This is a genomic window from Corynebacterium sp. UMB10119B, from assembly GCF_030228125.1.
GTDB lineage: Bacteria > Actinomycetota > Actinomycetes > Mycobacteriales > Mycobacteriaceae > Corynebacterium > Corynebacterium pseudogenitalium.
Map to the genome: position 1 here is coordinate 285892 of NZ_JASPBG010000001.1, position 57671 is coordinate 343562.

The 57671-nt window shown below is 55.7% G+C and carries 55 protein-coding genes and 7 tRNA genes (2 of these 62 only partly in view); 50 read left to right on the forward strand and 12 right to left on the reverse strand.

Features of this window, described 5'->3' with window-relative positions; genetic code table 11:
* Window positions 1-519 carry the 3' portion of an asparagine synthase-related protein gene (locus tag QP802_RS01335; RefSeq protein ID WP_070976789.1) on the forward strand. 456 nt of this gene lie to the left of the window's left edge, so only the last 519 of its 975 coding nucleotides appear in the window; the start codon falls outside the window, past its left edge; the stop codon is at window positions 517-519.
* Between the two features lie 108 nt (window positions 520-627).
* On the opposite strand, the gene QP802_RS01340 is transcribed toward QP802_RS01335, so the two are convergent.
* From QP802_RS01340 to QP802_RS01365, 6 genes are all read right to left on the reverse strand, one after another.
* Window positions 628-703, reverse strand: a tRNA-Gly gene (locus tag QP802_RS01340).
* A gap of 32 nt (window positions 704-735) precedes the next feature.
* Window positions 736-807 (reverse strand) — tRNA-Val (locus QP802_RS01345).
* Between the two features lie 5 nt (window positions 808-812).
* Window positions 813-886, reverse strand: a tRNA-Cys gene (locus QP802_RS01350).
* A gap of 29 nt (window positions 887-915) precedes the next feature.
* Window positions 916-991 (reverse strand) — tRNA-Gly (locus QP802_RS01355).
* 32 nt (window positions 992-1023) lie between these two features.
* Window positions 1024-1095 (reverse strand) — tRNA-Val (locus tag QP802_RS01360).
* 18 nt (window positions 1096-1113) lie between these two features.
* Window positions 1114-1189: transfer RNA gene (locus QP802_RS01365), tRNA-Gly, on the reverse strand.
* A gap of 211 nt (window positions 1190-1400) precedes the next feature.
* On the opposite strand from QP802_RS01365, the gene QP802_RS01370 reads away from it, so the two are divergent.
* From QP802_RS01370 to QP802_RS01465, 20 genes are all read left to right on the forward strand, one after another.
* Window positions 1401-1472 (forward strand) — tRNA-Val (locus tag QP802_RS01370).
* Window positions 1473-1604: 132 nt separating this feature from the next.
* Window positions 1605-2177: a copper resistance CopC family protein gene (locus tag QP802_RS01375; RefSeq protein WP_070477006.1), complete on the forward strand. Its 573-nt coding sequence runs from the start codon at window positions 1605-1607 to the stop codon at window positions 2175-2177.
* A gap of 42 nt (window positions 2178-2219) precedes the next feature.
* The gene (locus QP802_RS01380) at window positions 2220-2849 is read left to right on the forward strand and encodes a copper chaperone PCu(A)C (RefSeq protein ID WP_070477008.1); all 630 of its coding nucleotides are present in this window, start codon (window positions 2220-2222) and stop codon (window positions 2847-2849) included.
* A gap of 15 nt (window positions 2850-2864) precedes the next feature.
* Complete coding sequence (locus QP802_RS01385; RefSeq protein WP_070477010.1) at window positions 2865-4079, forward strand: Dyp-type peroxidase; 1215 nt, start codon at window positions 2865-2867, stop codon at window positions 4077-4079.
* A gap of 128 nt (window positions 4080-4207) precedes the next feature.
* A complete protein-coding gene (thrS, locus tag QP802_RS01390) occupies window positions 4208-6277 on the forward strand; it encodes a threonine--tRNA ligase (protein ID WP_070362367.1) in 2070 nt (689 codons plus the stop codon).
* A gap of 20 nt (window positions 6278-6297) precedes the next feature.
* Window positions 6298-6849, forward strand: coding sequence for an ATP adenylyltransferase (locus QP802_RS01395; RefSeq protein ID WP_070362368.1), 552 nt, complete (start codon window positions 6298-6300; stop codon window positions 6847-6849).
* Between the two features lie 4 nt (window positions 6850-6853).
* A complete protein-coding gene (pgsA, locus tag QP802_RS01400) occupies window positions 6854-7507 on the forward strand; it encodes a phosphatidylinositol phosphate synthase (RefSeq protein ID WP_070362369.1) in 654 nt (217 codons plus the stop codon).
* A gap of 13 nt (window positions 7508-7520) precedes the next feature.
* Complete coding sequence (locus tag QP802_RS01405; RefSeq protein ID WP_070477186.1) at window positions 7521-8423, forward strand: phosphatidylinositol mannoside acyltransferase; 903 nt, start codon at window positions 7521-7523, stop codon at window positions 8421-8423.
* The gene (locus tag QP802_RS01410) at window positions 8420-9517 is read left to right on the forward strand and encodes a glycosyltransferase family 4 protein (RefSeq protein ID WP_070477012.1); all 1098 of its coding nucleotides are present in this window, start codon (window positions 8420-8422) and stop codon (window positions 9515-9517) included. Before QP802_RS01405 ends, QP802_RS01410 begins: the two co-directional genes overlap by 4 nt.
* On the forward strand, window positions 9514-9966 hold the full coding sequence (locus QP802_RS01415; protein WP_070477014.1) for a hypothetical protein: 453 nt from the start codon (window positions 9514-9516) through the stop codon (window positions 9964-9966). The genes QP802_RS01410 and QP802_RS01415 overlap by 4 nt, the downstream gene beginning before the upstream one ends.
* Window positions 9967-10069: 103 nt before the next feature.
* Entirely contained in the window at window positions 10070-10822 is a 753-nt protein-coding gene (locus QP802_RS01420; RefSeq protein ID WP_070362373.1) for a YebC/PmpR family DNA-binding transcriptional regulator, read from the forward strand.
* A 106-nt stretch (window positions 10823-10928) separates the two neighbouring features.
* Entirely contained in the window at window positions 10929-11459 is a 531-nt protein-coding gene (gene ruvC, locus QP802_RS01425) for a crossover junction endodeoxyribonuclease RuvC (RefSeq protein WP_070362374.1), read from the forward strand.
* A 3-nt stretch (window positions 11460-11462) separates the two neighbouring features.
* Window positions 11463-12074, forward strand: a complete 612-nt coding sequence (gene ruvA / locus QP802_RS01430) for a Holliday junction branch migration protein RuvA (protein ID WP_070477015.1) — start codon at window positions 11463-11465, stop codon at window positions 12072-12074.
* A 9-nt stretch (window positions 12075-12083) separates the two neighbouring features.
* Window positions 12084-13163, forward strand: a complete 1080-nt coding sequence (gene ruvB, locus QP802_RS01435) for a Holliday junction branch migration DNA helicase RuvB (RefSeq protein ID WP_070477188.1) — start codon at window positions 12084-12086, stop codon at window positions 13161-13163.
* Between the two features lie 24 nt (window positions 13164-13187).
* Window positions 13188-13496 carry a preprotein translocase subunit YajC gene (gene yajC / locus QP802_RS01440; protein WP_070477017.1) on the forward strand — a complete coding sequence of 103 codons (309 nt, stop codon included), beginning with the start codon at window positions 13188-13190 and terminating at the stop codon, window positions 13494-13496.
* A 160-nt stretch (window positions 13497-13656) separates the two neighbouring features.
* Window positions 13657-15483 carry a protein translocase subunit SecD gene (gene secD / locus QP802_RS01445; protein ID WP_083290770.1) on the forward strand — a complete coding sequence of 609 codons (1827 nt, stop codon included), beginning with the start codon at window positions 13657-13659 and terminating at the stop codon, window positions 15481-15483.
* A 2-nt stretch (window positions 15484-15485) separates the two neighbouring features.
* Window positions 15486-16658 (forward strand): protein translocase subunit SecF, encoded by a 1173-nt coding sequence (secF, locus tag QP802_RS01450; RefSeq protein WP_070477018.1) that lies wholly within the window; start codon window positions 15486-15488, stop codon window positions 16656-16658.
* 242 nt (window positions 16659-16900) lie between these two features.
* Window positions 16901-18259: an ABC transporter substrate-binding protein gene (locus tag QP802_RS01455; protein WP_246814879.1), complete on the forward strand. Its 1359-nt coding sequence runs from the start codon at window positions 16901-16903 to the stop codon at window positions 18257-18259.
* A gap of 28 nt (window positions 18260-18287) precedes the next feature.
* Window positions 18288-18836 carry an adenine phosphoribosyltransferase gene (locus QP802_RS01460; RefSeq protein WP_070477021.1) on the forward strand — a complete coding sequence of 183 codons (549 nt, stop codon included), beginning with the start codon at window positions 18288-18290 and terminating at the stop codon, window positions 18834-18836.
* A 19-nt stretch (window positions 18837-18855) separates the two neighbouring features.
* A complete protein-coding gene (locus QP802_RS01465; protein ID WP_083290771.1) occupies window positions 18856-21135 on the forward strand; it encodes a RelA/SpoT family protein in 2280 nt (759 codons plus the stop codon).
* An 81-nt stretch (window positions 21136-21216) separates the two neighbouring features.
* Here the strand turns inward: QP802_RS01465 and QP802_RS01470 are convergent, their stop codons facing one another.
* Both QP802_RS01470 and QP802_RS01475 read right to left on the reverse strand, forming a co-directional pair.
* Window positions 21217-21549: a hypothetical protein gene (locus QP802_RS01470; RefSeq protein WP_070976807.1), complete on the reverse strand. Its 333-nt coding sequence runs from the start codon at window positions 21547-21549 to the stop codon at window positions 21217-21219.
* 124 nt (window positions 21550-21673) lie between these two features.
* On the reverse strand, window positions 21674-22606 hold the full coding sequence (locus QP802_RS01475; RefSeq protein ID WP_070477025.1) for a peptidylprolyl isomerase: 933 nt from the start codon (window positions 22604-22606) through the stop codon (window positions 21674-21676).
* Window positions 22607-22726: 120 nt separating this feature from the next.
* Between QP802_RS01475 and tpx the strand changes: the two genes are divergently transcribed.
* From tpx to hisS, 3 genes are read left to right on the forward strand one after another with little or no spacing between them, the layout of a single operon-like run.
* The gene (tpx, locus tag QP802_RS01480; protein WP_070477027.1) at window positions 22727-23224 is read left to right on the forward strand and encodes a thiol peroxidase; all 498 of its coding nucleotides are present in this window, start codon (window positions 22727-22729) and stop codon (window positions 23222-23224) included.
* Window positions 23225-23257: 33 nt separating this feature from the next.
* Complete coding sequence (locus QP802_RS01485) at window positions 23258-23896, forward strand: MBL fold metallo-hydrolase (RefSeq protein WP_070477029.1); 639 nt, start codon at window positions 23258-23260, stop codon at window positions 23894-23896.
* Window positions 23897-23939: 43 nt separating this feature from the next.
* Complete coding sequence (gene hisS, locus QP802_RS01490; protein WP_284817468.1) at window positions 23940-25229, forward strand: histidine--tRNA ligase; 1290 nt, start codon at window positions 23940-23942, stop codon at window positions 25227-25229.
* A 6-nt stretch (window positions 25230-25235) separates the two neighbouring features.
* On the opposite strand, the gene QP802_RS01495 is transcribed toward hisS, so the two are convergent.
* Window positions 25236-26630: an L-serine ammonia-lyase gene (locus tag QP802_RS01495; protein ID WP_070362384.1), complete on the reverse strand. Its 1395-nt coding sequence runs from the start codon at window positions 26628-26630 to the stop codon at window positions 25236-25238.
* A 28-nt stretch (window positions 26631-26658) separates the two neighbouring features.
* A complete protein-coding gene (ypfJ, locus tag QP802_RS01500) occupies window positions 26659-27561 on the reverse strand; it encodes a KPN_02809 family neutral zinc metallopeptidase (protein WP_255365768.1) in 903 nt (300 codons plus the stop codon).
* Window positions 27562-27675: 114 nt separating this feature from the next.
* On the opposite strand from ypfJ, the gene aspS reads away from it, so the two are divergent.
* From aspS to nusB, 14 genes are all read left to right on the forward strand, one after another.
* The gene (gene aspS / locus QP802_RS01505; protein ID WP_070477189.1) at window positions 27676-29451 is read left to right on the forward strand and encodes an aspartate--tRNA ligase; all 1776 of its coding nucleotides are present in this window, start codon (window positions 27676-27678) and stop codon (window positions 29449-29451) included.
* Window positions 29452-29596: 145 nt separating this feature from the next.
* The gene (locus QP802_RS01510) at window positions 29597-30967 is read left to right on the forward strand and encodes a replication-associated recombination protein A (protein WP_284817469.1); all 1371 of its coding nucleotides are present in this window, start codon (window positions 29597-29599) and stop codon (window positions 30965-30967) included.
* 48 nt (window positions 30968-31015) lie between these two features.
* Window positions 31016-33682, forward strand: a complete 2667-nt coding sequence (gene alaS, locus QP802_RS01515) for an alanine--tRNA ligase (RefSeq protein ID WP_070477035.1) — start codon at window positions 31016-31018, stop codon at window positions 33680-33682.
* Between the two features lie 110 nt (window positions 33683-33792).
* Window positions 33793-34287, forward strand: a complete 495-nt coding sequence (gene ruvX, locus QP802_RS01520) for a Holliday junction resolvase RuvX (protein ID WP_070362388.1) — start codon at window positions 33793-33795, stop codon at window positions 34285-34287.
* Window positions 34284-35450, forward strand: coding sequence for an endolytic transglycosylase MltG (gene mltG, locus QP802_RS01525; RefSeq protein ID WP_070477037.1), 1167 nt, complete (start codon window positions 34284-34286; stop codon window positions 35448-35450). The genes ruvX and mltG overlap by 4 nt, the downstream gene beginning before the upstream one ends.
* The gene (locus QP802_RS01530) at window positions 35450-36271 is read left to right on the forward strand and encodes a shikimate dehydrogenase (protein ID WP_070477039.1); all 822 of its coding nucleotides are present in this window, start codon (window positions 35450-35452) and stop codon (window positions 36269-36271) included. The genes mltG and QP802_RS01530 overlap by 1 nt, the downstream gene beginning before the upstream one ends.
* A 3-nt stretch (window positions 36272-36274) precedes the next feature.
* A complete protein-coding gene (locus tag QP802_RS01535; RefSeq protein WP_284817470.1) occupies window positions 36275-36697 on the forward strand; it encodes a prepilin peptidase in 423 nt (140 codons plus the stop codon).
* A gap of 22 nt (window positions 36698-36719) precedes the next feature.
* Window positions 36720-37931 (forward strand): chorismate synthase, encoded by a 1212-nt coding sequence (aroC, locus tag QP802_RS01540; RefSeq protein ID WP_070477042.1) that lies wholly within the window; start codon window positions 36720-36722, stop codon window positions 37929-37931.
* An 83-nt stretch (window positions 37932-38014) separates the two neighbouring features.
* Window positions 38015-38518, forward strand: coding sequence for a shikimate kinase (locus tag QP802_RS01545; protein WP_070363510.1), 504 nt, complete (start codon window positions 38015-38017; stop codon window positions 38516-38518).
* A 30-nt stretch (window positions 38519-38548) separates the two neighbouring features.
* A complete protein-coding gene (gene aroB, locus QP802_RS01550) occupies window positions 38549-39604 on the forward strand; it encodes a 3-dehydroquinate synthase (RefSeq protein ID WP_070477044.1) in 1056 nt (351 codons plus the stop codon).
* Between the two features lie 4 nt (window positions 39605-39608).
* Complete coding sequence (gene aroQ / locus QP802_RS01555; RefSeq protein WP_070477045.1) at window positions 39609-40061, forward strand: type II 3-dehydroquinate dehydratase; 453 nt, start codon at window positions 39609-39611, stop codon at window positions 40059-40061.
* The gene (locus tag QP802_RS01560) at window positions 40052-41143 is read left to right on the forward strand and encodes an aminopeptidase P family protein (RefSeq protein WP_070477047.1); all 1092 of its coding nucleotides are present in this window, start codon (window positions 40052-40054) and stop codon (window positions 41141-41143) included. The genes aroQ and QP802_RS01560 overlap by 10 nt, the downstream gene beginning before the upstream one ends.
* A 53-nt stretch (window positions 41144-41196) precedes the next feature.
* A complete protein-coding gene (gene efp, locus QP802_RS01565; protein WP_070362395.1) occupies window positions 41197-41760 on the forward strand; it encodes an elongation factor P in 564 nt (187 codons plus the stop codon).
* The gene (gene nusB, locus QP802_RS01570; protein ID WP_070362396.1) at window positions 41760-42263 is read left to right on the forward strand and encodes a transcription antitermination factor NusB; all 504 of its coding nucleotides are present in this window, start codon (window positions 41760-41762) and stop codon (window positions 42261-42263) included. Before efp ends, nusB begins: the two co-directional genes overlap by 1 nt.
* A 57-nt stretch (window positions 42264-42320) precedes the next feature.
* Here nusB and QP802_RS01575 read toward each other — a convergent pair whose 3' ends face one another.
* Window positions 42321-42770 (reverse strand): YbjN domain-containing protein, encoded by a 450-nt coding sequence (locus tag QP802_RS01575; RefSeq protein WP_284817471.1) that lies wholly within the window; start codon window positions 42768-42770, stop codon window positions 42321-42323.
* Window positions 42760-43230 carry a type III secretion system chaperone family protein gene (locus QP802_RS01580; RefSeq protein ID WP_070362398.1) on the reverse strand — a complete coding sequence of 157 codons (471 nt, stop codon included), beginning with the start codon at window positions 43228-43230 and terminating at the stop codon, window positions 42760-42762. Before QP802_RS01580 ends, QP802_RS01575 begins: the two co-directional genes overlap by 11 nt.
* A gap of 229 nt (window positions 43231-43459) precedes the next feature.
* On the opposite strand from QP802_RS01580, the gene pyrR reads away from it, so the two are divergent.
* The 12 genes from pyrR to QP802_RS01640 form a co-directional block, all read left to right on the forward strand.
* Window positions 43460-44029 carry a bifunctional pyr operon transcriptional regulator/uracil phosphoribosyltransferase PyrR gene (pyrR, locus tag QP802_RS01585; RefSeq protein WP_070362399.1) on the forward strand — a complete coding sequence of 190 codons (570 nt, stop codon included), beginning with the start codon at window positions 43460-43462 and terminating at the stop codon, window positions 44027-44029.
* Window positions 44026-44946, forward strand: a complete 921-nt coding sequence (locus tag QP802_RS01590; protein ID WP_070362400.1) for an aspartate carbamoyltransferase catalytic subunit — start codon at window positions 44026-44028, stop codon at window positions 44944-44946. The genes pyrR and QP802_RS01590 overlap by 4 nt, the downstream gene beginning before the upstream one ends.
* 2 nt (window positions 44947-44948) lie before the next feature.
* On the forward strand, window positions 44949-46229 hold the full coding sequence (locus QP802_RS01595) for a dihydroorotase (RefSeq protein WP_284817472.1): 1281 nt from the start codon (window positions 44949-44951) through the stop codon (window positions 46227-46229).
* A gap of 14 nt (window positions 46230-46243) precedes the next feature.
* Window positions 46244-47389 carry a glutamine-hydrolyzing carbamoyl-phosphate synthase small subunit gene (gene carA, locus QP802_RS01600; protein ID WP_284817473.1) on the forward strand — a complete coding sequence of 382 codons (1146 nt, stop codon included), beginning with the start codon at window positions 46244-46246 and terminating at the stop codon, window positions 47387-47389.
* Window positions 47390-47413: 24 nt separating this feature from the next.
* Window positions 47414-50764, forward strand: coding sequence for a carbamoyl-phosphate synthase large subunit (carB, locus tag QP802_RS01605; protein ID WP_284817474.1), 3351 nt, complete (start codon window positions 47414-47416; stop codon window positions 50762-50764).
* 2 nt (window positions 50765-50766) lie between these two features.
* The gene (gene pyrF / locus QP802_RS01610) at window positions 50767-51567 is read left to right on the forward strand and encodes an orotidine-5'-phosphate decarboxylase (protein ID WP_284817475.1); all 801 of its coding nucleotides are present in this window, start codon (window positions 50767-50769) and stop codon (window positions 51565-51567) included.
* 217 nt (window positions 51568-51784) lie between these two features.
* Window positions 51785-52108 (forward strand): integration host factor, actinobacterial type, encoded by a 324-nt coding sequence (gene mihF, locus QP802_RS01615; protein WP_070363511.1) that lies wholly within the window; start codon window positions 51785-51787, stop codon window positions 52106-52108.
* 4 nt (window positions 52109-52112) lie between these two features.
* Window positions 52113-52706, forward strand: coding sequence for a guanylate kinase (gene gmk / locus QP802_RS01620; RefSeq protein ID WP_070362405.1), 594 nt, complete (start codon window positions 52113-52115; stop codon window positions 52704-52706).
* 36 nt (window positions 52707-52742) lie between these two features.
* Window positions 52743-53045, forward strand: a complete 303-nt coding sequence (gene rpoZ, locus QP802_RS01625) for a DNA-directed RNA polymerase subunit omega (protein ID WP_240492815.1) — start codon at window positions 52743-52745, stop codon at window positions 53043-53045.
* A gap of 85 nt (window positions 53046-53130) precedes the next feature.
* Window positions 53131-54348 (forward strand): bifunctional phosphopantothenoylcysteine decarboxylase/phosphopantothenate--cysteine ligase CoaBC, encoded by a 1218-nt coding sequence (gene coaBC, locus QP802_RS01630; RefSeq protein WP_284817476.1) that lies wholly within the window; start codon window positions 53131-53133, stop codon window positions 54346-54348.
* 122 nt (window positions 54349-54470) lie between these two features.
* On the forward strand, window positions 54471-55697 hold the full coding sequence (gene metK / locus QP802_RS01635) for a methionine adenosyltransferase (RefSeq protein ID WP_070362408.1): 1227 nt from the start codon (window positions 54471-54473) through the stop codon (window positions 55695-55697).
* Window positions 55698-55708: 11 nt separating this feature from the next.
* Window positions 55709-57671 carry the 5' portion of a primosomal protein N' gene (locus QP802_RS01640; protein ID WP_284817477.1) on the forward strand. Its footprint extends 47 nt past the window's final position, so only the first 1963 of its 2010 coding nucleotides appear in the window; its start codon is at window positions 55709-55711; its stop codon lies beyond the right edge, outside the window.

The window sequence follows — 57671 nt, forward strand, 5'->3', positions numbered from 1 at the left end:
GCCGACGGCGCACTCATCACAGGGGCAGGTGCGGACGCACTGTTTCTCGGCGGAAAAACCATCGATACAGCAGCCAACAATTACCTCCAACTGTGGGATGACCAGGTACGCCGAGGGATCAAGGCAAACTTCACCAGGCAACGTTTCATCCCGGACTTCTACGAGCGCCTCATCGCAGACCCCGAGCGCCACATTCAGGTTTGGCAGACACACGAGGCAGTCGACCTCGCACTGCGCATCCACCCACGAGTCATCCGTGGGGCCGACATCGCACAAGACAAGGCGCTCTTCCGTCGCATCGCTGCAGACATGGGAATCAGTCCGGAACTCGTGCAGACCACGAAAAACCCGATGCAAGTCTCATCAGGAGGCGTAGACGCCATTGTCACGCTCGTACGGGAACAGCTGACGCGCCGGGCGGGGGAGAAGACGTACTCCGACCCGATGAGGGAACCGTTGGAGTTTACGGTGGCTCGCATGTTCCTCGAACAGCTGAAAACCCAGGCGCGCGGTGAGTAGGAGGCCCCCGTCCCTAGATATATGTGGGCCAAGGCACACTGAAACCGCGGCGTCCAACCGATATGAGAAAACTCACGCCCTCGGGAATCCCGAGGGCGTGAGCCTATGTGGAGCGGATGACGAGACTCGAACTCGCGACCCTCACCTTGGCAAGGTGATGCGCTACCAACTGCGCTACATCCGCATGCACATTTTGAAAAGAGCTGTGCGGCTCTGTGCGCGATACTGGGATCGAACCAGTGACCCCTACCGTGTCGAGGTAGTGCTCTACCGCTGAGCTAATCGCGCGAGGTTGGAGGTGGATACGGGAATCGAACCCGTGTACACGGTTTTGCAGACCGTTGCCTAACCACTCGACCAATCCACCGTGAGTACCTCCGAAGTACTGAAAGTACTTGGAGCGGATGACGAGACTCGAACTCGCGACCCTCACCTTGGCAAGGTGATGCGCTACCAACTGCGCTACATCCGCATGCACATTTTGAAAAGAGCTGTGCGGCTCTGTGCGCGATACTGGGATCGAACCAGTGACCCCTACCGTGTCGAGGTAGTGCTCTACCGCTGAGCTAATCGCGCAGAGTGTCTAAAGACACTTGGAGCGGATGACGAGACTCGAACTCGCGACCCTCACCTTGGCAAGGTGATGCGCTACCAACTGCGCTACATCCGCATGCTCTCCGGAAGCGGAACCTCCGTTGTGCGTGAACAAACATTATCTGTTGGCTCTAAGTTTTCCAAATCGCCAGCACAGGGCCGGTCTTGGCGGGTGCGTACGATGGTGAGGCGCTGGGTTGGCAGGGAAATTGCTGTTACTCGGTGAAAGTGTTGCTGTACTGCGGATTCGTTGAAGGAGTGGAGGGGGTGTAAAGTAGTTCGCGTTCGGTCCTATGGCTCAGTGGAAGAGCGTTCCGTTCACACCGGAAAGGTCGCTGGTTCGATCCCAGCTAGGACCACTGAATGCCCGCCTTGCGGGCATTTTCGCTTTCTATGGTCCGGCACTGGGCATGCTGGGGAACTAATCCGCCATTCGTTACGACTAATGTTGTACTGGTTTAAAGTCAGTTCATTTTGTAGGAGGGGTCCGTATGCCCAAAGCAGGACAAAGGGTACAGCGAACGGCATGGGCTATATTGAGTGCCGTATGTGTAGCTTCTGCGTCGGCCGGATCAGCGGAGGCACATGATGCCGTTATTGGGGGAGATCCATCAAACGGGTCCGTGGTAGCCGAGTTTCCGAAAGAGCTGTCGTTGGAGTTCTCGGGTCAACCCCAGGAAGGCTTCAACACGTTCGCGCTGTCGCGGGTATCGGACAACGAGATCCTCTTTACTGGAGAGCCAGTGCTCGACGGACGATTTGTGTCCCTTGAACTTCCAGAGAAAGTTCGCGAATCTGGTGACAAAGTGCCAGGAGAGTACCGGATCGGATTTCAGATTGTCTCTTCAGATGGGCACGCCACTAAAGGGATGACAACGTTTACATATGCGCCGGAAGGTTCACAAGTTGTCGATGAAACTATGGAAGATTCCGTGCCAACCGCAGAAGTGAGCGGTTCTTCATCCAGTTCCTTTAGCTGGATTTTTGTCGGCGGACTAATCTTGCTTCTTTTCGGTGCTGTAACGGCACTTTTACTGCGTCGCGGCTCCTTGAGCAAAGATTGAGCCAGTACATACACAAGTTTTTAGCAACGATTAAGGAGAAATATGAAAAACATTTGCACTGCAGCTATTTCGGCACTTGGTGTCGCCGCTTTTGCCCTGACGGCTTGCTCGCCATCGCAGGAAAACCCGTCGACATCTGAGCCAACCGCTGCAGAGACAACAACCGTGGAGTCCACTACGACTGCTGCTCCAGACAATGACAAGCTTCAGGGCGAAGGTGATATCCGCGTTGAGTCCGCGGCTATTCGTGCGAAAGCAGAAGCCGGTGCGGAAGGCGGAAAGTCCATGACCGGGTTCTTCGGTACGCTGCACAACACCTCTGACAAGGACATTCACATCGTTGGCTTCACTACGTCACTTGGCGACGCCACCTACGAGATCCACGAGGTGGTAGATGGAGTCATGCGCGAGAAAGAAGGTGGCATCGAGATCCCCGCCGGTGGGACATATGAGCTCAAGCCTGGCGGTGACCACTTCATGATCATGGGCTTCGACCCTGCAATTCCGGCAGGCGACGTGGTCGATGTAACGCTTGAGTTCGCCGACGGAACCGAGGAGCAGATTCCAGACGTAGCCGTTCGCTCTATGCTTCCGGGTGACGAAGACTATGGTGAGCACGGGGAGCTCCAGGGGCACCAACATGGGTCCATGGGTGAAGGCCACAACCACTAATTGAAGGAAAGTCGAATGCCTGTCAACCGTCGTCATTTTCTCGCCGGGACTCTGAGTGTTGCTGCCGCCGGGGCAGCCACAGCTTGCGCGGAAAGCCGCGACGCTGTGGTGAATGCTCAGCAAGAGCCTGCGATAGACCTTGCCACAGCAACGGTTCCGTTTGACGGCATACACCAGGCAGGCATTTCGACGCCTCAACAGTCCTCACTAAATCTGATTGGTTTCAATTTTAAAGATGGCGTCGATAAGCCTGCGATTGTTCGATTGATGCGACTGTGGACTGAGGATGCCCGTGCGTTGACAGCCGGCGAAAACCCGTTGGCAAGCCTGGAACCAGAGATGACGGAACACCCCGCAAACCTCACCATTACCGTGGGGTTGGGAGAGAAGTTTTTTGATATCGCCGCGCCTGAGAGCAAACCGTCGTGGCTCCACGACATTCCGGCGCTCTCGCGAGACGAGCTTTCACGGAACTGGGGCCAGACTGACGTGGTGTTGCAGATTTGCTCAGATGACCCACTGATGTGCGCATGGGCGATGCGTCATATGGTGCGAGCTGGCGTCGATTATGTAGCTACCGCGTGGGTGCAGCAAGGGTTCATGAATAACCCTGCTGTACACCGCGAAGGAACCACGCCACGGAATCTCTTTGGACAGATTGATGGCACGGTAAACCCTCACACTGATGAGGAATACGACGCCCAGGTGTGGGCAAAAGGCGCTGCAGAGTTTGAAGGTGGAACGTCGATGGTGGTTCGTCGAATAGCGATGAACCTTGACACCTGGGAAATGCTCGACCGGACATCCCGTGAAGAGGCCGTCGGGCGCAGGCTAGACAACGGAGCACCCCTTTCGGGCGGCGAAGAGTTCACTCCCGTAGATCTGGAAGCGCGGGACGAATATGGCCTGCCAAAGGTCGATAGAAACTCGCACGTTGCCAGGTCAATGGCGCCTGAAGGGCACCCAGAGCAGAAATTTAAACGGCGCCCTTATAACTACAATTTGCCGCCTGAGCCTGGGCAGGAACAGCTGTCCAACGCTGGCTTAGTGTTCATTGCATTTCAGGAAAACCCAGATACGCAATTCACTCCGGTCCTCAAAAGGCTCGATGAGGCTGACCGACTGAATGAATGGATCACGCACATTGGTTCGGCGGTGTACTGGATACCACCGGGCACGCAGGCGCAAGATGGTGCTCCGAGTTTCTGGGCCGAGTCACTACTCGCGTAGTGAACGCGGTATGATTTTTGCCATGTTTGCCGACCTCAATATTTAAAGGTTCCGGCGAGCTTGTACGAATCCAGCTGGGTGCGTCCAGGTATGACGTACCTCATTGAAGCGCAAAGGAGCGCACGAACATGACGAATAACGACCAAACCCACCTTGCAGCCCAGGCTTTCACGGTCCCGGCGAACACTCCTGCCGGGGTTGCGATGCGCGAATTGTCGCTGCCGAATAAGGGCCCGGAGGCGGTTGTCTGCGTGCAGTCTGAAGACGGGTCGTTGAAGGACCTGTCATTTACGCCGGATGTAGACACCACAGTAACTCCAGTCACCGCGAACACTGAGCTGGGTCGGTCCGTGATTCGCCACTCGTGTGCTCACGTGTTGGCGCAAGCAGTGCAGATTGAGTTTCCGGGGACGAAGTTAGGAATTGGGCCAGCCATTGAGGGTGGCTTCTACTACGACTTCGACGCGGCTGAACCGTTCACACCAGAAGACTTGAAGCTGCTCGAGCGCCGCATGAAGAAGATCATCAAGCAGGGCCAGAAGTTTGTTCGTGGAGTCTATCCGTCGGCTGAAGCGGCAGCAGAGGACCTAGCTGATGAGCCGTACAAGCTTGAACTCGTGCAGGACAAGGGAAACGTGGACCCTGACTCGGACGAAGCTACTGAAGTCGGTCACGGAGAGCTCACCCACTACGACAATGTGAATCCACGGACGAATGAAGTCGAGTGGCGCGATCTGTGCCGCGGGCCTCACGTGCCAACTACTAAGTACATTCCGGCGTTCGCACTGACACGTTCGTCAGCTGCGTACTGGCGTGGCAACCAGAATAACGCCGGGTTGCAGCGTATTTACGGCACCGCCTGGGAGTCGAAAGAAAAGCTCGATGAGCACATGTTGATGCTTGCAGAAGCAGAGAAGCGTGACCACCGTCGTCTTGGCAATGAGCTCGATCTTTTCTCCTTCCCGGAGGAAGTTGGGTCTGGTTTGCCAGTATTCCACCCGGATGGAGGAATTATCCGGATGGTGATGGAGGAACACTCCCGCCAGCGTCACCTCGAGGCAGGCTATTCATTCGTCAACACCCCACACTTGACGAAGGGTGAGCTTTTCGAAAAATCTGGCCACCTGGACTGGTACGCCGACGGCATGTACCCACCGATGCAGCTCGACGGCGAGACCGACGACGAAGGCAATGTGACCAAACAGGCAGTCGATTACTACGTCAAGCCTATGAACTGCCCTATGCACAACCTCATCTTCGATTCACGTGGACGCTCGTACCGTGAATTGCCGCTGCGACTATTCGAGTTTGGTACCGTGTACCGCTACGAGAAGTCCGGCGTGGTGCATGGCCTGACTCGTGCACGCGGTTTTACTCAGGACGATGCCCATATCTACTGCACCGAGGAACAGCTTGAAGACGAGCTGACGAGTGTGTTGGAGTTCATTATTTCTCTGCTCAGAGACTATGGGCTTGATGATTTCTACCTGGAGTTGTCCACCAAGGATCCCGAGAAGTACATCGGTGATGATGATATCTGGGAGCGTTCAACGAGCATCCTAGAATCAGTTGCTACCAAGTCTGGGCTCGAGCTTGTTCCGGACCCAGCAGGTGCAGCGTTCTACGGTCCAAAGATTTCCGTACAGGCTCGCGACGCCATCGGTCGTACCTGGCAGATGTCCACGGTTCAGCTCGACTTCAACCTGCCTGAGCGTTTCGATCTTGAGTACACATCCTCAGACGGAAGCAAGAAGCGACCAGTCATGATTCACCGTGCACTCTTTGGATCAATTGAGCGATTCTTCGGCGTGCTGCTTGAGCACTACGCCGGTGCATTCCCGGCTTGGCTGGCACCGCACCAGGTTGTAGGTATCCCCGTTGCTGACGATTTCGCTGGACACCTTGACGGCATCATCCAGCAGCTGCGGGCGCGCGGCATCCGAGCTGAGGTCGACCATTCCGATGACAGGATGCAGAAGAAGATTCGGACGCACACCACTCACAAGGTTCCGTTCATGCTGCTCGCTGGCGCGCGTGATGTAGAGGCAAACGCTGTAAGCTTCCGCTTCCTCGACGGCACCCAAATTAATGGAGTCGGCGTCGACGAGGCTGTCGAACTTATCACCAACTGGGTGGACGAAAAGTTCAACGAACAACCAACGAAAGAGCTGGTTGAACAGCGCCAGGCTGACCAGTAGAAGTAGAGAGGCGCTCAGAAATGTATGAGGACATTGGAGTTGGTACTCCAGACAGACTTCAGCGTCTTTGGGCGCCGTACCGTTCGAAGTACATCGCGTCAACGCCACGCGATGAGAAGGGGTCAAGTGATCCTTTCGTGCAGATTCCTTCGATGAGCGATGAAGAGGGGCTCATCGTGGCTCGAGGGGAGACCGTCTACGCGGTGCTGAACCTTTATCCGTATAACGCTGGGCATATTTTGGTCGTGCCGTACCGTAAGGTGGCGGAGATTGAAGCCCTGACTGCGGGGGAATCAGCCGAGCTTATGAGGTTCGTAACGCTCGCAGTGAAAACTCTCAAGGCGGTATCAGACCCCGAAGCGATAAACGTTGGCATGAATTTAGGCAGGGCCTCCGGAGGCTCTATCGGAGATCACCTACACGTGCATGTGGTCCCGAGGTGGGCAGGGGACTCAAATTTTATGACAGTCATCACTGGCACCAAGGTGCTTCCGCAGCTGCTGCGTGAAACGCGCCAACTATTAGCAGAGAGCTGGAAAGAAGTGGCGGCTCAACAGACTGGAGGGGAGTAGGCAGATGCTCAGTGTTCATGGACGAAAGCCTGCTGCTGTTGTCGTAGAACCGGTCGCCACTGCATTGCTTAAAGCTGGTCTAACACCGAATTGGACAACGCTTGGTGGAACAGCGCTCACTGTGTTGGTAGCCGTCGTGCTCATTCCAACTGACCATCTTGTTTTGGCAGCTATTCTGAGTGGCCTTTTCGCGGCTTTTGACATGGTGGATGGCACGATGGCCCGTCTCCGCGGGGGAGGGACTGCTTTCGGAGCTACGCTTGACGCAAGTTGTGACAGGATTACTGACGGAGCGCTCTTCGGTGCCATCGTGTTCTGGCTGGTGTACGTAGATCAAGCTTCTCCGGCGCATGTCGCAGTTTGCCTTGCGGTACTAGTACTCTCCCAGGTGATTAGTTACGTAAAGGCGCGCGCGGAGGCCGGGGGGATCAAGATTGTTGGAGGGCTGGTTGAGCGACCTGAGCGTCTTCTCATCGCGCTTGTCGCGCTGGGGTTGGAAGGCTTCGGCGTGCCGTACGCCATTGAATGCGGGCTTTGGCTGCTGTTTTTCGGCTCGATATATACGGTTGCGCAGCGACTCGTTATTGCAGCGAAGGATCCTGCATCCAAGCGGCAGATTGCCGCGCCAGCAGGAGCTAAAACGTTTGGGTCGCGCTAGGACCGAAGCACGCATGCACACGTTCAAAGATGAGTGCGTATATCGCAGCTACTGGATGGGGTGGAAGCTGCTATCAATGCTGCCCTACAGTATCGCCTACCGTCTGATGATGTTCGTCGCCGACATTTACTCTCGCAATGGGAGGTTACCGGAGCAACTTCGTAAGAATCTCTCGCGTGTGGTTGGACCTGAGAACGTCACGCGTTCGCTTGTGAAGAACTCGATGCGGTCATACATGCGGTATTGGCTCGAGGTCTTTTGCCTGCAGAAAGTAATCTCGAACGAACGGTTTCACAAGCAATTCTCTGCATCGATACAAGGAATTGAGCATCTGGAGTATGCGATTCAACAAGGCAAGGGTGTAGTACTCGCATTACCACACTCGGGGAACTGGGATCTTGCGGGCGCATGGCTTGCTCACCGATACGGGAGCTTTTCGACGGTCGCGGAGCGGGTAGAGCCCGAAGAGCTCTACGATGCGTTTTTGGAATTTCGACGTGGGTTAGGAATCCAGGTGATTCCTTCGCGTGGTGCGTCGAGACCTCCAATGCAGCTCCTCGAGGAAGCTCTGTACAAACAGGGGATTGTCTGCTTGTTGGCAGATCGTGATCTCGGTGGGCACGGGGTGCCGGTAGCATTTTTTGGAGAGCAGACGACAATGCCCGCCGGTCCGGCAGTATTAGCGGAGAAAACCGGTGCGACACTGCTCGCAGTGCACAATGCCTTTGAGCGTTCAGGCAGCATGGATGGGTGGGTGACTAGCGTATCGCCGCCGATTGTTGCAGATTCCGTAGAAGGTAAAGTGGAAAAGCTTGCGGGCTGGTTTGAGCGCGGAATCAAAAAGCACCCACAAGACTGGCATGTGCTTCAGCCGTTTTGGATCGCAGACCGGAAGAAAAAGGTAGCGAAGGGATGAAAATTGGTATCGTGTGCCCGTATTCTTTCGACGAACCAGGCGGGGTTCAAGCGCACATCCTTGACTTAGCTGAATCACTTTTGCGTCAAGGGCATGAAGTGAAAGTGCTCGGGCCTGCGCGTGATGACACGCCTCTTCCCGAGTTTGTAAAGAAAGGCGGGCGTTCGTTACCTATTCCGTATAACGGCTCTGTCGCGCGCCTGTCGTTCGGCCCTAAAGTTTTTACGACTACTCGCGAATTCCTGTGTGATGGCGACTTTGATGTATTGCACATCCATGAGCCCAATTCTCCTAGCTATTCGCTCGCAGCGCTTATGTTGGCTTCGGGGCCGATCGTCGCTACATACCACACGTCTACAACTGGGTCTCGCATTTTGCAGCTTGCACTGCCGTTCTTGCGGAAATATTTAGAAAAGATCCGCGGGGGTATCGCAGTAAGCGAGCTTGCTCGGAGGTGGCAGGTTGAACAGATCGGGGCCGATCCAATCGTTATCCCGAACGGAGTGGACACTCGGAAGTTCGTAGCCGCCCGGAAGCTAGCGCCGTTGAGCTCCGTCAGGCCTGTTCGAATCGCATTCTTGGGGCGTATCGACGAGCCAAGAAAGGGGCTAACGCTGCTTCTCGAAGCGTTCGATCACCTTGAAGGACGAGTCGAACTCACGGTGATCGGAAGCGGGGAGCCTCGGCAGATTCCAGGAGTGAACTTCGTCGGTCGCGTAAGCGAGGAGGAAAAGGCGAGATTGCTGGGGGCGTCGGATATATTTGTCGCTCCGAACACTGGGGGCGAATCGTTTGGCATCATTCTCGTGGAAGCGATGGCTGCGGGCTGCGCTGTTGTGGCCAGTGATCTAGAGGCCTTTTCGCTGGTATGTGATGCAGAATCACCTGACCCTGCCGGGATTCTTTTTCCTGTAGGTGATGTTGCCGAGTTGACAAAGGCGTTACAGGCTTTGATTGACGACGCTGCTTTGCGCCTGGAGATGGGCAGAAGAGGGCAACTGCGAGCCGCGCAGTATGACTGGTCGACAGTGACTGCTCAGATTATGGCTGTATACGAAGCAGTAAGTGTTGGTGAGAAGGTGACACTCGCATGACAACTATCGCCCTAGTGGTGTTCGCAGCGGTAATCACGCTGCTGTTTGCCTGGGCATATTTCACTGCGCAACGGCTACACCGCCTCCATATCCGTCTCGACCGTTCACGCGACGCACTTCAAGCTGCGCTCGACCAACGCTGTGCTGTCATTGCCGCACTGTATCCGGAAATGCGCGAGGAGTGCCGGATCATCGAATCATTGCGTTTGACTCCAGTTGACGTAGAGGAACGACTTCAGTCCGAACAAGAAATGCGGAAACACATCGAGAGACAAGGGTCGATGCTTCCCGCTGATATTGACGCTGCAGATACACGTGTGGCAATTGCACTGCGGTTTTATAACGACGCTGTCAGCGATGTTCGTTCGCTACGGCTACGGCCCGCCGTAAGGCTTCTTCGATTGGGTGGGACCGCAGCCCTGCCAGCCTTCGCTTCGCTTTCCCTTTAGCGGCTGAACCTTGCTCGCGGTTCTGCAGCTCAACCTGTTCGGGCGTATAGTAGGTTGACGTTCAATTACCAATAGTCAACCGTTTTAAGCGAAGGGATACCGGATGTCTGGCCACTCAAAGTGGGCTACTACTAAACATAAGAAGGCCGCGAACGACGCAAAGCGTTCCAAGCTCTGGGCGAAACTGATCAAAGATATCGAGGTTGCAGCTCGCACTGGTGGCGGCGATCCAGCAGGCAACCCGACGCTTGATGACATGATCAAGAAGGCGAAGAAGGCGTCGGTCCCGAACGACAACATCGAACGTGCGCGTAAGCGTGGATCGGGCGAGGAAGCCGGCGGCTCTGACTGGGAGTCGGTGATGTACGAGGGGTACGGCCCGAACGGTGTCGCTCTGTTGATCGAGTGCCTGACGGATAACCGTAATCGAGCAGCGACTGAGGTTCGTACGGCAATGACCAGGAACGGCGGTAATCTTGGTGAAACCGGCTCTGTGGGCTACATGTTCAATCGCGTCGGTGTCGTCACGGTGGCGAAAGGGGAGCTCACCGAGGACGATGTGTTGATGGCGGTACTTGACGCTGGTGCAGAAGAAGTTAACGATCTTGGCGAAGAGTTTGAAGTTACCTGTCAGCCGACCGACCTTGCCGCAGTCCGCGAGGCGTTAGTGGAGGCCGGTATCGAGGTTGAGGGCTCTGAGCAGGACTTCCGTGCTGACGTGGAAGTTGAACTGGATGCATCTGCTGCTGAAAAGAATCTGAAGCTGATTGATGCCCTCGAAGACTCTGATGATGTACAGAATGTGTACTCGAACATGTCTATTCCTGACGAGATCGCAGCCGAGCTCGACTTGTAAGGCGTAGTCTGTTTTTCAACCACCATTCGTTGCGGCGAGTGGTGGTTCTTTTTCAGACTATGGCAGAACATATGTGCCAGTACAATATTCGGCGGAAGGAAGCGCGGTGAACCTCCAAGGTCTGAGGGTAATGGGCATAGATCCTGGTTTGACCCGATGCGGCCTTTCGGTAGTTCAAGCGGGGAGAGGGCGTCAGGTCATACCGATTGCCGTCGGTGTAGCGCGCACTCCTTCCGATGTGGAACTATCGGAGCGTTTATTGCGGATCTCGAAGTCGGTAAGCGACTGGATGGATGAGTATAAGCCCGACGTGGTTGCGATGGAGCGAATTTTCGAACGCAGTAACGTATCTACCGTGATGCATACTGCCCACGCCGTCGGGGTAATGGTCCTCGCCGCTGCAGAGCGCGATATACCAGTGCACATGTATACGCCCTCAGAGGTAAAAAAGTCGGTTTCTGGTAATGGGCGTGCTGATAAGAAACAGATGACTACGATGATTACACGTATTCTTGGTCTGAGCGAGCCACCAAAGCCAGCAGATGCTGCAGACGCGTTGGCCATCGCTGTTTGCCATTGCTGGCGAGCCCCGTTGCTTGCCCGAGCTTCCGCTATTGAAAAACTGAGAAAGAACTAGTTCATGATTGATTCCCTCCACGGTGACGTCCTTTCGATTGGCCTCGATCATGCTGTTATTGGCTGCGGGGGCGTTGGCTATCGCTTCTTGGCGACGCCACCAACGCTCAGTCGCCTAACTCGTGGTGAGCATGCGGATGTAGTCACCAGTCTGGTGGTCCGCGATGACGGTATGACCTTGTATGGGTTCGCGGATGAGGACTCGCGGTCTATGTTTCACAAGCTTCAAACCGTGAGTGGGCTAGGGCCAAAGCTGGCGATGGCAGCACTGGCAGTCTTTGGGCCTGGGGAACTGGCCGAATTGATTTCCAGCGGTGATGCGAAGAAGATTCAAACAATTCCTGGCGTCGGTAAGAAGATGGCAGAACGAATCGTGTTGGAGCTGAAAGATAAGGTTGTCGGCTTGTTTGAAACGGGCAGCGAAGCGAGCCACGGAGCAACGGCTCCGGCTGCTTCAGACTCAGGCATCAGTGAGCAGATTGTAGAAGCACTGGTTGGGCTTGGATTCACCGAGCGTAGTGCACGGACTGTCGTCGAACCTCTCGTTGCGGAACAACCGGATACTGATCCATCGAATCTGTTGCGCGAAGCGCTGAAGACGCTATCGAAAAAGTAGGTGGGGTTCATGTCAGATGTTGAAAAAACCGTATTCCAGTTGCCGGATGATCTTTCACGTCCCGATGGGGCTCCCGTCAGTGTCAATGCGCATAGTGATGAACACGATATTGAGAGGTCTCTTCGTCCGAAGTCGCTTGATGAGTTCATCGGACAGCCGAAAGTGCGTGAGCAGCTCAGTCTTGTACTCGCGGGTGCAAGTCAACGAAGCGTCACACCGGACCACATCTTGCTTTCCGGTCCGCCAGGGCTAGGAAAGACAACGATGGCGATGATCATCGCGCAGGAACTCGGAACTTCCTTGCGGATGACCTCTGGTCCAGCGCTTGAACGTGCTGGTGACCTCGCTGCGATGCTTTCGAATCTTATGGAAGGCGATGTCCTCTTTATCGATGAGATTCACCGTATTGCACGGCCTGCGGAGGAAATGCTGTATATGGCAATGGAGGACTTCCGTATTGACGTCATTGTTGGAAAGGGGCCCGGGGCGACGTCAATTCCACTTGAGATTCCACCGTTCACCCTGGTCGGTGCAACGACTCGCGCTGGTATGCTCACTGGTCCGTTGCGGGATCGTTTCGGTTTTACGGCACAGATGGAGTTTTACGAGGTTACTGACTTGAGGCACGTGGTCGAACGTGCTGCGAAGATCTTGCAAGTTGAGATCGACAAGGAGGCAGCAGTCGAAATCGCTTCACGTTCACGGGGAACTCCGCGTATTGCGAATAGATTGCTGCGACGTGTTCGTGATTGGGCAGATGTGCATGGCAGCGGACGAATCGATATTCAAGCGGCGCGTGCTGCGCTGGAGGTGTTTGACGTTGACGACCTCGGGCTTGATCGGCTCGACAGAGCGGTCCTGAATTCGCTCATTCGTGGCCACGGTGGGGGACCTGTTGGCGTCAATACACTGGCAATTGCTGTAGGGGAGGAACCGTCTACAGTCGAAGAAGTATGCGAGCCTTACCTGGTGCGAGCAGGATTGATGGCACGAACTGGTCGTGGCCGCGTTGCTACGGCGGCTGCCTGGCAGCACCTTGGAATTGATCCGCCACCGGATGCTCCAGGACAGGCACTCGTTTCAACATAATTGGGAGTATGTCAATATAGAGCTATGGAAATCATCCTTATTTTGCTCGTCCTATTGGTGTTCATGCTTCCGTCAATCTTGATGATGCGAAGCCAGAAGAAGCGTCAGCAACAGGTACAGGAGATGCAGTCCTCCATTCAGCCCGGTGACCATGTTGTGACGGTTTCTGGCCTTCATGGAGACGTTGTTGACGCAGATAACGCTACGCTTCGAATTGAAATTGCCCCTGGTGTTGTCGTCAAGATGGAGACCGCCGGAATTATGAAGCGAGAGGCAGTCGAGTCCGCGGTTCAGGAACCTACAGCAGACGATTCGGAACAACGTCCGGAATAGTCCATCTCAGCGTTACGGCAAATGCTGTCTAGCTGTCTTTACCGATATGACAGTTGATGACGTACGATAAATCGATGTGCACCACACCCCGCTTTACCCAAAGTTTCGGGCAAAGCGGGGTGTGGCAGTGAAATAACGTAGAAATAGAGGAGTTAGCTCGGTGTCCAAGAACACTCAGCGTTCCGGCGAGTTGAGATCAAAGCGGAAGTGGCCTGCGCGCGCGCTGGCGCTTTTTGCGCTCATCGTCATTGGCGTGTACTCATTAGTATTTTTCACGGGCGATAAGTCCGCAACCCCGAAGCTTGGTATCGACCTGCAGGGCGGTACTCGCGTGACCCTCGTTCCGCAGGGAGACGAGCCAACTCGCGAACAGCTCGACGAAGCGCGAAACATTCTTGAGAAGCGTGTGAACGGCATGGGTGTTTCCGGCGCGACTGTCGTCGTTGACGGCAATACCCTAGTGATCACTGCCGCGGGCGACGACACATCGGAAGTACGTAATATTGGGCAGACTTCGCAGCTGCTGTTCCGTCCGGTAATGCAACCGCCTGCACCTTCCGCAGATTCGATTGGTGAGGTCTTCGCAAAGACCGCGAACGATTGGATCCGGTATGGGGTTTTGACCGCGGATCAAGCCAAGGCGATTGGCGATCAGGTGAAGAAGCAGGTTGCCGAACAGGGGCAAACCGTTGAGATTCCTGCTATTGATGCGAAACCGTTGCCTGAGCCGAATGGTCCTGTGGAGTCCTCGGAGCGCAGGGCTGACCAGGCTGAGATGCTCAAGGCAACTCGTCAGTCTGAAGACCCTACCCAGCAATTCGTTGCTATGTCGATGCTGAGCGCGTTGTGTGCCGTGCAACCTACTGATCCATTGGCCGGGACCGATGACGAAGCAGCACCACTTGTAGCCTGTGACCCTTCATCTGGCCAGGTACTGCTCCTCGGCGAGGTGCCATTGCTCGCAGGTGTTACTGATACGGACGGCCCGCGTCTCACCGGTGAACAGATCGACACTGGTCGCTCGATCACTGGTGGATTCAACCCGCAGTCGAGCCAGATGGAGATCAACTTCGCTTTCAGCCAGGCAGGCGAGTTTAATGGCTCGTCTACCTGGGCGCAGCTGACGAGTGAGATGATCGGGCAGCAGATCGCGATCACACTGGACTCACAAATTATCTCCGCACCTGTCATTCAGGGCGCAACCCCAGTCGGTTCCGCAACCTCTATTACAGGCAACTTCACTCAGGAGGAAGCTGAGAGCCTCGCAAACAACCTGCGTTACGGTGCGTTGCCGCTTTCTTTCGCGGGTGAGAATGGCGAACCTGGTGGTACAGCGATGACAGTGCCGCCGTCACTTGGTCTGGCATCCTTGCAGGCTGGCTTCTATGCAGGCATTGTCGGTCTGATTTTGGTCGCAATTTTCGTGTTCTTCTACTACCGGCTCTATGGTCTTATTTCCCTGGCTACGCTTTTCTTTGCGGGTCTTCTCGTTTACGGCTCGCTAGTTCTGTTGGGGCGCTGGATCGGCTACTCGCTGGACCTCTCCGGCGTCGCCGGTTTGATCATTGGTATTGGTACTACTGCGGACTCCTTCGTTGTCATCTACGAACGCATCAAGGACGAAGTTCGTAAGGGCAAGACTTTCCGCTCTGCATCTGCCTCCGGCTGGGATCGAGCGAAAGATACAATTATTACCGGTAACATGGTGACCCTGATCGGCGCGGTCATTATTTACTTCCTTGCGGTTGGCGATGTGAAGGGCTTCGCATTCACGATGGGCCTTACGACCGTATTTGACCTGCTAGTGACGTTCTTGGTCACTGCTCCGCTCATGGTGTTCGCTTCCCGGTCCCGGTTCTGGTCGAAGCCAGCTGTCAACGGTATGACCAAAGTGTTTGCTGCAGCGCAGCATGACAAGGACGTGAGCGAGGAAGCTCATCAAGGCGTGGCTGCAGAAGCCGCGTCGGAAAGTATTGAGGTGAAGTAGCAATGTCGTCATCGCAAATTGAAACCGTTGCTTCCGTCGTACCAACTGTCGAGGAGCCCGGCCGTTGGGAGCGTCTGTACACGGGCGATGCGGCGATCGATTTCGTCGGTCGCCGTAAGCTCTGGTACGGGATCACCATGGCACTGGTAGTTATCTCGCTGCTTGCGATGCTGGTCCGTGGATTCAACCTTGGTATCGACTTCGAAGGCGGTACCAAACTCTCGATGCCGGCCGATGATCTCGTTGCCGAAGAAGTCGAGGAAACATTTATTGACGCGACCGGCGTCACTCCTGAACTGACTCAGATTATTGGTGCCGGTGATGCCCGGACGCTTGAGATTAATGCTGAGCATCTGAGCCAGGAACAAATCGACCAAGCGCGGCAGGCGATCTTTGAGAAGCATCACACCAAGAATGCTGAAGGGGAAGTGTCTGCCGACGCAATTGGTGATTCGACTGTTTCCGAATCGTGGGGTGACACAATCACGAAGCGGATGTTGATGGCGATGCTGGTCTTCCTCGTCGCTGCAGCCGTGTACGTGGCTGTCCGCCTGCAACGAGAGATGGCCATCGCGGCGATGGGTGCATTGATCATTGACGGCATATTGATCGTAGGGTTCTATGCACTCTTCGGGCTGGAAATTACCCCAGCGATGATTATCGGTCTGCTTACCGTTTTGACGTTCTCCATTTATGACACCGTGATCGTCTTCGACAAGGTGAAGGAGAACACTAGCGGTGTATTGGACTCGCGTCGTTCGACTTATGCTGAAGAAGCGAACTTGGCAGTGAATCAAACGGTCATGCGCTCGATTTCAACTTCCGTCATTTCTGCACTCCCGATCGTCGCGCTGATGATTGTTGCAGTTTGGATGCTCGGTGTGGGTACACTCCGGGATCTCGCCTTGATCCAGCTGATCGGCGTCATCGAAGGTATCTTCTCCTCGCTATTCCTCGCGACTCCGCTGCTGGTAACGCTTATGGAGCGCAAGCGCGTTTACAAGGAACACAACGTTGAAGTAGAGAAATACCGCGCCGGTGAGATCGTCGACCACGACGATGAAGCCACTGTAAAGCCAAAGCGCACCGTTGATACACCGGTTCGTAGTGCTGTGGAAGGCAGCGATGGAGACGAATCGCCGGCAATGAGCACTTGGCGGCCGTCGACACGCTAGGTAAACCAAGTATGAGTAGCGTATTTTCACGCGCCGTTGCTGCATGTTCTGTCGTGTTTTTAGCAACGGCGTGTTCCGACGGTGGTCCAGCGTCGAACTCTAATAGCGAAGAGTTTGGCTATCAGGTACAAGCACCACTGGTCACAGTGAACGCGGGTAGCGCTGAGGGGCACTCGACGTTGGCGCAAGAACTATCTGGTCGTTTGTACCCCGGAGTTTATGTTCCGGGCCCCAACGGGCAAATGATCCCTAATACCGACTTAGTAGAGACACAAGTGCTGCCCGGCGACAGGCGTCAGGTGATTTACACCATCTCCGATGCTGCAGTGTTCTCCGACAATACCCCAGTAACGTGTAATGACTACCTGTTGACGTTCACAGCTGGGAAGCTACCAGAGCTCTTCGGTTCATGGATGCCTCTTTTCGACGACGCTGATACATTGGCATGTCAACCCGGATCAAAAACTTTCACTCTCACAATGAAGGAGAACCGTGGCGCCCGTTGGCGCGACCTTTTTGAACCCGGAACAGTTTTGCCGTCACACGCAGTTGCAGCGCGTGTCGGAATGCCGGCGGAAGAGCTCGTTGATGTGCTTACTGTGCGTGACCCAATGAGCCTTCGAAGCATTGCAGATATTTGGCGTCACGGTTTTGACCTGAAGCAGTACGATCCTGAACTTCAAGTATCTTTCGGACCGTACAAGATTGAGAGTGTTGGTAAAGAAGGCGAAGTAGTCCTCGTCGCTAATGATTCCTATTACGGTGATGCTCCAGCGCTGCAGAAGATCGTGGTCTGGCCGGGGAATGCAGATTCCGGTGAACTAGTTGCCTCCGGCGGATTGAAAATCGGCAACCTCGAAGAACCAGCACCAGACTGGTACGACGTAAACGCAGAGAGAGAACCAGTTGATGTGACCAGCGTTGTGGGGGAACTGACTGACGCGTTGGTCATGGCCAAGTCAGGCCCCTGGGCAGAACCAGAACGGCGCAGGGCGCTTGCTCACTGTGTGAATCCGTCTGAAGTCGCACAAACTTCCTCGAAGATGTCGGGCCTAGAGGTTGCAGCTGCTCCAGTGCAAGTAGTTGCGCATAGTGACCCGCTGGCGTCGAAAATTGAAAGTGTCGGTGAGACGGCAACTGAGTATGACGTCGAAAAGGCACGTGCTGCAAGTGGCAGTGTTCTACGGATCTCGACGTCGATGCGGTCGGCACGGATCTCCGCAATGATTCAGACGATCCGAGCACAGTGCGAACCGGCGGGTATTGAAGTTCTCGACCAGTCGGAGAATCTAGCGACGTTGGCCGAGTTGCCGGGCTATGCCATGGACGAACAAGGCCAGATCGTAGAGAAAGAGGGCACCATCGATGCGCTTTTGATGCCAATCGATTCTCAAGTTGAGTACCCAGCTGCGAACAATCGGGTGCAGGAACTCGACGCATTGCGGCGTCAAGAGAATTGGCTTTGGCGGGAGATTCCGATTCTGCCACTTTCAGCACAGCCTCGCTCGTTCGCGATTGATCAGCGAGTTGGAAACGTTGTTATGTACACAGGCTTGTCGGGAATTGGCTGGAATATGGATCGATGGTCCGTTGATGAGTAAAGAAATGAAGCTATCCAAGGAGAAACCCATGGGCGATTCGAAGGACACGTTTGAAAGCGCAAAGGAAGCGCTTCGAGAAAAGATCCGTAAAGTACCAGATTTTCCCGAAAAGGGCGTGTTGTTTGAAGACCTCACACCGGTGCTTGCAGATGCGCATGCCTTGCGGGTTGTTATCAAAGAAATGGCGCGTGTATCTGAGAATCTTGGAGCAGACCTTGTTGGCGGGCTGGATGCCCGTGGTTTTCTCCTGGGCTCAGCTGTTGCATACGAGATGGGCGTAGGCATCCTCGCCATCCGTAAGAAGGGGAAGCTCCCTCCGCCGGTGATTACACAGGAATACAAAACCGAGTACAGCACTGCAGCTTTGGAAATCCCGGCGTCGGGAATTGACCTGGACGGTAAGAAGGTTGTTCTCGTTGACGATGTGCTTGCTACTGGCGGAACTCTTTCCGCAGCAACCGATTTAATCCAACGCGCAGGTGGTAGCGTTGTTGGATACGTAGTAATGCTCGAGGTACAAGGACTGGACGGTAGAAGCCGCTTAGGAGATGTTCCCGTGGTAGTGCTCGACCAATAGGAGAGTTTGGAGGCGGACTGTGACTCAAGAGAAAGCACCGAAGAGGAATACACCCTCGATGCGAAGTGTGTCCGCAATACTTGCTCGTTCGCTCACTGGCGGTGTGCGGGTCCGTAGCAATCCGGTCCTGGACCCGCTGTTATCGATTCATCGACGGCACCATCCGAAGTGCGACGTCGCATTATTGAATCGTGCCTATGAGACGGCTGAGCAGCTACACGATGGCGTGTTCCGGAAATCAGGCGACCCATATATTACGCACCCGCTTGCCGTAGCCACGATCTGTGGTGAAATTGGTATGGACACCACAACGTTGGTGGCAGCACTGTTGCATGACACCGTTGAGGACACTGACTACACCCTGGATGAACTTACGGCCGACTTCGGGCCTGAGGTGGCACGAATCGTCGATGGCGTAACGAAGTTAGACAAGGTTGCGCTTGGGGCGTCGGCAGAGGCAGAAACGATCCGGAAAATGATCGTTGCCATGGCGGAGGATCCCCGGGTACTTGTGATTAAGGTTGCGGATAGGCTCCACAACATGCGCACGATGCGCTTTCTTCCTCCTGAGAAGCAAGCGAAGAAGGCGCGCGAAACCCTTGATGTGATTGCACCGCTTGCACACCGCCTCGGGATGGCGACAGTGAAATGGGAGCTTGAAGATCTCGCGTTCGCGATCCTCTACCCGAAGAAATACGAAGAGATCGTGAGGTTAGTTGCTGACCGAGCGCCCTCGCGGGACAGAGCTCTTGCAGAGATTATTCGTGAGTTGCAAACCGAACTGAAGAAAAACGGGATCGACGCAGAGGTGATGGGGAGGCCGAAGCACTATTGGTCCATCTACCAAAAAATGGTTGTTCGAGGCCACGAGTTCGACGAAATCTTCGACCTCGTTGGCGTTCGCGTGCTCGTCGATAATCTCCACGACTGTTACGCAGCGGTCGGCGTCGTCCATGCTATGTATTCTGCAATGCCGGGCCGATTTAAGGACTATATTTCGAATCCGCGATTCGGTGTGTATCAGTCGCTGCACACGACGGTGATGACGAACAGCGGGCGAGCTCTCGAAGTACAGGTACGTACGCACGAGATGCACTACAACGCCGAGTTCGGTGTTGCAGCTCACTGGCGGTACAAAGAGACGAAAGGATCGCATAAGGGAGATCAGGCTGAAGTAGATCAGATGGCGTGGATGCGCCAACTGCTTGACTGGCAAAAGGAAGCTTCAGACCCAAATGAGTTTCTTGATTCACTGCGCTACGACCTGACAAGCAAGCAGATTTTCGTCTTCACGCCACACGGCGATGTTATCAACCTTCCTGCCGGTTCGACGCCTGTGGACTTTGCCTACGCGGTGCACACTGAGGTAGGCCACCGATGCGTGGGGGCAAAAGTTAACGGCAAACTGGTTGCTCTGGAGTCACAGCTGCAAAATGGTGACCGCGTCGAGATTTTTACCTCGAAGGACCCGAATGCCGGGCCTTCTCGTGACTGGCAAGACTTTATTGTTTCACCGCGTGCGAAAACAAAGGTGCGTCAGTGGTTCGCGAAAGAACGGCGCGAGGAACACCTCGAAGTCGGACGCGATGCGCTGGCAGCGGAAGTACAGCGGAGCGGACTTCCACTTCACCGGCTATTTACGCCTGAGTCAATGCGCGATATTGCACGCAGGCTGCGTTACTCCGATGTAGATGCCCTGTACACGGCTATCGGCGCTGGGAATGTTTCGTCCCGGCATGTTGCAAAAATGCTGGTCGACCAGTTTGGTGACGTCGAAGACGCCGCAGATCTTCTGGCGGATCGGACGCCCCATTCAAAGATCATCCGACCAGAACCCTCGGGCGATGGCCCTGTAGTCTTGGTGCAGGGCAGCCCGGATGTAATGGCCAAATTTGCTAACTGTTGCCAGCCGGTTCCTGGCGACGATATCTTCGGGTTCGTAACCCGCGGTGGAGGGGTTTCGGTGCACCGCACAGATTGCACCAACGCGAACAAGCTCAGGCAAGAGCCAGAGCGGTTGATCGAGGTTTCGTGGTCCGGCGCTGGCGGCTCTGCGGGTACCTCTATCGTGACCGTTCAGGTGGAAGCTCTTGACCGGCACGGCCTCCTCGCGGAACTCACGGGGGTAATGTCTGAACAAAAATTGGCGATTCTATCGCTTTCCTCACAAGCTAAGGAAGACCGTATTGCCACGATTCGATTCAGCTTCCAGGTTTCGGATACGAAGCAGCTCGCTTCTGTGATGAATCTGATCCGGAATGTTGAAGGGGTATTCGACGTCTACCGCGTCGGTGTATAGAAAAAGTGGGGTAACCCGATCACGGGTTACCCCACTTGGGTGCGCTAGTGGGAGATGCCAGTGTGGCACCTAGCCAGCGGTCTACTTGCGCAGGTACTTGTCCAGGAATGCGAACAGGGTACCGAGCGCACCGATGACGGCGGTGAACACTGCGATCCAGTCACGGATTTCAGATGGGGACATGTCCTTGACGGAGGAGCCCTCGTCGCTCGACTGATCCTTAGGAGCCTGCTTCGTGGTGGACTTCTTGGAGGTGGTGTTCTTCACCGTCGGGGCCTTCTCAGTCTTGGTGTTCGAAGCTGGCTTGGCCGTGGTGGTTGGGGTGGTGCTTTCTGCAGCCTCAGCAGCAGCAACGCCAGAAGTTGCGACAGCTACAGCAGTGGCTGCTGCAAGAATACTTTTACGGAAGTTCATGAATTTTCCAATCTGACGGGATTGACAAATGTACGAGTGCAAACTCTAGTTGGCTATCAGACGTTTTGCAAGACTTTGAATAGGCTGAAAACTGCTCCTGTGCAGCTGAGAGGCAACTGTGTAGTTACTTTACGGTTGCCGATTTGATGCGTACCTCTTCGGCTGGTGCGCCGTCTCGGCCGCCGCCTTCGACGCCCTTTTCAGCAATCTTGTCAAGGGTGTTCAAACCTTCTTCAGAGATTTGACCGAAGTAGGTGTACAGCGGAGGCAGCACTGAATCACCGTAGTTCAGGAAGAACTGGGACCCATTGGTATCCAAACCGGCGTTCGCCATAGCGATGGTGCCGCGCGCGTACTTCTGAGGGTTCTGCTGGAGCTCCATCTGCTTCATTTGCTCTGCTTCCTCGGGGGACACTCCGTCAGGAGCAGGCGCGTCCTTGAGCGCCTTGAGCGCTTCGTCAGTCGGGAACTCATTTGCGAACTGGAAGCCAGGGCCACCGCTGCCTACGCCAGTCGGGTCACCGCACTGCAGTACTTTAAGGCCGTCGCCATCGGTGAGCCGGTGACAGACGGTATCGTTGAAGTAGCCAGCAGAGGCGAGGTGTTCGATCGCATTCACAGTGCACGGCGAGACAGAGCGGTCGAGCTCCATACCAATCGGCCCTGCACTGGTGTCGAGCTCGACGTTGACGGTCCCTGTCGTAGAGACGTTGTCGGTCTTCGGCAGGTCTGCTTTCTTGTCACCCTGTGCTGTATCGGGGGTGTATTCACACGAGACTGAGGCGGGGAGTGCTTCGGCACGCTTCGTCGCGATTGCCTCGTAGTTGTTGGCGTCGAATTCGCTTGGGGCGGTGGTTTCTTCAGCCGAGCTTTGTGCTTCGCTGGTGCTGTCGCCGTCCTGGTTCGCCAGGAAGTAGATGCCGCCGCCTAGCGCCACGATTACAACTGCGGAAAGCGCCGCGATCGACCAGGGCTTTGAGTTCTGCTTTCGATCGCGTGAATTCAATTCACGCTCCAGATGTTTAAGGGCTTCTTGACCGCGCTCTCTATTGCTCACCGTAGTACCTCTATTCTGACTAGTTGACTGGGAAATATTAGCAGGTGTAACTGTACCCGTCGTATTTTGCTGTGTTTTGTGCGACTGCTTGCTACCGATAGTTCATGTAGGGTCGTGGGCATGGCAAAGGTATTTTTTCAAGGTAATGAGTCGCAAACATCTGGATCTCTTCCGAAGGTAGGCGACACCCTTCCTGACGCCGTGCTAGTCGCAGGCGATCTTTCGGAAAAGAAGTTGACCGATTACGAGGGGAAGCGCCTGGTACTGAACGTTTTCCCATCGCTAGACACTGACGTGTGCGCAAAGTCTGTGCGAGCGTTTAATGAGCTCGCGGGATCTGCAGAAAACACTGCAGTGCTTTGTATCTCGAAGGACTTGCCGTTTGCTCAGCAGCGTTTCTGCGCGGCAGAGGGCATCGAGAATGTAGAGGCCCTCTCTGCATTCCGCTCTGATTTCGGCACGGCGTTCGGCCTCACGCTTGACGGAACGCCACTCAAGGGATTGCTTGCACGCGCGGTCATCGTGACTGACGCCGATCATCGCGTGGTGCACGTCGAGCTGGTCGAGGAGATCACCAACGAGCCCAACTACTCGGCTGCCGAGGCTGCCCTTTCCTAGTCGGAGAGATTTAGGTAGACGGCGAGGTAGGCATTGCGAATCTTAGGTTTTACGTCGGGACCGTTTCAGACGAACTGCTACGTCATCATCGATGATTCTGCGAAGCTAGCCTGCCTCGTCGATGCCGGCATGGGAACACACCAGGTCGTTTCTGCGTTTCTCAAGGAAGAGGGGCTGCAACTTGTAGCCATCTTTCTTACCCACGGCCATATTGACCATACGAGAGATGTTGCGCGGTACCAGGTTCCCGTATTTATTCACGCAGCTGACGCGTTCATGCTTGATCATGGACGCGGTCTTCCTGCCTCAACACTCGAGCTTTTCGACGCCGCTTCGATGGAGGCCGTATCGGACCTCCGCACGTTTGACGCAGATGGGCCACTTGAAATCGGCAGTTTTAGGGTTGATGTAACTCATACTCCAGGCCATTCTCCCGGCAGTGTCCTCTATCAGATGGGCGACGTCATGTTTTCAGGCGACGTGCTGTTCGCGGGGTCCGTCGGCCGGACTGACCTGCCACACTCCGATCCAGGGGCAATGAAAACCTCTTTGTGTGGACCGGTTTGGGCGATTCCTGACGAGACAACGTTGTTGCCTGGACACGGGCCCGGTACAACCATGGCGCACGAACGAACCACGAACCCGTTTCTCCTTGAGGCTCGTAATCAGTAGCCATGGCTGCGGTAGCGACGGAGAACAGCTAGACTCAGTCCCCGTGAGTGATACGAAGAAACCCCAAAAAGAAAAGTTCAAGGCACTGAGCGCTCCAAAGGGAGTGCAGGAGTACGTGCCCCCGGCGTCGTCGAAGTTCCTTTATGTCCGCGATGAGTTCGTGCGACAGGCGCATGTTGCGGGTTTCCAACACATCGAGCTTCCGGTTTTCGAAGACACAACTCTTTTCGCCCGTGGTGTCGGTGAATCTACCGATGTTGTGTCGAAGGAAATGTACACGTTTGCCGACCGTGGCGGGCGTTCTGTGACCTTGCGTCCAGAGGGGACTGCAGGCGTCATGCGTGCAGTGATCCAATACAACCTTGACAGGGGTTATCTGCCGGTGAAACTGAACTACGCCGGTCCGTTTTTCAGATACGAGCGTCCGCAAGCTGGCAGGTACCGCCAGTTGCAGCAAGTTGGTGTCGAGGCAATTGGCGTCGACGACCCCTTGCTTGATGCGGAGATTATCGCACTTGCGGATCGTTGCTACCGGAGTGTTGGGTTGAAAGGCTTTCGCCTCGAGCTGACAAGCCTTGGCGATCACACCTGCAGGCCCGCATACCGGGAAAAGCTCCAAGCTTTCCTCAAGAAGCTCCCGTTAGACGAGGAGACGCAGCACCGCGTGGAAATCAATCCGCTTCGTGTTCTGGACGACAAGCGTCCGGAGGTACAGGAGCTTCTAGCCGATGCGCCGTTGATGCTGGACCACCTCTCAGATGCGTCTCGCGAGCACTTCGAGACTGTTACCGGGACGCTGAAGGATATGGGGGTTCCGTTTGTGATTAACCCGCGGATGGTGCGAGGCCTTGACTACTACACAAAGACTACTTTCGAGTTTGTGCACGATGGTCTTGGGGCTCAGTCGGGAATTGGCGGAGGTGGACGTTACGATGGCTTGATGGCGCAGATCGGTGGCCAAGATCTGTCAGGCATCGGATTCGGGCTTGGCGTTGATAGGACAGTGCTCGCGTTGGAGGCTGAGGAGGTGGCGCTCCCGAATCTGGATCGTCGCGTTGAGGTGTTCGGCGTAGCAATCGGTGAGGAGGCTCGCCGCAAGATGAGCTCGCTTATCGACGAGCTCCGTGCCGCAGGAATTTCAGCTGACATGGCGTACGGTGGTCGCGGTTTGAAAGGCGCAATGAAAGGCGCTGACCGGGCGGGTGCGCGCTTTGCTCTCGTGCTCGGGGACCAGGAGCTGACGAACGGGGAAGTGGCGGTCAAGAATCTGGAGAGCCACGAACAAGTTGCCGTTCCGCTTCAGGCTACGGCCATTATTCAGGCAGTGAGCTAGCCTGATTTAGCACTCTGTGATGTTGACCGGGAGGCCAAGCTGTACAGCGAGGCCTCCCATTGACGTCTCTTTGTACTTGCTCATCATGTCGTGGCCTGTCGCTGCCATCGTTTCTACTACATCATCGAGCGTGACTTTATTGGTTCCATCACCAAGCTTGGCTAGGCGGGCCGCGTTGATTGATTTCACCGCTCCGATGGCATTTCGTTCTATGCAAGGAATCTGCACAAGGCCAGCCACTGGATCGCATGTGAGTCCGAGGTTGTGCTCGAGGCCAATCTCGGCAGCGTTCTCTATCTGCTGCGGAGTGCCGCCCAGAATTGCGCACATACCGGCTGCGGCCATGGACGATGCGGACCCTACCTCGCCCTGACACCCGACTTCGGCACCGGAAATAGAGGCGTTCGTCTTAATGATGGCGCCGATCGCTCCAGCGGTCAGCAGGAACTGATGCGCAGCATCCCGGTCGAAGTCGTCGGTAAAATCCCGGCAGTAGTGCATGACGGCCGGGATAATCCCCGCCGCACCATTCGTCGGGGCGGTCACGATGCGCCCGTGCGCGGCGTTTTCCTCATTGACAGCGAGAGCGTACAAGTTGACCCATTCCATCGCGTCAAGGCCGCGAGATGCGGAGGCCTCGTATTCGGCCGTCAATAAGCGATGTAGCCGAGGAGCGCGGCGACGAACTGATAGTCCACCTGGAAGCTCACCTTCCGTTTTTAGGCCGTGGGCGACGCACTCTTGCATGGTGTCCCAGACCGCGTCGAGGTGAGCATCCAGGACGTCCTTGCCGTGTATCGCTTCTTCGTTCGCACGCATGAGTTCTGCGATAGATAGCTGATGAGTTTCGCACTGGCGCATTAGGGACGCACCATCGGAAAATGGGTAGGGGACGTTAACCGCATCGCGTACGGTGGCGACGCCCGCCTGGTCGCGGTTTGCTTCCATCTGCGTGCGGTCGAGGATAAAACCACCGCCAACGGAGTAGTACTCTTTACGGGAAGCGATGCGCACGCCCTCGGCGTTCCACGCATCGAAAATCAGGCAGTTTGGGTGCTTAGCGACGGGCACCGGGTTCATCGCGACTTCATAGTCGAGTTCACGCTCTGGACCTTGGATGTGCCCTCGTTCTGGAATGAGCTCACCAGGAAGCGGCCGGGTGTCCGCAGAAGTAGTAAGTGGGGTATAACCGACAAGTCCCAGTAGCACAGCTCGGTCGGTTCCGTGGCCCACACCCGTTGCCGCCAAGGAGCCTCGCAGCTCAACCTTGACTGCGGCGGGCGCTTCACTCAAATCCTCGATAAATGCAAGCGCGGCACGCATAGGGCCCACCGTATGAGAAGACGATGGGCCGATTCCGATGCTGAACAAATCAACGACGCTGACTGCATTGTGTGACATGCGCGCGATGTTACATCACCAGAAAGATTTAGCTGTTGTAGACGCCACGGTTGAGAGTGTCGCAGGCGGACATTTTGCCGGTCCTGTACCCGGACATAAACGCAGTCTTTCGCTGCTCAGAAGAACCATGTGTCCAGGTATCAGGGTTGACGTCGCCGCCCGAGCGGCGTTGGATGTTGTCGTCCCCGATAGCCTGTGCGGTCTCAATTGCAGCGAGGACGTCGTCTTCAGTTAGCGGCTCAAGCAACGCGTTGTCACCCTTGTCCGCGTAATGCGCCCAGATACCCGCGTAGCAGTCGGCCTGCATTTCGATAGCTACGGCAGCAGAATGCTCACCAGGATCGTTATAGTTGCTGAGGCCGAGGGTGCCCTCAATCTGCTGCACGTGGTGTCCAAACTCGTGAGCCGTCACATACATTTGCGTGAACGGGGCGTCGTTCCCGCCGAGTGCATTGAGCTGCTCAAAAAACGTGGTGTCAAAGTACGCTGTTTGGTCGGCGGGGCAATAGAAAGGACCGGTAGCTGAGGAAGCATAGCCGCAGCCAGTCTGCGTCGCGTCCCGGAACAAGGTGAGGCCTGGTTCGGTGTAGTCAAGGCCAGCTTGCTCTGGCAAAAGCGTTTTCCAAACACCGTTGACGGATACGCCGGCTGCCTCGACCCGGCAGTCGTCGTATTTGTTAGCAGCGTTGTCCTCGTTGCAATGCTCCAAGGAGTAGCTCGAATCCGGCTCTGTGCCGGATGGAGATTGCTCGATGAGATCAGCCGGATTTCCGCCCAGTGCAATAAAGAGAACTATGAGTACAAGTCCACCAATACCACCGCCTGCGGCGATTGGGACGCCACGCCGCCCACCTGAACCAGTCTTTGCGTAGCCACTTCCGCGCTGATAGTTGCTGTTAAACGTCATGGGACAAGCATGCCATAGACGCAGGCGTTTATGGGGAATTGGTACGGTCTTCGGACCCGTCCCTTCGCATGCGAGACAAAGGGGGTACACTTTCAACAGTTAATGTTGTACCTCACGTGGAAGGACGTGGAACAGACTGTGCTGCGCACTCATCTCGCGGGCGAGCTCCGCAAAGACCTTGAAGGACAAACCGTCACGCTGGCAGGTTGGGTAGGCCGTAGGCGCGACCACGGTGGCGTTATTTTTATCGACTTGCGTGACCGCTCTGGCTACGCGCAGGTGGTTTTTAGGGATTCGGAAGTCGCTGAAGCTGCGCACGATTTGCGTAGCGAGTACTGCATTCAGGTAACTGGTGTTGTTGAACCACGCCCAGAGGGCTCGGCTAACCCGAACCTTGCGTCGGGTGAGATCGAGGTCAACGTTTCTGAGCTGAAGGTGCTCAACAAGGCTGCTGCGCTGCCGTTCCAGATTGAGGACGCCTCTTCGAACGAGGTAGGCGAAGAGACTCGCTTGAAGTACCGCTACCTTGACCTTCGTCGTGAGCGACAGGCCGCAGCACTTCGCCTCCGCGCAGCGGCGAATCGCGCAGCACGTAAAGTGTTGGATGCGAATGATTTCACGGAAATTGAAACGCCAACGTTGACCCGTTCTACCCCTGAAGGTGCGCGTGATTTCCTGGTGCCGGCGCGTTTGCGCCCTGGTACCTGGTATGCATTGCCGCAGTCGCCACAGCTGTTCAAACAGCTTTTGATGGTCAGCGGCATGGAACGCTACTACCAGATCGCGCGCTGCTACCGCGACGAAGACTTCCGTGCGGACCGCCAGCCGGAGTTCACACAGCTCGATATCGAGGCCAGCTTTATCGACCAGGACGACATCATCGCTCTCGCGGAGCAGATCGTTGTTGAGTTGTGGAAGCTGATCGGCTACGAGGTCTCTACTCCGATCCCGCGCATGACATACAAAGACGCGATGGAGAAGTACGGCTCGGACAAGCCTGACCTTCGTTTCGATATTCAGCTGGTGGACTGCACTGAGTTTTTCAAGGACACGACCTTCCGCGTCTTCCAGAACGACTACGTCGGTGCCGTTGTCATGGATGGTGGCGCTTCGCAGCCCCGCCGTCAGCTTGATGCCTGGCAGGAATGGGCAAAGCAGCGCGGCGCGAAGGGCCTGGCGTACATCTTGGTGCAGGAGGACGGCGAGCTCGGTGGTCCTGTTGCGAAGAACATCACCGAGGAAGAGAAGGCCGGCATTGCAGCACACGTTGGTGCGAAGCCTGGCGACTGCATCTTCTTCGCAGCAGGTGACGCGAAGAGTGCACGTGCATTGCTCGGCGCAGCGCGAGGGGAAATCGCTCGCAAGCTTGGCCTGATTAAGGAAGGCGATTGGGCGTTTACTTGGGTGGTTGATGCTCCTATGTTCGAACCGTCCGCTGACGCGACAGCCTCCGGAGACGTTGCGCTTGGCCACTCGAAGTGGACCGCTGTGCACCACGCGTTTACCTCGCCGAAGCCAGAATTCAAGGCAGACTTCGAGAAGAACCCAGGCGAAGCTCTGGCATACGCATACGACATTGTCTGCAACGGCAACGAAATCGGTGGCGGATCCATCCGTATTCACGAGCGAGACGTCCAGCAGCGTGTCTTCGAAGTCATGGGCATCACCGAGGAAGAAGCCAAGGAGAAGTTTGGCTTCCTGCTTGAGGCATTTGCTTACGGTGCGCCACCGCACGGCGGCATCGCATTCGGCTGGGACCGCATTGTGTCCTTGCTTGGCGGGTTTGACTCCATTCGTGACGTCATTGCCTTCCCGAAGTCCGGCGGCGGCGTAGACCCACTGACGGATGCGCCTGCGCCTATTCCAGACGAGCAGCGTAAAGAGACTGGCGTTGATTTTAAACCGAAGAAGTAGCGTCGACATTGCGCACGGATGAGCCGGCGCAATGAGACAAACGCGTGCCGGAGCGTCGGCAACCGTGTAGGTTGTTGGGGCTCCGGCTTTTCTCACAGGTGGTCGGCCTGCCGGGACTGAGCGGTAGTTTTTGAGGAGAGTAAACATGTCGCAGGGTGATCTATTCGGTAACTCCTTACCGACTAGTGGCCAGCAGACTGCCAATGATGGTAGCGCACAACGTGGCTCAGACTTTTTTGCAGCAGGTCACGGTGCACCCCTCGCTGCCCGAATGCGCCCTCAGAGTTTGGATGAAGTTGCTGGGCAGCAGCATCTTCTTTCCGAGGGCAAACCTCTACGTCGACTTGTAGAAGGATCGGGTGCAGCCTCAGTGATACTTTACGGTCCACCCGGTACTGGTAAAACAACCATCGCTTCGTTGATCGCCAAAACAATGGGGCAAAACTTCGTTGGTCTTTCTGCACTGTCTTCAGGGGTGAAGGAGATCCGCGCGGTCATCGATGCAGCGCGTAGAGATTTGATCTCGGGTGAGAGCACGGTCCTGTTTATTGACGAGGTTCATCGGTTTTCTAAGACTCAACAGGATGCGCTGTTAGCTGCCGTCGAGAATCGCACGGTGTTGCTTGTAGCGGCTACGACGGAGAATCCCTCATTTAGCGTGGTAGCCCCGCTGCTTTCACGCTCGTTGCTTCTGAAACTTGAATCCTTATCGGCTGAAGACCTCGGCGTGGTGATTGATCGAGCGATACAAGACGAACGTGGGCTCGCGGGTTCCGTGAAGCTTGCCGACGACGCGCGAGCGCAACTCATAGCCTTGGCGGGTGGAGATGCACGCCGCAGTTTGACGTACTTGGAGGCAGCTGCAGCATCAGTCGAACCGGGGGAGACAATCACTCTTGATGTCGTGAGGGAAAGCGTGAACCGTGCGGTGGTGCGTTACGACCGGGACGGCGACCAGCACTACGACGTAGTTTCCGCATTCATCAAGTCGATTCGAGGCTCAGATGTCGACGCAGCGTTGCACTATTTGGCACGGATGATTGAAGCTGGTGAGGATCCTCGCTTTATAGCCCGCAGGCTGGTCATTCATGCTTCGGAGGACATTGGTATGGCCGATCCATCAGCGTTGCAAACTGCAGTTGCCGCAGCGCAGGCGGTACAGCTGATCGGGATGCCTGAGGGTCGACTGACACTTGCACAAGCGACGATTCATTTGGCTACCGCGCCAAAATCGCCAGCAGTGATTCAGGCGATTACCCGCGCCCAGGAGGACGTGCGCGCGGGAAAGATTGGCCCGGTTCCAGCGCATTTACGGGACGGGCATTATGAGGGCGCGAAAGCGATGGGCAATGCAGTCGGTTATGTCTACCCGCATGATGACCCGAAGGGGGTAGTACAACAACAGTACATTCCCGACGGCTTAGAGGATGCGGTCTACTACACACCAACGGACCACGGTGACGAGCGAAGAATTTCCGGGTTCTTGGGTACGCTGCGTAGGTTAGTACGTGGTTGAGGGGTAGAGTAGTTCGAGATTGATTCGAACTTGAAAGGAAACTACTCCGTGCAAACCCATGAGATTCGTGAGCGCTTTACGCAGCACTTCGTTCGTGCAGGACATACACCAGTTCCGAGCGCATCGCTTATCTTGGACGATCCGACACTGCTGTTCGTGAATGCGGGCATGGTTCCGTTCAAGCCGTATTTTCTTGGCCAACAGAACCCTCCCTTTGAACATGGGAAAGCGACTTCGATTCAAAAGTGCGTGAGAACGCTTGATATTGAAGAAGTAGGTATCACGACTCGCCACAATACGTTTTTCCAGATGGCCGGCAACTTCTCCTTCGGCCAGTATTTCAAGGAAGGCGCGATTACTCACGCATGGGAGCTGCTGACGGGCAGCGTAGAGGATGGCGGTTACGGCCTCGACCCAGAGCGGCTGTGGGTGACGGTGTATCTGGATGACGACGAGGCTGCTTCGATTTGGGAAAACAAGATCGGGGTAGATCCGTCGCATATCCAGCGAATGGGCATGGAGGACAACTTCTGGTCCATGGGTATTCCTGGGCCATGTGGTCCGTGCTCGGAGATCTACTATGACCGTGGCCCTGAATACGGTAAAGAGGGCGGGCCAATCGCTGACGATAACCGCTACATGGAGATCTGGAACTTGGTTTTCATGGAGTCGATTCGCGGTGAGGGCGACAAGAAGGGCAACTTTGAGCTCGTCGGAGAGTTGCCAAAGAAGAACATCGATACCGGGCTAGGCATCGAACGCGTTGCCTGCCTGCTGCAGGGCGTCGACAATGTGTATGAAACAGATCTGCTCCGCCCGGTTATTGACGCGGCAGTTGAGCTTACCGGCACTAAGTACGACGCAGGAGTGCACGAAGATGATGTAAGGTTCCGCGTGATTGCGGACCACTCGCGTACAGGCATGATGATCATTCTCGATGGTGTTACGCCGTCGAACGAGGGGCGCGGTTACATTCTGCGCCGCTTGCTGCGCCGAATTGTTCGCTCTGCACGTCTTCTAGGCGCAACTGGGAACGTGCTTGAGGTCTTCATGAACACCATTATGGATACAATGACGCCGTCGTTCCCGGAGATCGCGAAGAACCGGGAACGTATCCTGCGGGTTGCTTTGGCTGAAGAACGTGCCTTCTTGAAGACCCTCGAATCCGGTACACACCGATTCGACGAAACCGTCGAGCAACTGCGTGCATCCGGAGCGAAGACTCTGCCTGGTCAGCAGGCATTCGAACTCCACGACACGTACGGTTTCCCAATTGACTTGACGTTGGAGATGGCGCATGAGGCCGGACTTGACGTCGATATGGACGCATTTAACTCCGCCATGCAGGAGCAGCGAGCTCGGGCGAAGGCTGACAATAAAGCGAAGAAGCACCGTAACGTTGATGAATCGCTCTATCGGGAGTGGGTGGACAACCACCCGACCGAGTTTGTGGGCTATTCAGAACTTGAGCATGATGCCCGAGTTCTCGGTCTCGTCCGCGACGGTGACAAGGTGAACGAGGCTGCGGAAGGCGATGAGGTCGAGGTTATTCTCGACGTCACTCCGATGTACGCCGAAGCCGGCGGCCAGATGGCCGACCGCGGTCTGATTCGCGTCGGCGATACGATGTTGCAAGTTCATGACGTGCAGAAGATCGGCAAGAAACTGTGGGTGCACAAGGCAACCGTGGAACATGGCGGCATTGGCCTCGGCGATCAGGTACAAGCTGAAGTTGATGAGAAGTGGCGTCATGGGGCGCGACAGGCGCATACCGCTACCCACCTCATTCACGCTGCGCTACGTCAGGTGCTCGGCCCAACCGCTGTCCAGGCTGGTTCGATGAACAAGCCTGGCTACCTGCGTTTCGACTTCAACTACACCGAACAGCTGACTGATGCTCAGCTCCAGGAGATTGCAACCATTACGAACCAGGCGGTGGACGCAGACTTCGCGGTTAACACCATCGAAACTTCGCTATCAAAGGCGAAGGAAATGGGCGCGATGGCGCTATTCGGCGAGAACTACGGTGACCAGGTGCGGGTGGTAGAGATCGGCGGGCCGTTCTCTATTGAGCTGTGCGGTGGTACACACGTTGAGCACTCGTCACAGATTGGACCTGTTGCTGTGCTCGGCGAGTCTTCTGTTGGCTCTGGCGCACGCCGTATCGAGGCGTACTCCGGCATGGACTCCTTCCAGTACTTTTCGAAAGAAGCTGCACTGGCCTCGGGGCTCGCTGCCGAGCTCAAGACTCCAACAGGCCAGCTGCCGGAGCGCATTGCGCAGCTCACAGAGCGGCTCCGAGCTGCTGAAAAAGAGATTGAGAATTTGCACCGTCAGCAGTTGCTGTCGAAGACTGGCGAGTTCTTGGACCGCGCAGAGACCATCGGTGCGTACAAGGTGATTGCTGCGAAGCTGCCCGACGGTATCGAAGCTGGCGATGTTCGCACCTTGGCGAACGACCTACGCGGCAAGCTGGAAGGTGAGGCCGCGGTCATTGCGCTGGCCTCTGATAACGGCGGCAAGGTGCCGTTCGTGTTTGCAGCTACCAGTGCGGCGGTAGAGAGCGGGATCAAGGCTGGCGAACTTGTGAAGTCCTTCGGTGAATACGTCAACGGGCGCGGTGGCGGCAAGCCGAACCTTGCTCAGGGCTCCGGCTCTTCCGCTGATGGTATCGATGCCGGCTTCAAGGCAATCCGCGACGTACTTGGTGCCTAAGCCCCGTAAGCACGGATCAATAGTGCGACACGCCGTATTTGGATATCCGTTGTCCCAAAAAACCAGTAGGTTTTAAGGGAAGGCACAGAGTAAACGGTTGGAGTGATGGTATGACGGTGCAGCCCGATCGCCCCGGGGTTCAAGATCCCGGGCCGGGACGTCGCCTCGGAATTGACGTCGGTACAGTTCGTATCGGTGTCGCATCGTCAGACCGTGATGCAAAGCTAGCGACTCCACTTGAGACTGTTGCCCGTGTTACAGGATTTAAAGATCGCGACGGAGCAGATATCGATAGAATCATCGACATCATCGACGAGTACAAGATCGTTGAAGTTGTTGTTGGTCTGCCACGCGATTTAAAAGGTCACGGCTCACGTAGCGTCAAACACGCGAAAGAGATCGCGTTCCGGATTAGGCGACGATCTGGGCTTCCCGTAAGAATGGCTGATGAACGTCTAACAACTGTTGCTGCAGCTCACGCCTTGCGTGCGAGCGGCGTGAACGAGCGCGCTGGTCGTAGTGTGATTGATCAAGCTGCGGCGGTTGAGATTTTGCAATCCTGGCTGGACGGCCGAACGAATTACTTCAAGGAGAATCAATCGTGACGACCCCAACAACCTCGAAACGACGTACACGGGGCACGGCGGTGCTCGTAACGTCGATCTTGCTGATCATTGGATTGATTGCCTGGATCGCGGTGATGCGTAACGGCACGAACGCCGATTTTAACGGTACCGGTAATGGTGAGGAACAAGTCGTCGAGATCCCCGAGGGCTCGAACATTTCGTCGCTGGGTCCTGAGCTTGAAGAACGTGGCATTGTTGCTTCGAACGGAGCGTTCCAGACTGCAGCTGCGAATAATGCGGACTCGGACAACATTCAGCCTGGATTTTACCGCTTGGAAGGTGAGATGAGTGCGGACAGCGCCGTGGCTGCGCTGCTTGACCCATCCAAGCGCGTGACGCCACTACAGGTTTATGGGGGTGCAACGCTCATGGATGTCAACGTAGTTGGTGGGCAACGGCGTCTTGGTATCTTGTCCATGATTCAGCAAGTTTCTTGTGGTGAGGAAGTTAAACCTGGTTGCGTTACTGTTGAAGAGCTGCACCACGTTGCGGCCGATGCGGATCCGGCGAGCCTCGGCGTTCCAGAGTGGGCACTCGAGGTAGTGAACGCTCGAGCGGGAGACGCGAAACGTCTTGAAGGACTTATTGCTCCGGGTGAGTACATCGTGGATCCAGGGGCGTCTGCCGAGGCCGTGCTCACTGATTTGATTACGCGATCTGCAAAGCAGTATGAAGCGACAGACATAGTCACGAGGGCAAAGTCAGTTGGATTGACTCCGTACGAACTCGTCGTAGCTGCATCTCTGGTTGAGCGTGAGGCTCCCGCCGGAGAGTTCGATAAGGTGGCTCGAGTTATCCTGAACCGTCTCAAAGAGCCTATGCGTCTCGAGTTTGATTCGACCGTCAACTATGGGTTGCCCTCTGTTGAGGTTGCGACGTCACGTGAGGACCGTGAGCGGGTCACTCCTTGGAACACGTACGCGATGGATGGACTACCGCAAACGCCGATTGCATCACCATCGATGGAAGCAATTGAGGCGATGGAGCGGCCTGCAGAAGGTGATTGGCTGTTCTTTGTGACCATCGATAAGGATGGCACGACAGTCTTTAACCGCACTTTTGATAAGCATTTGGAGGATACGCAGCGCGCGTATGACTCTGGCATTCTCGATTCTCAGCGCGAAGGAAATCGGGAGCAGTAATGTACCAAGCAGCCGTCCTCGGTTCCCCGATTAAGCATTCACTCTCACCGGTCTTGCACCACGCTGGGTATAAGGCTCTGGGGCTCGATGATTGGCGTTACACAAGGATTGAGTGCGTCGAAGCAGACCTTCCCAGGGTCGTGCTTGAGGCGGACGAGAGTTTCCAAGGGTTTTCAGTTACGATGCCCGGCAAGTTTGCCGCGTTAAAGGTTGCGGATCGGGCAACCGATCGGGCAATTGCGATCGGGTCCGCGAACACCCTGGTCCGCACGCACCAGGGGTGGCGGGCGGATAACACTGACTGCGAAGGAGTGCTGTACGCGCTTCGCCGTTTGCTTGGCGGAGCAGATATCCAACGAGCGGTTGTGATCGGCGCCGGCGGTACTTCTCGGGCTGTGATTTGGGCCCTTCGGGAACGAGGGGTTGAGGAAATTACTGTTATCAATCGTTCAGATAGGAGCGGCGAGCTTCGAGGACTGACGGAAGGCATTAGGTGCAACTTCGTATCTTTTGACAGTGATCTTTTCAAAGTTACGGCTGCTGCTGACGTGGTTGTTTCGACTGTCCCCGCAGATACGCTGCGGCCCTATGTTCAGCAGCTGGCTCACGCCCCGTTGCTGGATGTCATATATGATCCGTGGCCGACTCCGCTGGTATCCCAATCTGCCGCGAACGGTTACAAAGCAGTCGGGGGGCTGACGATGCTAGCGGGGCAGGCGTTCTCACAGTTCGAACAGTTCACGGGACGCAATGCGCCGCGTGACGAAATGGAAACGGCGCTCGTGGAGCATTGGACCGCGTTAGAGCAGCAAAGTCACTAGAAGATGGCGGGGGGAGCTGTTTGGGGCGCGGTCGCTCTGGGGTTGGCCTGGTCGATACTGACATGCTGGTACGACCTGAAATACACGAGGTTGCCTAATTGGCTCACGTTGCCACTGTGCGTTGTAGCTGTCATTGCCGTCGCGTTCGAGCCCTTCTTATCTGTGGGTATGCTTTGGCCTGCTACCTATTTGCTGTTTGGACAGGGCATTGGTGGCGGTGACATCAAACTCGCGCTTACACTGGGAGTTGCTTCAGCAGCGGCTGGGGGATTCATCGGTGTTATTGTGGCGTTGTTTATAAGCAGCTTCTGCACGGTATGTTTCGCGTTACTCGTGAGGTCTCGCCGTGTTCCACATGGCCCGTCGATGGTGTTGGCGAGTTGGGCAGTAATTGGAATCTATGCTGGAAACTGCATCTTCTCATGAGAAGTGTGACAGAATAGCCATCATGTTTCGCTGGACCACTGCCGGAGAATCCCACGGCCAAGCCCTGATAGCACTTGTTGAGGATATGCCTGCTGGCGTGCCAATTACTGAGCAGGAGATCGCACATCAGCTCGCTCGTCGCCGTCTCGGGTATGGACGCGGCGCGCGGATGAAGTTTGAGCAAGACAAGCTGGAGCTGCTCGCTGGAGTTGTGCACGGCACCACGATTGGTAGTCCGATCGCGATTCAGATCGGCAATACAGAGTGGCCAAAGTGGACGACGATTATGTCTCCGCATCCGTTGGATACTTCGAATGAAGATGTGCAGAAGGCCATGTCGTCTGGGCGTGGTGCAAAGTTGACTCGTCCGCGACCAGGGCATGCGGATCTTCCAGGCATGATCAAATACGGATTCGATTCGGCACGACCTGTGCTTGAGCGTTCGTCAGCACGTGAGACGGCTGCGCGAGTCGCCGCAGGAGCGGTTGCGCGTGCGCTTTTGCGTGAGGCCCTGGGCGTTGAGGTGTTTTCGCACGTGGTTTCAATTGGGGACTCAGTGCCTGATCGTGACGTGTTGCCTTCGTTTGCTGACATTGATGCTATCGACGCCTCCCCGGTACGTGCCGCGAGCAAGGAAGCAGAAGCCTCGATGGTTGCGTGTATCGAATCCGCAAAGAAATCAGGGGACACCTTGGGTGGAGTCGTCGAGGTAATTGTCGACGGCCTCCCTATCGGCCTGGGCTCCCACATCTCTGGGGAAGCACGCCTCGACGCTCAGCTTGCGGGCGCCTTGATGAGCATTCAATCCGTGAAGGGCGTCGAAATCGGAGATGGTTTTGAGACTGCTACGCGCAGAGGGTCGCAAGCGCACGACGAGATTACGTTGAAAGATGGCCGGGTTCAGCGGCTGTCTAACCGAGCCGGTGGTCTTGAGGGTGGTATGACCAACGGTGAGCAGCTTCGTGTGCGAGCTGCTTTCAAGCCGATTTCTACGGTGCCTCGCGCGTTGCAATCTATCGATATGGCTACCGGCGCGGAGGCCACGGGTATTCATCAGCGATCCGATATCTGTGCTGTCCCAGCGGGAGGCGTGGTCGCAGAGGCGATGGTGGCACTTGTGCTTGCGGAAGCGACATTGAAAAAGTTCGGTGGGGACAGTCTCGACGAGTTGAGGCGTAACATTGCGTCGTATCAGCAATACGTTGCGCAGCGCTTCCGTTTTGATGGGGAGTAGTCCGCAAAGAAAGGATGACTGTGAACGCAGATACAGGTTCCCGACCAGCCGTAGATGAGGTTCTAGGGTCGTGCGAGTCCGGTATTCCAAAAGTCGTGCTTGTTGGCCCTCCAGGCGCTGGGAAGACGACGATTGGGCGTCGATTAGGGAGGGCATTGAACCTTCAGTTCGTGGATTCTGATTCGATAATCGAACAAGCTGAGTGTAAACCGTGCGGTGAAGTCTATGCATCGTTGGGGGAGGATGCGTTTCGTGATCTTGAGCATGAGGTTGTGAAGCAGGTATTAGGGTGCAAGGGCGTTGTGAGCCTAGGCGGTGGCGCTGTGGTTCGGCCTGAGACGAGAGCCCTGTTAGAAAACCACCTTGTCGTGTGGGTTGACGTCGGGGTGAAAGAGGGCACTCGACGGACTGCAGGAGACGGGACTCGTCCAGTGCTGGCAGCAGAAGACCCTGAAGCGCGTTACCAGGCGTTGCTTACTGAACGTGAGCCTTTCTACCGCGAGGTTGCTGACTACCGCGTCCGCACTGACGATCGTCCGCCACAGCGCATCGTTGCTGAAGTGTTAGGCGTCATCGATAGCGAATAGAACGATTCCTAGAGAGAAGAGAGGCAAGTCATGGCAGTAGTGGATGTTTGTGGGCCCCAGCCGTATCAGGTCTTCATCGACCACGACACAACCATGATGGTCGGTAATCACGTGCAGGCGCTCGGGGCGAGAAAGGCTCTGATCGTGCATCAGCCTCCGCTAGCTGCCGTTGCACGAAGTATCGCGCAAGACTTAGAAAACAATAACATTGAACCCCACCTGGCGGCCGTCCCTGATGCGGAGGACGGCAAGAGCATTGCGGTTGCAAGTGAACTTTGGGATGTTCTTGGGCGTGCCGGTTTCTCGAGGCAGGACGCCGTGGTCACTGTGGGCGGCGGTGCAGCAACTGATATGGGTGGATTTATCGCTGCTACTTGGATGCGTGGCATTGACGTCGTGCATGTCCCAACTACATTGCTAGCAATGGTGGACGCCGCAGTAGGCGGGAAGACTGGGATGAACACAGCGGAAGGTAAGAACCTGGTCGGTGCATTTCATGAGCCGAAGGGCGTCTTCATCGACTTGGAACGCGTGTACACCCTTCCAGAAGAAGAGATCGTGTCTGGCTCCGCGGAGTTGATCAAGACGGGTTTTATCGCTGACCCAAAGATTTTGGATCTATTCCAGGAGGGTGCCTCTCGTCACTGGCCTGAGCTCATCGAGCGCTCTGTCGCTGTCAAAGCAGGCGTTGTCTCCAAGGACCTCAAAGAGTCGGGGCTCCGTGAAATCTTGAACTATGGGCACACGCTTGGTCATGCAATCGAGCGACGCGAGCAGTATCGTTGGCGGCACGGAAATGCTGTTGCTGTGGGAATGATGTTCGTTGCGTACCTTGCGCTGCAGCGGGGACTTATCGACGAATCGGTTGTTTCGCTACACCGTACGATCCTTGAAGCGGCTGGGTTGCCAACGCGCTACGAACATGGCGTGTTCGATGAGCTCTATGAGGGAATGACCCGCGATAAGAAGAATAAGAACGGGCACATTCGGTTCGTGGTACTCGATGGTATCGGTTCTTGTACACGAATCGAAGATGCCACCAAAGAAGAGATGCGTGCTGCTTACGAAGCCATGATGGGGGACTAGCGCGATGATGATCCTTGTTCTCAACGGACCAAACTTGGATAGACTCGGCAAGCGGCAGCCCGAAATCTATGGCGCCGAAACCTTGGAGACACTCACACAGCGGCTGCAGAGCAAGGCTACAGCGGCAGGCGTGGATGTTGAGGTTCGTCAGTCCAACCACGAGGGCGACTTGATCGATTGGGTGCACGAGGCGGCTGACAGTAAATGGCCTGTCATCATTAATCCGGGCGGTTTTACGCATACATCAGTGGCGCTGCGCGATGCTGTTGTTGAGTTGGGAGACGGTCCGGGGTTTGTGGAGGTGCACATTTCGAATATTTTCTCGCGTGAGGCCTTCCGACATCATTCGTATTTGTCGCCGGTAGCGCGTGGCGTAATTGCCGGTCTTGGTCTGGAAGGTTACGAGCTTGCAATGCAAGTATTTATCAACGACTTGAAGGAGTCTCAATGGGTTTAGCAGATACTCGATTTGAAAACCGGCGCCGTAAGCTGGCGTCTCTTTTAGCTGGTCACCGGATCGACGACATGTTAGTAACCCATTTGACGCATGTCCGTTACTTGTCTGGGTTCTCTGGTTCCAATGGTGCGCTATTGATCTCCAAAGACCGCTCAGCCCGTATCACAACAGACGGGCGATATGCGACGCAGGTCGCAGAAGAAGTTCCTGATATCGAGGCGACGATCACTCGAAAAGTCGCCACCGAACTGCTGAGCGCAGTTGTAGAGGGACACCGCGTTGGGTACGAAGCAGACTATGTCAGTGCATCGCAGCTTGAAGCTCTGAAGCAGGCTTGTCCTGAAGGCGTGACCTTGGTGCCTGTCACGCAACAAATCGAGGGAATTCGGTTAGTGAAAGATGAACTGGAGCTTCAACGCTTGGCTGAGGCCGCGGAGCTGGCATCGACAGCGCTTCGCGAACTAGTTGACGCCGGTGAGCTCGCAGCAGGACAGTCAGAGCGCCAAGTCGCTGCCAACTTGGAATACCGGATGCGATTGCTTGGCGCTGATCGCCCGAGCTTTGACACGATTGTCGCGTCGGGTTTGAATTCGGCTAAGCCACACCATGGTGCCTCTGACCGCGTGATCGAAGACGGTGACTTTGTCACGATTGATTTCGGAATGTACCGTGCAGGATTCAACTCCGACATGACAAGAACGTTTGCGGTGGGGGAACCTTCTGCGTTTCTCCGCGAAATCTACGAGGTTACTCGTGAATCCCAGCAAGCAGGTGTCGAGGCGGCTGTTGCAGGTGCGAAGTTAGTCGACGTAGACAAAGCATGTAGAAGCATCATTGAAGACGCGGGCTACGGCGAATACTTCGTGCACTCGACGGGTCACGGTATCGGGTTGGATGTGCACGAGGGACCATACGCGGCGCTGACTGGCACTGGAGAGCTAGAACCATCGATGACCTTGACCATCGAACCGGGTATTTACGTTCCTGGGAAGGGAGGTGTCCGAATTGAGGACACCCTGATTATCACCAGCGGTGCACCACGTATTATCACCCAGTTCCCCAAGGAACTCATCGTGCTGTAGCATAATTGTGATTGCGAGAGCACATCTATTGTTAGAAAGAAGGAAGGCTTCAAGTGGCAACTACTGCTGATTTTAAAAACGGTTTGGTTCTGTTGGTAGATGGGAAACTCCAGCAGATTGTTGAGTTCCAGCATGTGAAGCCCGGTAAAGGCCCAGCTTTCGTTCGTACTAAGTTGAAGGATGTTGTCTCCGGCAAAACCGTGGACAAGACCTGGAACGCTGGCGTTAAGGTTGACACGGCAACGGTTGACCGCCGTGACATGACCTACCTGTACAACGACGGAACCAACTACGTGGTCATGGACGACAAGACCTTTGAGCAGTTCGAGCTTCCAGAAGAGAAGTTCGGTGATGCCGCAAAGTTCCTGCTGGAAAACATGCATGTCCAGGTCTCGTTCTACGAGGGCGACGCACTGTTTGCAGAACTACCGATCTCGGTCGATCTCAAGGTCGAGCACACCGAGCCGGGTCTGCAGGGCGATCGCTCCACCGGTGGCACCAAGCCTGCAACCCTGGAGACCGGCGCCGAAATTCAGGTCCCACTGTTTCTTGAGACCGGTAATGTAGTGAAGGTTGATACGCGTACTGGTGAATACCTTTCGCGTGTGAACAACTAATGGAGAATTTCAAACGCCATGGCGCACGATACCGTGCGCGTCGTAGAGCCGTCGATATCCTCTTTGAAGCCGAAGCTAGAGACATCGACCCGGTTGCTATTGTCGAAGACCGAGAGACGCTGTCTCAGAACCCGCTGAATCAAATTGCCCCGGTGGCTCCGTATACCCGGACCATCGTGGAGGGCGTGGCCCTTCAGCTCGATGATATTGACGACGCAATCGAGAAGTTTCTCAGCAGCGATTGGGAGTTGGATCGAATCCCCGCAGTGGATCGGCAGATCTTGCGCGTAGGTATCTGGGAGATCCTGTTCAACGCAGAGGTTGATGCCCCAATCACGATCTCGAATGCGGCTGAATTAGCTACGCAGTACTCAGGCGCGAAAGCGGCGCCGTATATCCACGCGGTGCTCGACGGAGTAATTCAATCGCAATCTGAAAATGCTCCAATGTCTCAGACTCACGCAGAAGAACCTGCTGACGGTCAGGAGGGCGAGGAAGCTTAACGAGTTTTCCGTTGTAAAAAGTGGGAGGCAACGAATCAACGCGTTGCCTCCCACTTTTTAGTTTCCGCGTTGAGCGGCTTCAGCGATCGTTTCTGATAGCACTTTCATCATATTTTGTGCATAGAGCACCTGGTCGACACTACGGCGGAGAGCACTCGAAAGTTGTTCATCGGTCATGCCCGCGGCAACGTGTATCTCGCTTTCAGAACGGACAACTAGTGTCTCCCCTCTGTTTGCCACAACCGCGCGGCAACCGAGCAGCGAAGAGTTCGTCTGGTTCGCGGCGAGATAGAGTGAGGGATCTGTGGAGTCGGAAGGAACGTCTGTTTCGGCATTGGCGCGGACGATCAACACGGTGTCCAGGAGTACAAACAAGACATGGAAATCATTCAGGTTTGCATGCGCGACGCGCCCTGTCGGATCATCGGACAGTTCGATGCCGTGACCCCGCATTTGTTCAATGATGCGTTCGATCGTTACCTGGGGTGTAGAAGTACTAGTGCTCAACGTGGGGGTCCTTCCAGTTCACTAACGTGGGAAATGACGTTTCCAGAAAATCAAAAGCCTGCAGTGTTGATTCGATCGATGTGACGATAAATGCGCCCAATTGATCTGGCGTTAACCCGTTTGTGACGTCTGTCGTACGGATTGCGCTCACCGCCAGCGATGGTGCATCGCTTCCTGTTTCGTTTTCGAAGAAACGCAAGGTTGGCGCAAAATGGGTTTGGTTATGTTCGTTCATTGCCAAGAGCAAGTGTGAAGCCATTTCTTGTGGCACAGCACCGCGCCAAATGGATTCGAAAATCAGATAACTATCATCCAAAGCGCACACAGTCGCGCAGTTGACGAATCCGCTTCGCAAAATATTTTCTTCAATGCGGTACTCAAGGTCCTCATTTTCAAAAATGGCTGCAACATCTGCAAGCGAAACCGGACTGGGCTGGTCAGGGATTTGTTGCGTCGTCATTGTTCCAACCCTACCAATCATTCGTCGGCCAACTACCTATGCGGAATCCTCAGAAAACTTGGCGGGTACACCTGTATAGGGGAAGCGAGCAATCTAGTGAAGAGAATTATTGACTGATATAGCGAGACGCCTTTGTGAAGGTGCTAAAATTCTGACCAGTCTCAGCATAGACAAATACCAATTTCGACATCCTTTAAATTCCGCACAGCGAGGCGGGGAAGGAGGTTCGATGAGTGACAAGCAACGCGTGACGTCTGCGCTATTAAATGAGCGTGACGTTGAGCGAACAATTGCACGCATCGCGCACCAGATCATTGAAAAGAATGCGCTTGATTCGGAGTCTTCAGACACTCCAGTCCTATTGGGTATTCCTTCGGGGGGAGTGCCACTAGCAGAGCGGATCGCGGATGCGATTCAGTCTTTTACCGGGATCACCGTCCCCGTAGGCAGCCTGGATATTACGCTGTACCGAGACGATCTCCGAGACAAGCCTCATAGGGCGCTAATGCCGACGAACATTCCGGTTGAGATCAATAACGCAACGATAATCCTCGTAGATGATGTTTTGTTTTCCGGTCGGACCATCCGCGCGGCACTCGATTCGTTGCGAGATCTTGGTCGACCACGCACTATTCAGCTTGCAGTCCTAGTTGATCGTGGACACCGCCAACTACCAATTCGCGCCGACTACGTTGGCAAGAACATTCCAACCGCCATTGCTGAAGATGTCACGGTGTCTCTGACCCCAATTGATGACATCGATGCGGTGACGCTGACCAAGGAGGTCACCACCGAATGAAGCACCTGATTTCGATCGACGATCTCAGCGTTAACGACATTCACCTCATCATGGATGAGGCAGATCGGTTCCGAGAAACCCTCGAGGGTCGCGAGATTAAAAAGCTACCAACGCTGCGTGGACGTACGATCTTCACGCTGTTTTACGAGAATTCAACGCGCACGCGCTCCTCATTCGAGACTGCAGGTAAGTGGATGAGCGCTGACGTCATCAATATTTCTGCGTCCTCTTCTTCCGTGAAGAAGGGCGAGTCGCTGAAGGATACGGCCTCGACGATCGCTGCAGTCGGCGCTGACGCCATTGTCGTTCGCCACCCATCGTCTGGAGCAGCGAAACTCATTGCTGACTGGGTTCCTAATGTATCTGTCGTCAATGCGGGCGATGGCCAGAACCAGCACCCGACGCAGGCGCTCCTTGATGCGGTAACGATGCGTCAGAAGATTGGTGAAATCGCCGGCAAGAAAATCATCATTGTCGGCGATATTTTGCATTCAAGGGTCGCACGCTCCAACGTGCAACTGCTGTCGAAGCTTGGCGCGGATGTCGTACTCGTTGCACCACCAACCCTGTTGCCAGTTGGGGCGGAGTACTGGCCATGCCGTATCAGCTACGACTTTGATGCCGAGATTCCAGACGCGGACGTTGTAATGATGCTGCGCGTTCAGGCAGAGCGTATGCATGGCGGGTTTTTCCCATCGCACCGCGAGTACGCCACGCTGTTCGGACTCAGCAAACAGCGAGCACAGCAAATGAAACCTGGCGCCATCATCATGCACCCGGGCCCAATGCTGCGCGGTATGGAAATCAACTTTGATGTTGCAGACCGCGAAAATACTGCTGTACTGCAGCAGGTCTCAAATGGTGTTTATACGCGAATGGCTGTGCTGTTCGCTTTGTTGGCTGGAGAGGATAGCTAGAAATGTCAGTAATTGCATTGACAAACGTTCGGCCATACGGCGAATCCACCGTAAACGTCCTGATCAAAGATGGGCAGATTGCTTCGGTAGGGGAAGACGTCGATACCTCGAAGGCTGACGAAGTACTAGATGGTCAGGGTTGGGTGCTGCTGCCTGGCCTGGTGGACATGCACGTCCACCTCCGTGAGCCGGGCAGGGAAGATACGGAAACCATCGCCACAGGTTCCGACGCAGCTGCGAAGGGCGGTTTTACAGCCGTGTTTACGATGGCTAATACGCGGCCGGTGATTGACCAGCCATTCCTTGCTGAAGCGGTGTGGAACAAGGGGCAAAGCTACGGTAAGTGTGACGTGTACCCGGTTGGATCTATCACGCAAGGGCTTGAGGGCAAGCAGCTCACCGAGATGGGATTGATGGCGAAGTCCCATGTTCGTATGTTCTCGGACGACGGAAAATGCGTAAACGATCCACAAATCATGCGGCGCGCAATTGAATATGCGAAAGCATATGATGTGCTGCTCGCACAACACGCCGAGGATCACCGTCTGACTGAAGACGCCAGCGCTCACGAAGGGCCAATGGCTGCGAAGCTGGGCCTTCGTGGATGGCCGCGCGTAGCTGAAGAATCGATTGTCGCCAGGGATATGATCATGTCGCGCGATTACGGCGGACGTCTCCACGTCTGCCACGCTTCGACGGAAGGAACTGTTCAGCTCTTGCGCCTGGCGAAGCAGCATTCCTCAAAGATTACGGCGGAGGTTACACCGCACCATCTGCTGTTGACAGATGAGAAGCTGGAAACGTTTAACGGAAACTTCCGGGTAAACCCGCCGCTGCGTGAGCACAGAGACACAATTGCGCTTCGTGACGCTTTGCTGAACGGGATTATTGACGTAGTTGCGACGGACCATGCCCCGCACGGTTCGGAAGAAAAGTGTGTGGAGTTTGAACACGCGAAGCCAGGCATGCTGGGGCTCGAGACATCGCTGGCAATCATCGCGCGTGTCTTCGTTGAAGCGGGGTTGGCGGACTGGCGGTTCGTCGCAAAGGTAATGAGTGAGAGACCAGCTGAGATTTTGAGGCTGGAGGACCAGGGGAGACCGATTACTGCTGGCGAACCAGCAAACCTCACCTTGGTCGACCCGAATTCGCCGTGGACGGTAGAGCCGGAAGAGTTGGCGTCGAAAGCCTCGAACACACCATACGAGGGAATGCAGTTCAATGCGCAGGTCAAAATGACGATGCTGCGTGGAGCTATTACGTACCAAGCTGATAACGAGTAAAGGAACTAAACAATATGGTTAATGAACGTATCCCAGCGCTTCTCGTGCTTGGCGACGGAAAGGTTTTTCGAGGCTTCTCATTTGGGGCGAAGAAGCAGGTCTTCGGAGAGGCAGTGTTTAGCACCGCGATGACGGGCTACCAGGAAACGATGACTGACCCGTCCTACCACAAGCAGATCGTGACCCTTACAGCCCCACAGATCGGAAACACCGGTTGGAACGACGAAGACAATGAGTCCCACGACAACAAGATCTGGGCTGCTGGCCTTGTGATCCGCGATCTTTCCACCGTGCACTCGAGCTGGCGCGCAAAGCGCAGCCTTGCAGAACAGATGGAAAACGAAGGTATCCCGGGCATCTACGGGGTGGACACTCGTACTCTGGTGCGTCATCTCCGCAATCACGGCTCTATTGCGGCAGGAATTTTCGTCAGTGAAGACACCGAGCGTCCAGTCGATGAGCTAGTGAAGCTGGTGAACGAGCAGCCTGCGATGGCTGGGGCAGACCTCAGCGAAGAGGTCTCGACGAAGCAGCCGTACACTATCCCCGCTGAAGGCGAGAAGCATTACACCGTCGTCGCCTACGATATGGGTATTAAGACTGCTACGCCTATGCAGTTTGCACAACGGGGCATTGAGACCGTCGTGGTGCCGGCAAATACTCAGCTAAAGGATATTGAACAGTACCGACCGGATGGTGTGTTCGTCTCGAACGGTCCAGGAGACCCATCCACCGCAGACGAAATGGTGGCGATTGTTCGCGATATTATCGCTGCTGAGATTCCGTTCTTCGGGATCTGCTTCGGTAACCAAATCTTAGGTCGTGCGCTTGGCCTCGAGACATACAAGCTGCGCTACGGCCACCGGGGAGTCAACGTTCCGGTGAAGAACCTGCGCACGGGAAAGATTGATATCACGAGCCAAAATCACGGTTTTGCCCTCCGCGGCAAGGAAGGCGACACATTCGAGACAGATTTCGGCCCGGCGTCCATCACACATGTCTGCCTGAACGATGGCACCGTCGAAGGCGTGGCATTGGACAACAACATGGCGTACTCCGTGCAGTATCACCCCGAATCAGCCGCCGGACCGCACGATGCGAACCCGCTGTTTGACCAGTTCATCTCGTTGATGGACTCGAAGAGCCCGAACAACCAGTAACCAGCATTAGAGGAGATTCACACAATGAAGCGCGAAGATATCAACCATGTGATGGTTATTGGCTCCGGGCCAATCGTTATTGGCCAGGCGTGCGAGTTTGACTACTCGGGGACGCAGGCGTGCCGCGTCCTGAAGGAAGAAGGTCTACGAGTCACACTCATTAACTCGAACCCGGCAACGATCATGACGGACCCGGAGTTTGCGGATCACACCTATGTTGAGCCGATTGACCCAAGCTACATCGACATGATCTTGGCCCGTGAAGCAGAGCAGGGGCATCCAGTCGATGCGATTCTGCCAACGCTCGGCGGCCAAACTGCCTTGAACGCAGCGATCCAACTTGAGCGCCAGGGCATCCTGGCAAAGCATAACGTGGAGCTTATTGGCGCAAACATCGATGCAATTGAGCGCGGTGAGGATCGGCAGAAGTTCAAGGACATCGTCGAGAAGATCGGCGGTGAATCTGCCCGCTCCCGCGTGTGCTACTCGATGGATGAAGTCCACGAGACTGTCCAGGAGCTTGGGCTTCCGGTCGTTGTCCGTCCTTCCTTCACCATGGGCGGTCTTGGCTCTGGTCTCGCGTTCACTATGGAGGACCTTGACCGCATCGCAGGTGGAGGACTTGACGCCTCCCCGGAGGCAAATGTGCTGATCGAGGAGTCTATTCTCGGCTGGAAAGAGTTCGAGCTTGAGCTTGTCCGCGACCGCAATGACAACGTCATAGTGGTCGCCTCAATCGAGAACGTTGATGCGCTTGGTGTCCACACAGGTGACTCTGTCACCGTCGCGCCGGCTATGACGCTGACGGATAGGGAGTTTCAGACCATGCGTGATCAGGGTATCGCCATTATCCGCGAAGTGGGCGTCGATACGGGTGGCTGCAATATTCAGTTCGCGGTGAACCCAACTGACGGGCGCATCATCACAATTGAGATGAACCCACGTGTCTCTCGCTCTTCGGCTCTTGCGTCGAAGGCGACGGGCTTCCCGATTGCAAAGATCGCCTCCAAGCTGGCTATTGGCTACACGCTGGATGAGATTCAAAACGACATCACCGGGGTGACCCCAGCCGCGTTTGAGCCGACGCTCGACTACGTCATCGTCAAGATGCCTCGCTTTACGTTCGAGAAGTTCCCTGGATCAGACGAGACGTTGGGCACCTCGATGAAGGCTGTTGGCGAAGCAATGGGCATTGGGCGCAACTACATCCAAGGCTTGAATAAGGTCATGCGGTCAATGGAAGAGAAGCCGAACGGTTTCTGGACGAAGCCGGATAGCTACTTTGCTGAAGGCCGTGAGAATGATGTGGATGCTGTCCTCCAGGATCTGCGCGTCCCGACCGATAAGCGCATGTACGATGTTGAACTCGCGCTGCGCTTGGGCGCGAGCATCGAGCAGGTCTACGAAGCCAGTGGGATTGACCCGTGGTTCCTCGCTGAGTTGGCAGCGCTCGTTGAGTTCCGCCAGGCGCTTATCGACGCCCCCGTTCTCGACGCTGAGCTGCTCCGCGAAGCGAAAGTTTTCGGGCTCTCTGATGCACAGATTGCCGCGCTTCGCCCTGAGCTAGCCGGCGAAGATGGCGTACGATCACTCCGGTGGTCTCTTGGTGTCCACCCTGTATACAAGACCGTTGATACTTGCGCGGGTGAGTTCGAAGCGCAGACGCCGTATCATTACTCCGCGTACGAATGGGATCCGGAGGCAGAGTCTGAGGTCGCCTCCTCCGATAAGGAGAAGGTGCTGATCCTGGGCTCAGGCCCGAATCGCATCGGTCAAGGCATCGAGTTTGACTACTCGTGCGTCCACGCCGCGCTGGAGCTCTCGCGGGTTGGCTACGAGACAGTGATGATCAACTGCAACCCGGAGACCGTTTCCACTGACTACGACACGGCTGACAGGCTCTACTTCGAGCCTCTGACCTTCGAAGATGTCATGGAGATCTATCGCGCTGAGTCTCTGTCTGGCACGGTTGCAGGGGTTATCGTGCAGTTGGGTGGTCAGACGCCACTCGGGCTCGCGCAGCGACTCGCTGACGCCGGGGTACCGGTAGTCGGAACTACCCCCGAGGCCATCGATTCCGCGGAAGACCGCGGCGAGTTTGGCAAGGTGCTCGACGCTGCCAAACTGCCTGCGCCAGCGTACGGTACCGCCGTTTCTTTCGAAGAGGCACGTCGAGTAGCAAATGAGATTGGATACCCCGTCCTTGTTCGTCCTTCCTACGTGCTGGGCGGCCGAGGCATGGAGATTGTCTACGACGAGCAAAGCCTTGAAGACTACATCAATCGCGCAACCGAACTCTCGCCGGATCACCCTGTGCTTGTTGACCGCTTCCTGGATTCCGCGATTGAGATCGACGTCGACGTGCTGTCGGATGGTAAGGACGTCTACCTCGGTGGCGTCATGGAACACATCGAGGAAGCCGGCATCCACTCCGGCGATTCGGCCTGTGCGCTGCCTCCGATGACCATTGGGCCAGAGGATATTGAAAAGGTGCGTCGTTCTGCAGAGGCGTTGGCGCACGGTATCGGTGTTACTGGTCTGATGAACGTACAGTTCGCGTTGAAAGACGACATTCTCTACGTCATTGAAGCCAACCCGCGTGCGTCGCGAACCGTTCCTTTCGTGTCGAAGGCGACCGGCGTACACCTAGCCAAGGCGGCTGCTCGTGTGATGATGGGTGCGACCATCGCAGAGCTGAAGGCCGAAGAGATGATCCCGAGTGACTACGACGGTGGCTCGCTGCCACTTGATCACCCAATCGCAGTGAAAGAGGCCGTGTTGCCGTTCAACCGCTTCCGTCGGCCGGACGGAGCGATGCTCGACACCATCCTTGGTCCAGAGATGAAGTCGACTGGCGAAGTGATGGGCTTAGCGCCGTCGTTCGGAGTTGCCTACGCGAAGGCTGAGGCAGCAGCCTTTGGCGCACTTCCGACGGAAGGCACAGTATTCGTTTCTGTCGCCAACCGTGACAAGAGAACCCTGATTTTCCCAATTCAGCGCCTTTCCACAATGGGATTCAAGATTCTGGCTACAGGCGGCACAGCCCAAATGCTGCGAAGGAATGGGATCCCTTGCGAGATCGTATTGAAGGCCTCAGACGTCCGAAACGGGGCGGAAGGCAAATCGATCGTCGACTGCATTAACGATGGTGAGATTGACCTGATTCTGAACACGCCCGCAGGATCTTCAGGTGCACGCCACGACGGATACGATATCCGCGCCGCAGCCGTTGCACACGGTGTACCACTCATGACGACAGTTCAGGGCGTTACCGCCGCAGTCCAAGGCATCGAAGCGCTTCGTGACAATGAAATCGCTGTCATGAGCCTTCAGGAACTTGAGTCCGAAACTCGGACTGAGAACGGAGATAAGTAGCCGTGTCCTTTGCGCTCGACTTACACAGTGCTGCCCGTGAACACGGGCAGCTGTGTGTGGGCATCGACCCGCATGCACAGATCCTTGAGCAGTGGGGTCTCCCAGATACCGTAGATGGCCTTGCCGCGTTTTCCGATGCCTGTGTTGAGGCGTTTGCCGGCCATGCAGCTGTGGTCAAGCCACAGGTCGCGTTCTATGAACGATTTGGATCCGCAGGCTTCCGCGTCCTAGAGCGACTCATTCAACGCTTCCGGGAGTCACGAACGCTTGTGATAGCAGATGCGAAGCGAGGGGATATCGGTTCGACAATGCAAGGGTATGCCGACGCTTGGCTTCGACCGGGATCGCCCCTAGAAGTGGATGCCCTCACGCTGACTCCGTTTCTTGGCGTTGGTTCCCTTGCCCCTGCAATCAACACTGCCTTCGAGTATGGGAAAGGAGTATTTGTTATGGCTGCTAACTCGAACCCGGAGGCGCAGGAGTTCCAATCTCAACAGATAGACGGTGTAACAATCGCGCAGCAGATGGTTGATGCCTGTGAGGCGCTGAATAGCACGCACCATTCAGATGTGGGGATTGTGGTGGGGGCGACGCTCTCATACGCGCTTGATCTTTCGAGGTTTACTGGGCCAGTCCTTATGCCAGGCGTTGGCGCACAAGGGGCTAGCTTTAACGACGTTCGTGAGATCGCGGGGAAGAGAGTTGGGCAGTTTTATCCCAATATGTCACGTGGGATTCTTACTGCTGGTCCGGACCCAGATGAACTGCGAAAACGTGCTGTTGACCAGGCGAATTGGCAATAGGGACAGCTCGTATTTACCAGATTGCATAATTGCTGGTAGTTTAGTTGCGTCGATGCGTTGACGTGGCTAAACGCCATGCAATACATCATGAAGAAAACTTCCTAGTGCTACACTGGCTCGGAGCCGCTTGCTTAGTCCGGTACTATCGGGGCTGGTAAATCGCGGTCCGGTGCCAAAGCACTGGAGCAATAGAACTACTATCTACATGGAGGAAACCGTGGCACTTCCACAGTTGACCGATGAGCAGCGCAAGGCAGCACTTGAGAAGGCAGCAGAAGCGCGTAAGCAGCGTGCAGAGCTGAAGGCTTCGCTGAAGCGCGGCGACACGAACCTCGCTGAGGTTTTGGAGAAGGCAGCTACCGATGAAATCATCGGTAAGACCAAGGTCTCTGCGCTCCTGGAGGCTCTGCCAAAGGTTGGCAAGGTGAAGGCTCGCGAGATCATGGAAGAGCTTGAGATTGCACAGACGCGTCGTCTGCGCGGTCTGGGTGACCGTCAGCGCCGTGCCCTGCTTGAGCGCTTTGGTTTCTCCGAGGACTAATCCAGTGTCGACTCCCACTTCACGCGGTAATCTCGTAGTTCTGGCCGGCCCGTCAGCGGTAGGGAAGTCAACCGTTGTGCAGCGCTTGCGCACAGAAGTTCCTGAACTGTACTTCTCTGTCTCAATGACAACGCGCGCACCTCGGCCGGGCGAACAGGACGGCAAGGATTACTTCTTTGTTACGCCCGATGAGTTCCAACAGAAGATTGATTCGGGCGAGATGCTTGAGTGGGCAGATATCCATGGAGGGCTCCAGCGCTCCGGTACTCCAGCTTCTCCAGTGCGCGAGGCGTTGGAGGCTGGTCGGCCAGTCCTCGTCGAAGTCGACTTGGTTGGAGCTCGAAACATCAAAGGCTTGATGCCCGAGGCGGCCACCGTGTTCTTGGCCCCGCCGTCGTGGGAGATTCTTGTAGAGCGACTCACTGGCAGGGGCACGGAGACGCAAGAGGTGATCGAGCGTCGTCTGGAAACTGCCCGCAACGAGATTGCGGCACAGGACGAATTCGACAACGTCGTGGTCAATGACAACATCGATGACGCTGTCGCTGCTATAGTGGACCTTCTTGTGGGGTCTGACGGCCGAGACACTGACAATTAATTGAAGTACAACGAGAAGTAGGTTGAATTGAGCACGATCAACAGCGATCTGTTGCAAGATGGCTCTGCGGGCGACGCGGAAGAAAAAGCATACGACACCCCTGATGGTATTACCGCACCCCCGATTGATGAGCTACTGACGAAGGTTTCGTCGAAGTACGCCTTGGTAATCTTTGCGGCCAAGCGCGCCCGCCAAATCAACAGCTACTACCAGAACTCAGACGAGGGCGTTTTTGAGTTCATCGGGCCATTGGTGACGCCAGAGCCGGGTGAGAAGCCGCTTTCGATCGCGCTTCGTGAGATCAACTCGAGTTTGCTCGAGCACGAAGAGGGCATGTAACTCCCCGCACCCTCATATCACACACTTGCCCCGCAGTGGCTCCCTAATGGAAGCGGCTGCGGGGTTTTGCGTACACTCTTTTGCTATGAACGAAGTGAGCAAGGTAGTCGTTGGCGTTTCGGGCGGTATCGCAGCGTACAAAGCCTGTCAGATTGTTCGCGGATTTCGCGAGCAAGGGGTTGACGTACGGGTTATTCCGACAGAAAACGCCTTGAAGTTTGTAGGTGCGGCCACTTTTGAGGCGCTGTCTGGCGCTCCGGTAGACACTGATGTTTTTTCGCGCGTTGATGAGGTGCAGCACGTACGAATCGGGCAGGACGCGGACGTCATTGTGGTGGCTCCTGCTACTGCAGACTTTCTGGCGCGCGTGGCTGGTGGGCGCGCTGACGATCTCTTAACTTCCACACTGCTCATGGCAACGTGTCCCGTCGTGCTTGCTCCGGCAATGCATACTGAGATGTGGAACAATCGCGCTACGCAACACAACGTGTCGGTCCTTCGCTCTCGGGGGTACACCGTACTGGAGCCAGCGCATGGGCGGCTGACGGGCAAGGACAGTGGGGCAGGTCGGCTTCTCGACCCCTCGCAGATTGTCAAGCTGACAGAGACCGTGGCTGCTACCAGGCCAATTGAGCAAACGCTCAAGGGCAAAAGAGTGTTGATCAGTGCCGGAGGCACTCGGGAGCCACTTGATCCTGTCCGATTCTTGGGGAATCATTCCTCCGGCAAGCAAGGTTTTGCTCTGGCAGAAATTGCAGCACAAAGAGGTGCCCATGTTGATATCGTCGCGGGTGCCATTGACCACTTGAGCATCCCCGCTGGTGCTGAGATACATCGTGTCACTACTGCTCTCCAGATGAATGAGGCGATGCGCAGCCTTGCTCCACAAGCCGACATCATCGTTATGGCTGCTGCTGTAGCTGATATGAGGCCACGGCATGCGGCGCAGAAGAAACTGAAGAAAGATGATAACAGTCAAGAGCTTTCTCAGGTGGACCTGGTTGCAAACCCCGATATTTTGCAGGGACTTGGTGAGATGAGGAAAAAGGGGCTTACCTCTGCGACGATTGTTGGGTTCGCTGCGGAGACCGATAACGAACTTGAGAACGCCCGGCGCAAGCTGCAGCGCAAGGGAGTGGACGGTCTGATGGTGAATTCGGTGGCGCAGGGAGCTGTCTTCGGGCAGGCACACAATCAGGGGTGGTTCCTTGATAGTTCGGGTCGGGAACAGGCGATTCCGCATGGTACAAAGCTGGAAGTTGCAGTGCACCTGCTGGATAAGGTTGAGTCACTCCACATGTAGAAACGACGTTTGAGTTATTAGACCGAGTGGTCTACTCTAAAGTGCATTGCATCAACGGTTGGCGATGGTACGTCTTCGCTGGCCATTCTCTGTAGGAACGAAAGAGCAAAAGGAAGACCGCTTTGTCTACACGTGATACTGGTACGTACTACCGTTTATTCACCAGTGAATCGGTGACTGAAGGTCACCCCGACAAGATCTGCGACGCAATTTCGGACGCGATTTTGGACGACATGCTCAAGCAGGATCCGTCCTCGCGTGTCGCTGTAGAAACCTTAGTGACGACCGGTCAGGTGCACGTGGTGGGTGAGGTGCAAACCGAAGCTTACTCAAACATCGCCAAGATTGTCCGCGACAAGTTGGTCGGAATCGGGTTTTCCTCGTCGGAGGTGGGCTTTGATGGCCGTACATGTGGAGTGAACATCGCCATCGGCGATCAGTCTGCTGAAATTTCGGACGGCGTTAGTTTTTCTCAGGAGTCGCGCGAGAACGACACCATCGAAGCGCTCAACCAAACAGGTGCTGGTGATCAGGGGCTGATGTTTGGTTACGCTACGAATGAAACCGAAGAGTACATGCCGCTACCAATTGCGCTTGCGCACCGACTTGCGCGACGCTTGACCGAGGTGAGAAAGATGGGCACCGTCGTGGGCTTGCGCCCGGACGGTAAGACTCAGGTGACGTTCGCTTACGACGGCGACACCCCAGTGGCACTGGATACCGTGGTTATTTCCACGCAACACGACCCGGACTTCGTCGGAGAGGAACTCGAGAACGCGCTCCGTACCCATGTGCTCGAGTGGGTAATCGCTGACGCTGGGTTAGAGGAGTTCTACACGGATGACACCAAGCTGCTGATTAATCCCTCGGGTTCGTTTGTGCTTGGGGGCCCGATGGGAGACGCCGGGTTGACTGGGCGAAAGATCATCGTAGACACATATGGTGGCATGGCACGGCACGGCGGTGGTGCGTTTTCCGGCAAGGATCCATCAAAGGTTGACCGCTCTGCTGCGTACGCAACTCGTTGGGTTGCCAAGAATATTTGTGCAGCTGGTTTAGCAGACCGCGTCGAGGTGCAGGTAGCGTACGCGATTGGGCGAGCAACCCCGGTTGGCCTCTACGTTGAGACGTTTGGTACCGCAGCTGAAGGACAGACGAACGAGTCAATTCAGCAGGCTGTGGAGAAGGTCTTTGACCTTCGTCCGGCCGCAATCATCAAAGAACTTGACTTGCTTCGCCCAATTTATGCCCAAACGGCTGCGTACGGTCACTTTGGACGCACGGATGTCGACTTGCCGTGGGAGCGTTTGGACAAGGTAGATGACCTGCGCGCTGCAGCAGGGGTATAAGGCACGGCTGAATGTCGAAGCAGCCCGCAACCTTCCTTCCTGTCGCCAAGGTGCTACCCCAGCTTGGGTTGGCACATCTAGACCGCACCTTTGACTACTACGTAGCTGAGGAGCAGTCAGAAGATGCGCAGCCGGGAACGCGGGTGCGGGTGCGGTTCGCTGGTCGACTTGTTGATGGGTTGATTCTTGGCCGGACGGAGGCCCCTGAGCATGTAGGTAACTTGCGGTTCCTCGAGCGCGTGATTTCACCGGAGGTCGTCGCTCCAATCCAGTTACGCCAGCTTGTCGACGCACTCGCTGAGCGCTATGCCGGCGTCAGGTCTGATATCTATCGCTCAGCGATCCCTCCTCGGCATAAGAAAGCTGAAGAGACAGACACTTCTACACCTTGGGCGGAGCTTGGTGCGGCCACCGAGCCAGATCTTTCGGGATGGAGTACATATCAATACGGTGAATCATTCGTCGATGCTGTGCTTGCCAGAAAGCTAGTGCGAGCAGCGTGGCAGGTTGTACCAGGTGCTCCGTGGGCAGGTCCTGTTGCTGCTTTGGCTGCAAAAGTCGCGCTTGACGGTGGCGGGGCACTCATCGTCGTACCGGACCAGCGAGATGTAGATAGCCTCGAAGCACAGTTGAAGAAGGTCGTGGGGCCTCGGCAGGTAAGCACGCTCACTTCTGCACAGGGTCCGCAGGCAAGGTATTCACGATATCTTTCGGCATTGCATGGGCAGGCCCGAATCGTGGTGGGGACTCGCTCCGCTGCGTTTGCGCCGATACAGGATCTTCGACTGCTTGTGCTCATGGATGATGGCAACGACAATCTTGTTGACCCGCGTGAGCCGTATGTGCATGCTCGCGAGGTCTTGACGACGCGCTCCGCGCTTGAGCACGTCCCTTTAATCATCGGTGGTGTCGCAAGAACTGCAGAAACCCAAATGCTGGTCGAATCGGGTTGGATGCATGGGTTGGAGGCGTCGAAAGGCACGATTCGAGAGCGGATGCCGCGGATCTATGCAGCGGGGGATTCCGACATCGCACTAGAACGTGACCCACGTGCAAGGCAATCAAGGCTTCCTTCTGCGGCGTTCCAAGCAGCAAAGCGGGCTCTTGAGCGTAATCGCCCGGTGCTGTTTCAGGTGCCTCGTGCTGGATACATTCGTGCGCTGGCTTGCGGTGGTTGCCGCACTCCGTCGCGGTGTCGTGCGTGCAATGGACCGCTCGAGTTGCCACAAAGTGGGGATGCCTCCGCACCAACCTGCCGGTGGTGTGGCCGCATAGATCCGTCTTATAGTTGTGTTGCATGTGGTTCGCGAAAGCTGCGCGCAGTGGTATTGGGCACAGACCGGACGGCAGAGGAGCTTGGCCGAGCATTTCCTCATGTTCGTGTGCGGAACTCCTCGGGCGAGAAGGTACTCGCTGAGGTTGAGCCTCAGGCACAGCTTGTTGTAGCCACGCCCGGCGCGGAACCCGTAGTGGAAGGCGGGTACGGAGCAGCGGTGCTGATGGATGCGTGGGCGCTGCTGCAACGTCCAGACTTGCGAGCAGCTGAAGAGACATATTCGAGATGGATAGCGGCTGCAGCGCTGGTTGAGCCCCATGAACGCGGCGGGGAGGTCGTCGTGACCGCTGATCCGGGAATTGCGGTTGTGCAGTTCTTCCTGCGCTGGGATCCGTCCGGCTATGCGGCGCTTGAGCTTGGACATCGAAGAGAGGTTTCGTTTCCGCCAGCTGCTCACGTAGCAGTGGTGGACGCACCACGTGTCGCTTTGGAAGATTTTTTCGCACATACGACGCTTCCTTTAGCTGCTGAGTTATTGGGGCCTGTCGACTTACCGAGCGGGGTCTCATTACCTGGCACTTGGGACGAGCAGCAGTTCGGCCCTGCGCAGCGCATGCTGGTGAGGTGCGCAGTGCAAGAACGGAATGAGCTAGGTCGTGCTTTACGGGCTGGAGTGATCAGTAGAGCGACGCGCAAGC

Coding starts and splice junctions, on each gene's coding strand:
- QP802_RS01375 (WP_070477006.1), top strand. CDS start 1,605: ATGCCCAAAGCAGGACAAAGGGTACAGCGAACGGCATGGGCTATATTG.
- QP802_RS01380 (WP_070477008.1), top strand. CDS start 2,220: ATGAAAAACATTTGCACTGCAGCTATTTCGGCACTTGGTGTCGCCGCT.
- QP802_RS01385 (WP_070477010.1), top strand. CDS start 2,865: ATGCCTGTCAACCGTCGTCATTTTCTCGCCGGGACTCTGAGTGTTGCT.
- thrS (WP_070362367.1), top strand. CDS start 4,208: ATGACGAATAACGACCAAACCCACCTTGCAGCCCAGGCTTTCACGGTC.
- QP802_RS01395 (WP_070362368.1), top strand. CDS start 6,298: ATGTATGAGGACATTGGAGTTGGTACTCCAGACAGACTTCAGCGTCTT.
- pgsA (WP_070362369.1), top strand. CDS start 6,854: ATGCTCAGTGTTCATGGACGAAAGCCTGCTGCTGTTGTCGTAGAACCG.
- QP802_RS01405 (WP_070477186.1), top strand. CDS start 7,521: ATGCACACGTTCAAAGATGAGTGCGTATATCGCAGCTACTGGATGGGG.
- QP802_RS01410 (WP_070477012.1), top strand. CDS start 8,420: ATGAAAATTGGTATCGTGTGCCCGTATTCTTTCGACGAACCAGGCGGG.
- QP802_RS01415 (WP_070477014.1), top strand. CDS start 9,514: ATGACAACTATCGCCCTAGTGGTGTTCGCAGCGGTAATCACGCTGCTG.
- QP802_RS01420 (WP_070362373.1), top strand. CDS start 10,070: ATGTCTGGCCACTCAAAGTGGGCTACTACTAAACATAAGAAGGCCGCG.
- ruvA (WP_070477015.1), top strand. CDS start 11,463: ATGATTGATTCCCTCCACGGTGACGTCCTTTCGATTGGCCTCGATCAT.
- ruvB (WP_070477188.1), top strand. CDS start 12,084: ATGTCAGATGTTGAAAAAACCGTATTCCAGTTGCCGGATGATCTTTCA.
- yajC (WP_070477017.1), top strand. CDS start 13,188: ATGGAAATCATCCTTATTTTGCTCGTCCTATTGGTGTTCATGCTTCCG.
- secF (WP_070477018.1), top strand. CDS start 15,486: ATGTCGTCATCGCAAATTGAAACCGTTGCTTCCGTCGTACCAACTGTC.
- QP802_RS01455 (WP_246814879.1), top strand. CDS start 16,901: ATGATCCCTAATACCGACTTAGTAGAGACACAAGTGCTGCCCGGCGAC.
- QP802_RS01460 (WP_070477021.1), top strand. CDS start 18,288: ATGGGCGATTCGAAGGACACGTTTGAAAGCGCAAAGGAAGCGCTTCGA.
- QP802_RS01470 (WP_070976807.1), bottom strand. CDS start 21,549: ATGAACTTCCGTAAAAGTATTCTTGCAGCAGCCACTGCTGTAGCTGTC.
- tpx (WP_070477027.1), top strand. CDS start 22,727: ATGGCAAAGGTATTTTTTCAAGGTAATGAGTCGCAAACATCTGGATCT.
- QP802_RS01495 (WP_070362384.1), bottom strand. CDS start 26,630: ATGTCACACAATGCAGTCAGCGTCGTTGATTTGTTCAGCATCGGAATC.
- QP802_RS01510 (WP_284817469.1), top strand. CDS start 29,597: ATGTCGCAGGGTGATCTATTCGGTAACTCCTTACCGACTAGTGGCCAG.
- ruvX (WP_070362388.1), top strand. CDS start 33,793: ATGACGGTGCAGCCCGATCGCCCCGGGGTTCAAGATCCCGGGCCGGGA.
- QP802_RS01530 (WP_070477039.1), top strand. CDS start 35,450: ATGTACCAAGCAGCCGTCCTCGGTTCCCCGATTAAGCATTCACTCTCA.
- QP802_RS01535 (WP_284817470.1), top strand. CDS start 36,275: ATGGCGGGGGGAGCTGTTTGGGGCGCGGTCGCTCTGGGGTTGGCCTGG.
- aroC (WP_070477042.1), top strand. CDS start 36,720: ATGTTTCGCTGGACCACTGCCGGAGAATCCCACGGCCAAGCCCTGATA.
- aroB (WP_070477044.1), top strand. CDS start 38,549: ATGGCAGTAGTGGATGTTTGTGGGCCCCAGCCGTATCAGGTCTTCATC.
- aroQ (WP_070477045.1), top strand. CDS start 39,609: ATGATGATCCTTGTTCTCAACGGACCAAACTTGGATAGACTCGGCAAG.
- QP802_RS01560 (WP_070477047.1), top strand. CDS start 40,052: ATGGGTTTAGCAGATACTCGATTTGAAAACCGGCGCCGTAAGCTGGCG.
- nusB (WP_070362396.1), top strand. CDS start 41,760: ATGGAGAATTTCAAACGCCATGGCGCACGATACCGTGCGCGTCGTAGA.
- QP802_RS01580 (WP_070362398.1), bottom strand. CDS start 43,230: ATGACGACGCAACAAATCCCTGACCAGCCCAGTCCGGTTTCGCTTGCA.
- pyrR (WP_070362399.1), top strand. CDS start 43,460: ATGAGTGACAAGCAACGCGTGACGTCTGCGCTATTAAATGAGCGTGAC.
- QP802_RS01590 (WP_070362400.1), top strand. CDS start 44,026: ATGAAGCACCTGATTTCGATCGACGATCTCAGCGTTAACGACATTCAC.
- QP802_RS01595 (WP_284817472.1), top strand. CDS start 44,949: ATGTCAGTAATTGCATTGACAAACGTTCGGCCATACGGCGAATCCACC.
- carA (WP_284817473.1), top strand. CDS start 46,244: ATGGTTAATGAACGTATCCCAGCGCTTCTCGTGCTTGGCGACGGAAAG.
- carB (WP_284817474.1), top strand. CDS start 47,414: ATGAAGCGCGAAGATATCAACCATGTGATGGTTATTGGCTCCGGGCCA.
- coaBC (WP_284817476.1), top strand. CDS start 53,131: ATGAACGAAGTGAGCAAGGTAGTCGTTGGCGTTTCGGGCGGTATCGCA.